Annotated in this window: 54 protein-coding genes and 3 pseudogenes (1 of these 57 running past the window's edge); 18 read left to right on the top strand and 39 right to left on the bottom strand. The window is 56.7% G+C overall.

The window, feature by feature from the left end; translation table 11 throughout:
- From QPL96_RS10060 to QPL96_RS10045, 4 genes are all read right to left on the bottom strand, one after another.
- A protein-coding gene (locus tag QPL96_RS10060) for a glycosyltransferase family 25 protein (RefSeq protein WP_303287249.1) crosses the window boundary here: on the bottom strand, window positions 1-38 show its beginning. 754 nt of this gene lie to the left of the window's left edge; only the first 38 of its 792 coding nucleotides appear in the window; the start codon lies at window positions 36-38; the stop codon falls past the left edge of the window.
- Between the two features lie 100 nt (window positions 39-138).
- A complete protein-coding gene (locus tag QPL96_RS10055) occupies window positions 139-1,212 on the bottom strand; it encodes a CDP-glycerol glycerophosphotransferase family protein (protein ID WP_303287248.1) in 1,074 nt (357 codons plus the stop codon).
- The gene (locus QPL96_RS10050) at window positions 1,213-2,331 is read right to left on the bottom strand and encodes a glycosyltransferase family 4 protein (RefSeq protein WP_303287247.1); all 1,119 of its coding nucleotides are present in this window, start codon (window positions 2,329-2,331) and stop codon (window positions 1,213-1,215) included.
- On the bottom strand, window positions 2,328-3,044 hold the full coding sequence (locus QPL96_RS10045; protein ID WP_303287246.1) for a 3-deoxy-D-manno-octulosonic acid kinase: 717 nt from the start codon (window positions 3,042-3,044) through the stop codon (window positions 2,328-2,330). Before QPL96_RS10045 ends, QPL96_RS10050 begins: the two co-directional genes overlap by 4 nt.
- Window positions 3,045-3,202: 158 nt before the next feature.
- Between QPL96_RS10045 and QPL96_RS10040 the strand changes: the two genes are divergently transcribed.
- Window positions 3,203-4,261 carry a glycosyltransferase family 9 protein gene (locus QPL96_RS10040; protein WP_303287245.1) on the top strand — a complete coding sequence of 353 codons (1,059 nt, stop codon included), beginning with the start codon at window positions 3,203-3,205 and terminating at the stop codon, window positions 4,259-4,261.
- A gap of 35 nt (window positions 4,262-4,296) precedes the next feature.
- Here the strand turns inward: QPL96_RS10040 and QPL96_RS10035 are convergent, their stop codons facing one another.
- From QPL96_RS10035 to glnE, 3 genes are all read right to left on the bottom strand, one after another.
- A complete protein-coding gene (locus QPL96_RS10035) occupies window positions 4,297-4,704 on the bottom strand; it encodes a DUF6165 family protein (RefSeq protein WP_303287244.1) in 408 nt (135 codons plus the stop codon).
- Between the two features lie 88 nt (window positions 4,705-4,792).
- Window positions 4,793-5,719 carry a branched-chain amino acid transaminase gene (locus tag QPL96_RS10030; protein WP_303287243.1) on the bottom strand — a complete coding sequence of 309 codons (927 nt, stop codon included), beginning with the start codon at window positions 5,717-5,719 and terminating at the stop codon, window positions 4,793-4,795.
- Between the two features lie 76 nt (window positions 5,720-5,795).
- Window positions 5,796-8,702, bottom strand: a complete 2,907-nt coding sequence (glnE, locus tag QPL96_RS10025) for a bifunctional [glutamate--ammonia ligase]-adenylyl-L-tyrosine phosphorylase/[glutamate--ammonia-ligase] adenylyltransferase (RefSeq protein ID WP_303287242.1) — start codon at window positions 8,700-8,702, stop codon at window positions 5,796-5,798.
- A gap of 80 nt (window positions 8,703-8,782) precedes the next feature.
- Between glnE and QPL96_RS10020 the strand changes: the two genes are divergently transcribed.
- The gene (locus QPL96_RS10020; RefSeq protein ID WP_273157643.1) at window positions 8,783-9,952 is read left to right on the top strand and encodes a potassium channel family protein; all 1,170 of its coding nucleotides are present in this window, start codon (window positions 8,783-8,785) and stop codon (window positions 9,950-9,952) included.
- Window positions 9,953-9,973: 21 nt separating this feature from the next.
- Here QPL96_RS10020 and QPL96_RS10015 read toward each other — a convergent pair whose 3' ends face one another.
- Window positions 9,974-10,840 (bottom strand): CYTH domain-containing protein, encoded by an 867-nt coding sequence (locus QPL96_RS10015; RefSeq protein WP_303287241.1) that lies wholly within the window; start codon window positions 10,838-10,840, stop codon window positions 9,974-9,976.
- Window positions 10,841-11,062: 222 nt separating this feature from the next.
- Here QPL96_RS10015 and QPL96_RS10010 point away from each other — a divergent pair, with 222 nt between their 5' ends.
- From QPL96_RS10010 to QPL96_RS09985, 6 genes are all read left to right on the top strand, one after another.
- Window positions 11,063-11,971, top strand: a complete 909-nt coding sequence (locus QPL96_RS10010; protein WP_273157639.1) for a cation diffusion facilitator family transporter — start codon at window positions 11,063-11,065, stop codon at window positions 11,969-11,971.
- 148 nt (window positions 11,972-12,119) lie between these two features.
- Window positions 12,120-13,388 (top strand): TolC family protein, encoded by a 1,269-nt coding sequence (locus QPL96_RS10005; protein ID WP_303287240.1) that lies wholly within the window; start codon window positions 12,120-12,122, stop codon window positions 13,386-13,388.
- A 55-nt stretch (window positions 13,389-13,443) separates the two neighbouring features.
- Window positions 13,444-14,643, top strand: coding sequence for an efflux RND transporter periplasmic adaptor subunit (locus QPL96_RS10000; protein ID WP_303287239.1), 1,200 nt, complete (start codon window positions 13,444-13,446; stop codon window positions 14,641-14,643).
- 12 nt (window positions 14,644-14,655) lie between these two features.
- A complete protein-coding gene (locus QPL96_RS09995; protein ID WP_303287238.1) occupies window positions 14,656-17,760 on the top strand; it encodes an efflux RND transporter permease subunit in 3,105 nt (1,034 codons plus the stop codon).
- A gap of 19 nt (window positions 17,761-17,779) precedes the next feature.
- Window positions 17,780-18,124, top strand: coding sequence for a P-II family nitrogen regulator (locus tag QPL96_RS09990; protein ID WP_273157632.1), 345 nt, complete (start codon window positions 17,780-17,782; stop codon window positions 18,122-18,124).
- A gap of 122 nt (window positions 18,125-18,246) precedes the next feature.
- Complete coding sequence (locus QPL96_RS09985; protein WP_303287237.1) at window positions 18,247-19,641, top strand: ATP-binding protein; 1,395 nt, start codon at window positions 18,247-18,249, stop codon at window positions 19,639-19,641.
- 86 nt (window positions 19,642-19,727) lie between these two features.
- On the opposite strand, the gene QPL96_RS09980 is transcribed toward QPL96_RS09985, so the two are convergent.
- The 4 genes from QPL96_RS09980 to typA form a co-directional block, all read right to left on the bottom strand.
- A complete protein-coding gene (locus QPL96_RS09980) occupies window positions 19,728-20,396 on the bottom strand; it encodes a response regulator transcription factor (RefSeq protein ID WP_273157628.1) in 669 nt (222 codons plus the stop codon).
- Window positions 20,397-20,479: 83 nt separating this feature from the next.
- Window positions 20,480-20,986, bottom strand: a complete 507-nt coding sequence (gene dtd, locus QPL96_RS09975) for a D-aminoacyl-tRNA deacylase (protein ID WP_303287236.1) — start codon at window positions 20,984-20,986, stop codon at window positions 20,480-20,482.
- Window positions 20,987-21,077: 91 nt separating this feature from the next.
- A complete protein-coding gene (gene pip / locus QPL96_RS09970; protein WP_303287235.1) occupies window positions 21,078-22,040 on the bottom strand; it encodes a prolyl aminopeptidase in 963 nt (320 codons plus the stop codon).
- Between the two features lie 102 nt (window positions 22,041-22,142).
- A complete protein-coding gene (gene typA / locus QPL96_RS09965; protein ID WP_303287234.1) occupies window positions 22,143-23,954 on the bottom strand; it encodes a translational GTPase TypA in 1,812 nt (603 codons plus the stop codon).
- Window positions 23,955-24,524: 570 nt separating this feature from the next.
- On the opposite strand from typA, the gene glnA reads away from it, so the two are divergent.
- Complete coding sequence (gene glnA, locus QPL96_RS09960) at window positions 24,525-25,928, top strand: glutamate--ammonia ligase (protein WP_303287233.1); 1,404 nt, start codon at window positions 24,525-24,527, stop codon at window positions 25,926-25,928.
- Window positions 25,929-26,278: 350 nt separating this feature from the next.
- On the opposite strand, the gene QPL96_RS09955 is transcribed toward glnA, so the two are convergent.
- Both QPL96_RS09955 and QPL96_RS09950 read right to left on the bottom strand, forming a co-directional pair.
- Window positions 26,279-26,713, bottom strand: a complete 435-nt coding sequence (locus QPL96_RS09955) for a type II toxin-antitoxin system VapC family toxin (protein WP_303287232.1) — start codon at window positions 26,711-26,713, stop codon at window positions 26,279-26,281.
- Complete coding sequence (locus QPL96_RS09950) at window positions 26,713-26,949, bottom strand: type II toxin-antitoxin system Phd/YefM family antitoxin (RefSeq protein ID WP_303287231.1); 237 nt, start codon at window positions 26,947-26,949, stop codon at window positions 26,713-26,715. The genes QPL96_RS09955 and QPL96_RS09950 overlap by 1 nt, the downstream gene beginning before the upstream one ends.
- 303 nt (window positions 26,950-27,252) lie before the next feature.
- On the opposite strand from QPL96_RS09950, the gene QPL96_RS09945 reads away from it, so the two are divergent.
- The 3 genes from QPL96_RS09945 to ntrC all read left to right on the top strand — a co-directional run bounded on the left by QPL96_RS09945 (window position 27,253) and on the right by ntrC (window position 30,538).
- Window positions 27,253-27,777, top strand: coding sequence for a DUF4124 domain-containing protein (locus QPL96_RS09945; protein WP_303287230.1), 525 nt, complete (start codon window positions 27,253-27,255; stop codon window positions 27,775-27,777).
- Window positions 27,778-28,019: 242 nt separating this feature from the next.
- Complete coding sequence (gene glnL / locus QPL96_RS09940; RefSeq protein WP_303287335.1) at window positions 28,020-29,114, top strand: nitrogen regulation protein NR(II); 1,095 nt, start codon at window positions 28,020-28,022, stop codon at window positions 29,112-29,114.
- Window positions 29,111-30,538, top strand: coding sequence for a nitrogen regulation protein NR(I) (gene ntrC / locus QPL96_RS09935; RefSeq protein WP_303287229.1), 1,428 nt, complete (start codon window positions 29,111-29,113; stop codon window positions 30,536-30,538). Before glnL ends, ntrC begins: the two co-directional genes overlap by 4 nt.
- Before the next feature lie 77 nt (window positions 30,539-30,615).
- Here the strand turns inward: ntrC and QPL96_RS09930 are convergent, their stop codons facing one another.
- The 18 genes from QPL96_RS09930 to ssb form a co-directional block, all read right to left on the bottom strand.
- Window positions 30,616-35,298, bottom strand: a complete 4,683-nt coding sequence (locus QPL96_RS09930) for a LamG domain-containing protein (protein ID WP_303287228.1) — start codon at window positions 35,296-35,298, stop codon at window positions 30,616-30,618.
- A complete protein-coding gene (locus QPL96_RS09925) occupies window positions 35,295-35,708 on the bottom strand; it encodes a hypothetical protein (protein WP_303287227.1) in 414 nt (137 codons plus the stop codon). The genes QPL96_RS09930 and QPL96_RS09925 overlap by 4 nt, the downstream gene beginning before the upstream one ends.
- Complete coding sequence (locus tag QPL96_RS09920; RefSeq protein ID WP_303287226.1) at window positions 35,698-36,474, bottom strand: type II secretion system protein; 777 nt, start codon at window positions 36,472-36,474, stop codon at window positions 35,698-35,700. The genes QPL96_RS09925 and QPL96_RS09920 overlap by 11 nt, the downstream gene beginning before the upstream one ends.
- Complete coding sequence (locus tag QPL96_RS09915) at window positions 36,474-36,965, bottom strand: prepilin-type N-terminal cleavage/methylation domain-containing protein (protein ID WP_303287225.1); 492 nt, start codon at window positions 36,963-36,965, stop codon at window positions 36,474-36,476. Before QPL96_RS09915 ends, QPL96_RS09920 begins: the two co-directional genes overlap by 1 nt.
- A complete protein-coding gene (locus QPL96_RS09910) occupies window positions 36,962-37,423 on the bottom strand; it encodes a type II secretion system protein (protein ID WP_303287224.1) in 462 nt (153 codons plus the stop codon). The genes QPL96_RS09915 and QPL96_RS09910 overlap by 4 nt, the downstream gene beginning before the upstream one ends.
- A 149-nt stretch (window positions 37,424-37,572) precedes the next feature.
- A complete protein-coding gene (locus QPL96_RS09905) occupies window positions 37,573-38,037 on the bottom strand; it encodes a type II secretion system protein (RefSeq protein ID WP_303287223.1) in 465 nt (154 codons plus the stop codon).
- A 41-nt stretch (window positions 38,038-38,078) separates the two neighbouring features.
- Window positions 38,079-38,591 (bottom strand): prepilin-type N-terminal cleavage/methylation domain-containing protein, encoded by a 513-nt coding sequence (locus tag QPL96_RS09900; RefSeq protein WP_303287222.1) that lies wholly within the window; start codon window positions 38,589-38,591, stop codon window positions 38,079-38,081.
- Between the two features lie 36 nt (window positions 38,592-38,627).
- Complete coding sequence (locus QPL96_RS09895) at window positions 38,628-39,167, bottom strand: hypothetical protein (protein ID WP_303287221.1); 540 nt, start codon at window positions 39,165-39,167, stop codon at window positions 38,628-38,630.
- Window positions 39,168-39,224: 57 nt separating this feature from the next.
- Complete coding sequence (locus QPL96_RS09890; RefSeq protein WP_303287220.1) at window positions 39,225-40,454, bottom strand: type II secretion system F family protein; 1,230 nt, start codon at window positions 40,452-40,454, stop codon at window positions 39,225-39,227.
- Entirely contained in the window at window positions 40,454-42,223 is a 1,770-nt protein-coding gene (locus QPL96_RS09885) for a GspE/PulE family protein (protein ID WP_303287334.1), read from the bottom strand. Before QPL96_RS09885 ends, QPL96_RS09890 begins: the two co-directional genes overlap by 1 nt.
- Window positions 42,223-43,296, bottom strand: a complete 1,074-nt coding sequence (locus QPL96_RS09880) for a tetratricopeptide repeat protein (RefSeq protein WP_303287219.1) — start codon at window positions 43,294-43,296, stop codon at window positions 42,223-42,225. Before QPL96_RS09880 ends, QPL96_RS09885 begins: the two co-directional genes overlap by 1 nt.
- The gene (locus QPL96_RS09875) at window positions 43,293-44,132 is read right to left on the bottom strand and encodes an ExeA family protein (protein WP_303287218.1); all 840 of its coding nucleotides are present in this window, start codon (window positions 44,130-44,132) and stop codon (window positions 43,293-43,295) included. The genes QPL96_RS09880 and QPL96_RS09875 overlap by 4 nt, the downstream gene beginning before the upstream one ends.
- Window position 44,133: 1 nt before the next feature.
- A complete protein-coding gene (gene mshL, locus QPL96_RS09870) occupies window positions 44,134-45,870 on the bottom strand; it encodes a pilus (MSHA type) biogenesis protein MshL (RefSeq protein ID WP_303287217.1) in 1,737 nt (578 codons plus the stop codon).
- A 17-nt stretch (window positions 45,871-45,887) separates the two neighbouring features.
- Entirely contained in the window at window positions 45,888-46,235 is a 348-nt protein-coding gene (locus QPL96_RS09865; RefSeq protein ID WP_303287216.1) for a hypothetical protein, read from the bottom strand.
- A 1-nt stretch (window position 46,236) separates the two neighbouring features.
- Window positions 46,237-46,926, bottom strand: coding sequence for a type II secretion system protein GspM (gspM, locus tag QPL96_RS09860; RefSeq protein ID WP_303287215.1), 690 nt, complete (start codon window positions 46,924-46,926; stop codon window positions 46,237-46,239).
- Entirely contained in the window at window positions 46,926-47,531 is a 606-nt protein-coding gene (locus QPL96_RS09855) for a PilN domain-containing protein (protein WP_303287214.1), read from the bottom strand. The genes gspM and QPL96_RS09855 overlap by 1 nt, the downstream gene beginning before the upstream one ends.
- Window positions 47,528-48,460: a biogenesis protein MshI gene (locus QPL96_RS09850; RefSeq protein ID WP_303287213.1), complete on the bottom strand. Its 933-nt coding sequence runs from the start codon at window positions 48,458-48,460 to the stop codon at window positions 47,528-47,530. The genes QPL96_RS09855 and QPL96_RS09850 overlap by 4 nt, the downstream gene beginning before the upstream one ends.
- A gap of 234 nt (window positions 48,461-48,694) precedes the next feature.
- Window positions 48,695-49,228 (bottom strand): single-stranded DNA-binding protein, encoded by a 534-nt coding sequence (gene ssb / locus QPL96_RS09845; RefSeq protein WP_303287212.1) that lies wholly within the window; start codon window positions 49,226-49,228, stop codon window positions 48,695-48,697.
- A 352-nt stretch (window positions 49,229-49,580) separates the two neighbouring features.
- On the opposite strand from ssb, the pseudogene QPL96_RS09840 reads away from it, so the two are divergent.
- Window positions 49,581-50,288 (top strand): annotated as a pseudogene (locus QPL96_RS09840) (transposase); the annotation flags it as partial.
- Between the two features lie 588 nt (window positions 50,289-50,876).
- Here the strand turns inward: QPL96_RS09840 and QPL96_RS09835 are convergent.
- Window positions 50,877-50,993: pseudogene (locus QPL96_RS09835) on the bottom strand (hypothetical protein); the annotation flags it as partial.
- 214 nt (window positions 50,994-51,207) lie between these two features.
- On the opposite strand from QPL96_RS09835, the gene QPL96_RS09830 reads away from it, so the two are divergent.
- The 3 genes and pseudogenes from QPL96_RS09830 to QPL96_RS09820 form a co-directional block, all read left to right on the top strand.
- Window positions 51,208-51,513 carry an IS66 family insertion sequence element accessory protein TnpB gene (locus QPL96_RS09830; RefSeq protein WP_303287211.1) on the top strand — a complete coding sequence of 102 codons (306 nt, stop codon included), beginning with the start codon at window positions 51,208-51,210 and terminating at the stop codon, window positions 51,511-51,513.
- Window positions 51,513-51,881: an IS66 family insertion sequence element accessory protein TnpB gene (tnpB, locus tag QPL96_RS09825; RefSeq protein WP_303287333.1), complete on the top strand. Its 369-nt coding sequence runs from the start codon at window positions 51,513-51,515 to the stop codon at window positions 51,879-51,881. Before QPL96_RS09830 ends, tnpB begins: the two co-directional genes overlap by 1 nt.
- A gap of 44 nt (window positions 51,882-51,925) precedes the next feature.
- Window positions 51,926-52,363 (top strand): annotated as a pseudogene (locus QPL96_RS09820) (IS66 family transposase); the annotation flags it as partial.
- Window positions 52,364-52,445: 82 nt separating this feature from the next.
- Here the strand turns inward: QPL96_RS09820 and QPL96_RS09815 are convergent.
- The 4 genes from QPL96_RS09815 to QPL96_RS09800 all read right to left on the bottom strand — a co-directional run bounded on the left by QPL96_RS09815 (window position 52,446) and on the right by QPL96_RS09800 (window position 53,591).
- Window positions 52,446-52,757: a type II toxin-antitoxin system RelE/ParE family toxin gene (locus QPL96_RS09815; protein WP_303287210.1), complete on the bottom strand. Its 312-nt coding sequence runs from the start codon at window positions 52,755-52,757 to the stop codon at window positions 52,446-52,448.
- The gene (locus tag QPL96_RS09810) at window positions 52,745-53,002 is read right to left on the bottom strand and encodes a type II toxin-antitoxin system Phd/YefM family antitoxin (RefSeq protein WP_303287209.1); all 258 of its coding nucleotides are present in this window, start codon (window positions 53,000-53,002) and stop codon (window positions 52,745-52,747) included. The genes QPL96_RS09815 and QPL96_RS09810 overlap by 13 nt, the downstream gene beginning before the upstream one ends.
- A gap of 66 nt (window positions 53,003-53,068) precedes the next feature.
- Window positions 53,069-53,338, bottom strand: a complete 270-nt coding sequence (locus QPL96_RS09805) for a CopG family transcriptional regulator (RefSeq protein ID WP_144777401.1) — start codon at window positions 53,336-53,338, stop codon at window positions 53,069-53,071.
- The gene (locus QPL96_RS09800; protein WP_303287208.1) at window positions 53,328-53,591 is read right to left on the bottom strand and encodes a BrnT family toxin; all 264 of its coding nucleotides are present in this window, start codon (window positions 53,589-53,591) and stop codon (window positions 53,328-53,330) included. The genes QPL96_RS09805 and QPL96_RS09800 overlap by 11 nt, the downstream gene beginning before the upstream one ends.
- 235 nt (window positions 53,592-53,826) lie before the next feature.
- Between QPL96_RS09800 and QPL96_RS09795 the strand changes: the two genes are divergently transcribed.
- Window positions 53,827-54,651 (top strand): site-specific integrase, encoded by an 825-nt coding sequence (locus QPL96_RS09795; protein ID WP_303287207.1) that lies wholly within the window; start codon window positions 53,827-53,829, stop codon window positions 54,649-54,651.
- A 103-nt stretch (window positions 54,652-54,754) separates the two neighbouring features.
- Window positions 54,755-55,789, top strand: coding sequence for a transposase (locus QPL96_RS09790; RefSeq protein ID WP_303287206.1), 1,035 nt, complete (start codon window positions 54,755-54,757; stop codon window positions 55,787-55,789).
- A 257-nt stretch (window positions 55,790-56,046) separates the two neighbouring features.
- On the opposite strand, the gene QPL96_RS09785 is transcribed toward QPL96_RS09790, so the two are convergent.
- Both QPL96_RS09785 and QPL96_RS09780 read right to left on the bottom strand, forming a co-directional pair.
- Entirely contained in the window at window positions 56,047-56,343 is a 297-nt protein-coding gene (locus QPL96_RS09785; RefSeq protein WP_303287205.1) for a type II toxin-antitoxin system RelE/ParE family toxin, read from the bottom strand.
- Entirely contained in the window at window positions 56,340-56,552 is a 213-nt protein-coding gene (locus QPL96_RS09780; RefSeq protein ID WP_303287204.1) for an addiction module protein, read from the bottom strand. The genes QPL96_RS09785 and QPL96_RS09780 overlap by 4 nt, the downstream gene beginning before the upstream one ends.
- Window positions 56,553-56,792: the final 240 nt, after the last annotated feature.

The following is a 56,792-nucleotide window of genomic DNA, read 5'->3' as shown; positions in this document are numbered from 1 at the left end:
ACCACTTTTACATCAGGATTTGCTAAAAAACTGGCCATTCAAAATCCGTATCCGAATTATTTTTGAGGTCGACATCGGCTTCGCCGTCGACTGGAACTTACCAAAGCATCGCAGCCAGAGCTCAATGCATACAGAAACCTAACGATGCGGAGCTGAGGACCGAAGCTCGCGACGCAATCGTCGCCTAACCTTGAACTTTCTCAGCAGATTCAGCGGTTTTTTTCGTAACCCTCCCTGTTTAACGGTCACGAAGTCGTTCACTGCATTCAGTACTCGCTCGCTGGAGCAGCCGTCCCGAAAGCTGTGAAGATCCGAGCAAAGAGCCCGAGTTGCATCAATCAGATCCATAGGATACTGCAATGCCTTCTCAAGAGCGGGCTCTACCTCCTCCACTTTGTCTACATCAATCAGATAGGGGCCTGGCATTTTTGTCCTGTAGGTGACCACTGGCCGGTCGAGAAACATAAACTCAAACATGATTGAAGAGGTATCACACAGCATGACGTCCGCTTCAGGCAGTATCGGGAGCAAGTCTTCATCACTCTCCACAAAACGCAGGTTTTCACCGGCCAGATTCCGGTACTGTTCCACCACCCCGGAATCCATCTTGGGATGAAGGGTAACGATGAACTTCCAACGACCACTTCTGGATAGTTCACTGATTTTTTCCACCAGTTGCGGCGCAGAGGTAACTGATCGACTGAATGTTGATGCATAGAACACTACTGGAAGCTCTCCTTCTCCGAGCTCCCTTGGACCGCGCACTGGCTGGGATAATAACGGATCCAGCTTGGGCCAGCCGGTATGGGCCACTGCGAAATGACGATGCATCCTTGCGAGTTTCTGAAACTTTGCGGTGTCGCGTTCAGCATGGGTACAGTACAGATCGAACCAGCCCCGGATCCGGTAATGATCACTGTCATCTTCGCTGCTGTGGCCACGCTTGTTTCGTGCCATGCCATGAAACACTTCAACTTTGATACCCGGAAAGAAATAAGGCACCCAGTCACCGGGCACAAAGGTGGCATCAGCCTTGTAGTCCATCACCTCTTTAACGGTCGCGAGGCGACGTTCATCGGGAAGAAGGGGCGCTGTGGAGCAGCCCGCGACAAACCACGCTGCTTCATCGCCCCGCCGACGGATCTCATCCTGAAGCGGGCGAAGGATTGAATAGGAATAGGGTTGATTGACAAAAAAAAGATACCGGCGCATTCAGCCCCTGCCCGTCAGTGTTTTGTAGAGCTCACCCGTCTCTCTGACGGTTTGTGAGGTGTGAAAATTCCGGCCGATCCTTTCCCTCGCGGCTTGCCCAAGCCTCGACGCCAGCTCCCTGTCACGATACAGCCGTTCAATGGCGGCCGACAATTCTCCGGAATTGCTGGGGCCAACCACCAGGCCACTGAGCCCGTCTTCAACCAGTTCCGGCATGCCACCGACATTGGTCACGACAGGCGCCACCCCATAGGCCATAGCTTCGATAACGGCCCTGGGCAGTCCCTCCCGCTCTTTTGATGGCAGGACAAACACATTGCTGGCAGCGGCAATGGCAGGCGCATCATTTCGGAACCCGGTAAAGTGGATGCGCTCCGGATGAGAAGAGCCGGCTGCCAGGGCCTGAAGCTCATCATTGTTGATCACATCCCCGACCAGCAGCAGGTGGGCATCGACATCGGCCGGAAGCTCACCCATGGCATTGATCAGGACATCAAACCCCTTTCTGGGGCTGTTCCGCCCGGTACAACAAATCACGAAGGCGTCTTCCGGGACACCAAACTGTGTCAGGTCTGCCGGTGTAGCCTGATACCACCCCAGGTCATGGCCTTTATAGATTCGCTGGAGCTTTCTGTCCGGAATGCGCATCCAGAGAAAACGCAGACTCGCCAGATAATCCCTGATCGCATCGGCAACGCAGACGATCTTGCTGACCCGCGGATGCAAAAAGGTAATCCATGACTCCGGGTTAAGGAAACTGATGTTTCCGATTACCCCACGGTAGGCCACCACCTTGATGTCCGTTCCCCGGGAAGCACGAAGCCCGCAGGCCAGCGCCCTCGGGTTGTAGGCATGAATCACCTCATAATTCTTTTTGGAAAGCTGATCACGGATGGCTGATACGCCGCCCTTGTCAAACCGGCTTTTCAAAGCCATGGGCTGGGCAACCACCCCTTCGTCCAGCAGGCGTTGATAATTCCGGCCCTTGGGGTTGCACATGACGTCGACATCAAAGCCGACCTTCTTCAGACCGATAAAAAGCTCGGACTCCGGACGATCACACGCATCCGTCAGACAAAGGACCGACGGTAATGATTCGCCTTGCTGTGGATTGGTCAAGTGGCCATTCCCCTGTTGTATCCGTTCAAAAATGAAACCCAGACCTGCTCACGGACCTGCGCACCGGCGACCTTTACCAGTGATCGGGAAAATCGTTCAAGGCTGGCCTTTTTCCAGCGGGCCGGGGTACCGTCCTTCATCAGCCGGCCTTTGTCGAAATCGATAAGAAAATACTCTCCGCTCCGGACAAGCACATTGAAACAGTTGAGATCCGCATGCATGACGCCGGCATCGTGAAACCGGCGAATGGTTGTCCCAAGCGATTCCCAGGCCTGACTGTCCAGCCTCAAAATCAGCTCTGCCAGAGGCACGGTATCCTCAAGCTGCTCGATCATGATGGCAGCCCGGTATTGTACCGGTGAGAGCTTCCGGTACCAGGCCGCGACAGGGCGAGGCACCGGAAGCCCGAGTGTCATCAGCATGTTCAGCAAACGGAACTCGGCAAAAGAACGTACTTCCGATTCACCCATGTAAGCGTAGGTATGTTGCGCCACCCTGGCCATCAATCCGCCACGGCGATACTCCCTGAGAACCAGCCTGTCATCTCCGGCCCTCACAAACCAGGCGCCGCCCCGGCCACCACTGCTCACCGGCCGGGCCTTATCGCCCCAATAGTCGGCATTGAACCAGTCAGCAGTAACCCTGCCCCGATAATCGGGATGAACCAGCATTGCAGAGCCTTCTTCCCGACTACAGATTTCAGACTCCACCATGCTGGCACCCGGTCACCGAAATAAAACAAGAGGACAAGTCATACCCGCACGCGCTGGGACGGATAAGCGCGAGTAAGATAGAATGGCCGCCAGTTTACCAATGATTGCCGGCAAAGCTCCACAGCACCGGGCGCCAACCTGAAATGGTTCAAGATTTGATGAAATCCATCTGCATTCTTCGCCTCTCCGCCATCGGCGACGTAACCCACGTGATACCGGTGGTTCTGAGCCTTCAGGAACAGGTTCCCGGAGCGAAGATCACCTGGGTGATTGGCAAGATCGAAGCCAATCTGGTGAGAGACCTGCCAGGTGTCGAATTCATCATTTTCGACAAAAAGGCCGGTCGCAGGGGCTACTCCGACCTTCGCAAGAAGATGCAGGGTCGAAAATTTGATGCGCTGCTTCACATGCAGGTGGCTTTTCGCGCCAATCTGGCGGCTGCGTGCATTCCGGCAAGCGTTAAGGTCGGTTATGACAAGGCCCGAAGCAAGGATTTACATAGTTTGTTCATCAATCGTCGGATCAAACCTGCCCCGCAACAGCATGTCCGTGACTGCCTTGCCAGCTTTCTTGAACCACTTGGACTGTCGCCTGCGCCGCCGCGTTGGCAGATTCCGTTAAGCGAGGAGGACCATCACTTCGCCCGGGCTCAGTTGGCGACAGAACAAAGGAATCTTGTCATCAGCCCCTGTGCCAGCCACCCGCTGCGCAACTGGCCGGCTGAGCGTTACGCACAGCTCGCCGATCATGCCATCAGGGAACACGGAATGAAGGTTATTCTGGTGGGCAGCCCCGCCCCATTCGAGGCAGAGTATTGCGCTGCCATCGAAGCCGCAATGACGGGAAAAGCCCACAACATCTGCGGCAAGGACACTCTGAAGCAACTGGCCGCCCTGATAAGTCGCGCCGATCTGGTGGTGGCACCCGATACCGGGCCGGCGCATATTGCCAGCGCCGTTGGCACCGATGTGCTTGGGCTGTTTGCCGCGAGCAACCCTTACCGCTCCGGGCCCTACAATTCGCTGGAGTGGTGTGTGAATCGCTACCCGGAAGCACTGGAGAAGTTTACCGGAAAAACGGTCGAGCAGGCGCGCTGGGGGGCCAAGGCAGAGTTTGAAGGGGCTATGGAATTGATTACCGTCGAGGATACAATCGCCGTACTGAACCGGTGGATCGAGGCCCAGCGGGTGGCGGAAACTGAACACGGGGTCAGATGAAAGCGTTCATCTGACCCCAGACTTCAATCTGGCGGTTACCTGCGGGCGGTGTAGTCCTGGTAGGACTTTTCTTCCACGAAGCGGGAGCCCAGAGCCAGGTTCACGTCTTTCTTGATGGCAGCGCGCCTGTCGTTGGTCACATAAACTGCACGCGCCAGCTCAATAAACCGGGGCCCGAAATCCTGGGCCGCTTCCTGATCACGGATATCGTCTTCAATCACCCACAGCTCTTCGTTTACCACTTTCAGCTGCTTGCGAAGATCGGCGATTTCCGCAGCCTTGTCCTTGACGGCCTCATCCCAGGTGGCACTCAGCTCATCCAGCTCAAGCCGAACATTCTTGAGCTTTGCCTCATCCCTGATGCGCTCGGATTTGATCTCGAGAATGGTAATTTTGTCCAGCACTTCACCGAAAGATACCGGTACCGTGATTACGTCTGCCATGTGCTCGTCCCGCCGATCAATAGGATTGGTTAAACAACAAAGCCGCCGGGCTGAAGCAGTCAACGGCGGCTTGAGAATTTTTCTGGTATCAGCCTTTAACGTGAGTCAGCCAACCACTGTGCTTGGCCAGTTTGCCCTTCACCGCATCAAAGTACATGCCCTGGAGCTTCTCGGTCACCGGGCCACGCTTGCCGGCGCCGATCACCCGGCCATCCAGCTCGCGGATTGGAAGCACCTCAGCCGCAGTACCCGTAAAGAAGGCTTCATCAGCAATATAAACCTCATCGCGGGTAATCCTGCGCTCCTTGACCGGAATGTTCAGTTCCCGGGCAAAATCCAGAATCGTGGCGCGGGTGATCCCCTCCAGACAAGACGTCAGCTCCGGCGTATGCAGCACGCCATCGCGCAGGATGAAGATATTCTCACCGGAGCCTTCGGCAACATAACCTTCGTTATCCAGCAGTAGGGCCTCTTCGGCACCGCCGGAGATGGCTTCGTTCAAGGCCAGCATCGAGTTGATGTAGTTGCCGTTGGCCTTGGCCTTGCACATGGTGATGTTGACGTGGTGGCGGGTGTAGGAGGAAGTGCGCACTTTGATCCCCATTTCCTTCGCTTCCGGCGACATGTAGGAGGGCCAGCTCCAGGCCGCAACCATCACGTGTACCTTCAGGTTGTCGGCTCTCAGACCCATCCCCTCAGAGCCCAGGAACACCATGGGGCGCAGGTAGGCTTCGTCCAGGTTGTTTTCGCGGACCGCCGCGCACTGGGCTTCATTCAGCTCATCCCTGCTGAACGGCATTTTCATGTTCAGGATGTGGGCTGAACGAAACAGTCGATCAGTATGCTCTTTCAGGCGGAAGATAGCCGGGCCATTCGCGGTGTTGTAGGCCCGCACACCCTCAAAACAGCCCAGGCCGTAGTGCAGGGTGTGAGTCAGGACGTGGGTCTTGGCTTCCCGCCAGGGAACCATTTCACCGTCCAGCCAGATAACACCATCGCGATCAGCCATCGACATTCTTCATTGCTCCTAAAAACGCGTTTTTCGGGGAACCGGCATTCTAGCAGGAAAATCTGCCGGAATTGAATTTGCCTCAGGCATCAATCATGACTTTTTTCCACATGGCGCGGATGTACTCACGCTCCTCTGTAAAGGCATCCCCCTCGACCTGACTGTTGAGATTCTGAAGCGCCCGCCGGTGGATGGTGGAGCGAAGGGCAATGAAGGATTCCCGGAGTTTTTCGGCATCTTCCACAGCCATCACCCCGGCCCTGCCCAGCTCTTCCATCTGGCGGATGTTGTCGGACCACTGTGTCAGCTCCGGATGGTCGGCACTCCAGGCCAGCATCAGGTATTGCACCATGAATTCGATATCGATGATGCCACCGGCATCATGTTTGATATGGAACACCTCGGCCCGCCGGCTTTCCGGCGTGCCCAGGCTGGCCCGCATTTTCTCCCGCATCTCGACCACATCAGTACGAAGCCTGTCCCGGTCCCTGGGCTGGCACAGGATGTCATGGCGTATGGATTCAAAGGCTTCAAGGGTTTGCTCGCATCCGGCGACACCCCGGGCACGGGCCAGGGCCTGATGCTCCCAGGTCCAGGCATCCTCGCGCTGGTATTTTTCAAAAGCCTGCAAAGTGCTCACCAGCAGGCCGGAGTTACCAGACGGGCGCAAGCGCATATCCACTTCGTAGAGCTGGCCGGACGGCGTCTGGGTATTGAGGATATGAACAATCCGCTGCCCCAGCCGGGTATAGAACACTGCATTGTCGATGGGCTTTTCACCGTCGGTGGCCAGTTCCGGATCAGCCTTATGCACGAACACCAGGTCGAGATCGGAGGTATAGCCAAGTTCGATCCCGCCCAGCTTGCCATAGCCGATGATGGCAAAATCCGTCTCACAGGCCGAGCCATCTGCCCTGCGCGGGTAGCCGTGGCGGCTGACCAGATTGGCGAAGGCCACATCCACCACGTGGTCCAGGACCACCTCGGCGATCCAGGTCAGGTAGTCACTGACCTTCATCAGCGGCAAAGTGCCTTTCAGCTCGGACGCCGCTACCCGCAATATGTGGGCTTTCTTGAAATGGCGCAGGGATTCCATCTGCTCTTCAAGATCCTCAAAGGGAATCCGTAGCATCTGTTGGCGCAGATCATCCTGCAACTCGGCCTTGGCCGGCGGATGGTAGAGACTCTCGGCGTTCAGGAGCTCATCCAGCAGCAGTGGCGTTTCCGCCAGCTGGCGGGCGATCCAGGGGCTTTCACTGCACAGGCCAACCAGCTGTGTGCGTGCGCCCGGGTTTTCCAGAAGCAACACCATGTAAGCGGTTCGCCGCAGAATGGCCTCCACCAGTTGCAACACCCGGGACAGGGTCTCCGAGGGGTTCTCAACCCGGGTGAGCGCCTCCAGAAGAACGGGCATGAACTGATTAAGCCGCTTCCGGCCCTGGGTCTGAAGGGTCTGCACGGTCCGGTTGTCACGCAGTTCCGCCAACTCCGCAACGGTTCTCTCCGGGTTCTCATAACCCCGGGACTTCAGCCACCCGATGGCGGTGTTTTCATCCATTTCCGCCAGCCAGAGCTCGAACCAGCCTTCATCCAGCGATGCCGGGCCTTCCTCTTCGCCTTCTTCAGTGGCAATGATATTTGAGAAGTGGGTGGCAACGCGTGCCCGATGCTCCCGGAGCGTTTCCTCACAGGCCTGCCAGCTTTCAAAACCCATGATGGTGGCCACACGGGCCCGGGACAAATCGTCCTCCGGCAGAAGCTGGGTCTGCTTGTCCTCCACGCCCTGGAGCGCATGCTCCAGATTACGCAGGAACACGTAGGCGTCACGGAGCTCCCGTACCACCGGCGATGGCAATAACTCCAGGGCCTCAAGCTCCTGCAGAATCACCAGCAACTTCCGCTGCTGGAGCTCCCGGTCACGACCACCACGAATCAGCTGGAACGCCTGGACCACAAACTCGATCTCACGGATACCGCCGCTGCCGAGCTTGATATTGTTTTCCAGCCCCTTGCGGCGTACCTCCCGGCCGATCATGGCTTTCATACTGCGAAGCGATTCAAAGGCACTGAAATCGATGTACTTGCGGTAGACAAAGGGGCGCAGGCTTTCCATCAGCACCTGCCCCGCCCTCTGATCGCCGGCCACCACCCGGGCCTTGACCATGGCGTAACGCTCCCAGTCGCGGCCCTGGTCCTGATAGTAGGTTTCCAGGGCAGCAAAACTCAGAGCCAGGGCACCGCTCTGGCCATAGGGCCGCAGACGCATATCCACGCGGAACACGAACCCGTCTGCGGTTATCTGGTCAAGAGCCTGTATCAACCGCTGACCCAGGCGGACGAAAAACTGCTGATTATCGAGGGGGCGAGGCCCTCCATGGGTCTCACCCTTACCCGGAAAGGCAAAGATCAGGTCAATATCTGACGACACGTTCAGCTCACGCCCACCCAGCTTGCCCATCCCGAGAACAACCATTTTCTGGTCTGCCTCTTCGCCCGTCACCGGGTCCGCCCCCTTGGGCGTGCCATACTGCTCACAGGAATCCCGATAGAGCCAATCCAGCGCGCCGTCAATGCAGATGTCGGCGAAGGCGCTGGTGGCCGCCATGGTCTCTGCCAGGTCGGCCCAGCGCATCAGGTCCCGCCAGATCATGCGGAACTGGGACTCCCTGCGGAAGCGCCTGAGAGCCGAATGCAGCGCAGGCTCGCCGTCCACTTCGTTCAGATAGTCCTGCCATCGCTGCTTCAGGTACTCAGGGGTTGTCGGCTCCGTCAGCAGCCTCGATTCAAGCAGCGTCAGCACCTGCTCAGGATGCCGCTCAAGGGTCTCGCGCAGGAACAGACTTCGGGACAGCGCATCGGCCACCACAGCCTCGCTGATTTCGTCATCCGAAATCAGCCATCCCGGGACTCCGTCCGGAAACACCGAATGCCAGCACCTGGCGACATCGTCGGCCAGCGGTTCCGGAAGGCTGTGCCATGGCTCGGACATAATGCAAACCCCTGTCTCTCTGTTATATTTCCGGTACTGTATAACGAACCCGCCCGCAACTGAACAGGCCGCCGACACGGATGCTACGAAACCGCCGCCCCCTGAATCCGGAGCACCAGGAAACCCATCTGCCCATGGGTGGGATGATCCGACGCCGCATGAAGCGCCTGTTTGCCATACTCGCCGTGTTGCTCGCAGTCCAGATTCTGATCATCTGGGCGGTCGAGGACCTTTCCCTTTTCGAGGCCGCCTGGCTCACGATGACCACTCTGGTTACGGTGGGTTATGGCGACTATTCACCCCAGACCCTGACTGGGCGATTCAGCACCATCGTGCTGATGTTCATTTCAGCAATAACTTTGCTGACACTGATTGTCAGTGATTATATCGAGTACCGGTTTTATCGCCGGGAGCGCATTCTGGCAGGAAGATGGATCTATAAAATGAATGACCACATTGTAATTATCAACACCCCCCAGAACGGTGGGCAGCAGTACTTCATGCGGTTCGCCTCCCAGATCCGGGCAATACCGGGTTACGAAACCATTCCGATCATGATCCTGACCCAGCAGTTCCCCATGGGCCTGCCAACCGAGCTGTCTGACATTGGCGTTGTGCACTATCACGGTGCCGGTTTTGATCCGAAGGCACTCAAATCGGTTCGCGCTGGCAGCGCGAGACACATTATCGTGCTTTCCGCCGATGAAGCCGACCCCTACTCCGATAGCCTGACCTTCGACATCGCCCACCGGCTGGCAGAACAGAACCTGGGAAATCACACCATTGTTGAATGTGTAGACGACAGCAACCGGGGGCGCTTCAAGACACTGGGAATACGCGCCGTCATCCGGCCGGTGCGGACCTATCCTGAAATCATGGTGCGCTCACTGGTGGCTCCGGGATCGGAAAAGGTTCTGGAAGACCTGTTCAACTACGAACACGACCACCCCCACCGATACGATCTGAAACTGGACGACCTGAACTGGGCCGATATCGTCAGCGCCCTGATACGCCATGGCATCGGCACCGCCCTGGCCTTTATTGATGAGGACAACGAAGTGGTCTGCCAGCCGCCAACCGACCAGGTGATTGAAGGTAAGGGATTGATCGTGCTGGTCAACTCCAATGAAACGCCCGATGTAGCGCTGGTGGAAGAGGCCCTTGCGCGCTACCGCGAATTCATTAACAAGTGGCACGATCTGCAGGAACAGGCTGCGAAGAAAGAAAATTCAGAAGAACCGTGCCCTTGACAAGTAGTCGGCGGATTTTTGTCAAGGGCACTGGCCTGCGGCAATCGCCAACTGAAGCTGCCCCAGTTCCTTGCCTGAAACCAGATCACGGACCGCCGTGCCGTCGGCCAGCGCAGTCACCACCTGCTGGTACAGCTCCCCGACGCCGAGCTCACCGGCCAGCCGGCCAATCGCATCCAGACGCCCCCTGGCAAAGCACAGGCGCTCGCCGGTCAGCCATGAAACACTCAAAAGGAATAGAAAATCATTCACTGCCAGATCTGATATTTTCCCCGCGTCCGGAACCGGATGATAAAGCCCCGCCAGGTGGTATCCCTGCTCTGCCTTGCTGACCAGGTTCAGGAACACCGGCACTTCGTCCGCCAGCCTCCGCGCCCACGCAAGCAATGCCGACGAAGCCCCCGACTTGAGTTCAAATTCAATCTCATTAAGCGGAAGCGACTGACCTCCGGCGACAATCGCGCCGGAATCGATGGCCACCTCGATCACGCTGTCCTCCTGGTCAACCATAAGCACGCGGCGCTCAAAGTTGGTCTCGAACACCGGCTGCAGCCCGGCAAGGTTCACGCTCTGCCCCACCGGCGTATCCGCAATCAGGCCCGGTTTGAGTTTTGGGCCAACGAGCGGCCACTCCCATTCCTGGCGCCGGTGGGCACCATCTACGAACTCGCCCCGGGCTTTGAGAGTCTGGATGAACTGGTCACCGGCCTGACGAATCCGCAGGGCCACCTTCCGGCGATTGAGGTCTCCGGCAGGCGTGTCGAAGTAACGGTTAACCAGCGTCTTCACGGCGCCCGCCCTGACACCTTTCTGGGCCGAGAGCCACGCCCCGGCCTGATTCAGCGCGTCCGGGGCGAGGGTTAACTTGATTTCCAGTTCTTCCGCCATGCACTTTCCACCGGTATTGAGAGAAATAAATTGTCCGAGCCTTACCTGCCCCCTAAAAGTGACTTCCTGTTCAAGCTCGATTAAAGAAGCGAGCCTACAATATATAACGATATAGCGCATTGCAGACAAAACTAATCCGCTGATGAAATTAAGGAGGCGTGGCACACGCCCCGACCCACCCTCACCAGCAACAAGACCCATTACCAGAGAGGTTCTGATCACATGAGTCACGAACATGTTCATTTGGATCCCGAATCCAAGGACAAGCGAGTTGCTATCGCAATCTGGGCAAACGGCATCCTGACTCTGGCACAGATCGGGGGAGGCATCTTTGCCGGCAGCCTGGCGCTGATCGCCGACGCCTTGCATAACTTTTCGGATATGGTATCGCTCGTCATTGCCTTTGCCGCCCGGAAAATTGCCCGCCGTCCAGCGGATTCACAAATGACCTTTGGCTACGGGCGGGTTGAGATTGTCGCAGCCCTCATCAACTACACCTCACTGATTATTATCGGGCTCTACCTGGTCTATGAGGGCGGCATGCGGATCATCGATCCTCCGGAAATCAAGGGGTGGTGGGTCGTCTGGCTTGGCGGTATCGCCCTGGTGGTGGACACCTTGACGGCATTGCTGACCTACTCAATGCAGAAAGGCAGCGTCAACATCCGCGCCCTCTTTCTTCACAACCTTTCCGATGCACTTGCGTCGGTCGCCGTAGTCATTGGCGGGACTCTCATTCTGCTTTACGACATGCGGTGGGTGGATCCGGCCATCACCATTGGCATTGCCGGATACATTCTCTACCTTGGCCTGACGGAAATCGGCGGGACCATCAGAACACTCATGCTGGCCAGCCCGGAGGATATCGACACCGAAGCCGTCATCCAGGCCCTGTCGGATATTGACGGCGTTATCGGCCTTCATCATGTGCATTTCTGGCAGATGGGCGAGCACGAGGCGTCGCTGGAGGCCCATGTGGTCATTGAGGAAAACGCGTGGGGTCAGCTTGAGAACACCAAGTACAGGATAAAACAGGCTCTTGAGCAGAATTTCAACATACAGCATTCGACGCTGGAGTTCGAACACCCCGACTACCTTCACAGGAATGCCCGGACCTTTGGACACGAGTAACTCATAAGGCGCCTTGAATGTGGCTTCGCGTTCAAGCTCGTTTAAGGAGGGTGAACTATCCTGTTTCACCGTTAATGGAAATTATCCACCATCATCCACCAATGGGATAGCAGATATGGGAAACATGCCGAGACGGTTTGGTCGATTGATGACAGTATTTGTCGTGAGCACCTTTCCTGTCTGGACTTTCGCGGGCAACAGTGTGTCTCTGAGTGACTACCAGAAGGTGAAGGAGGAGCAAGCCCTTTCGCTGGGCGAGGCACTTGCCACGGCCTTTGAAAACAACCCCGTTCTGGCCTTGCAAAAATCGCGGGTTGCCGGGCAGCGTGGGCAGGTTGTGCACTCCGGGCGACTGACGCCGAGCAATCCGGTGATTTCGGTTCAGGGAGAAAAGTACCCCTCGCGAATTCCGGATAATATCAACTACCAAGTCCGGCTTAGCCAGGAAATCTGGATGGGCAACAGGAGGGACCTGGGAAGGGACCGGGCAACAAACGAGCTGACTGCCACAGAGCAGGATCTTGAGTTTTTACGAATCGCGACGGCGGCCCGCGTGCGTTCCGCGTTTTTCAACGTGGTTTTGGCCAAGGAAGAGCTGGCAACCGCAAAACGGGCGGTCGACCTCATGGAGCAGACCAGTGAAGTGATTGAGACCTCGTATCGCCGGGGCAAAATGACAAAAATGGATGTCAATACCGCTGTGATCGGGCTGGCAAGGGCAAAAAGCCAGCAAGCGGCTGCCGGCCGGAGGCTTGAGGACCGACGGCTGGAGCTGGCGAAAGTGCTTGGGGTGGATCCCGGCCTCCCGCTCGATGTCAGGGGTGACTTCAGCCCGACACTGACCGATCTCCCGGAAGACGACCGGTTGATTGAGGTGGCTCTGCAGCAGCGAGCAGACCTTCAGGCCGCTGCGAAGCGAATTGCCGCCAACGAGTCAGCACTGGACATCGCCGAAAGCCTGACAACCCCCAACCTGGAGGTTTTTGGTTTTTATCAGCGCGATCTGGGAGACAACGTGGTGGGTGGCGGAGTATCGATTCCGCTGGCTATCACGCACCGCTACAGCGGGGAGCGCATGGACGCCGCCGCCGGATTGCAAGCCGCGGAGATTGAAGCGGAAAGCCTGAGGCTGTCGATAAAGCGCAGCGTATTGTCGGCAATCGCTCAGTACAAGGCGGCGAGAACCCAGCTTAGGCAGATGAGCAAATCGATCCTGAGGCGCTCCGAAGAGACCTTGCAACTGATGCAGCAAGCGCTTGCCGCCGGCAAGGTTGGCGCAGCAAGCCTGTTGTCCGCGCAGGATAACCTCCTCGCGGTTCGCAACGAATACATCCAGGTTCAGAAAGATTACATCCGGGCAACGCAAGCTCTGGAGATCGGCACCGGCGGGGCTGTTTCCATGGGCGTATCACCTTAGCGGGCCATTGTCGTTTACCCATCTCAAGTTCCAACTTTTCCCAAGGGATAATCTTATGCTGCAGAAAAAAATCCTTACCTGTCTGACGGCCGTCCTGGTGGCCCTGGGTTTGCCGACAACAGGATATGCACAAGAAAGTAATCATCAAAATGAAAAGAGTGAGCAACACCAACCCGCGGGCGGAGACGAACATGCGGGTGAGGAAGCCCAGAACAAAAGGCGCATCCACCTGACCTCTGAACAGGCCGCACTGCTTGATATTGAAACCATGCCGGCGCCCTCCGGCCGCGCGGAGTCTTTGGTTTCCGCTCCGGTTGAAATTCAGTTTGTTCCCAGCCAGGTCGCAACCGTTGGCCCGTTACTGGAGTCCAAAGTGGCCGAAATCAAAGTCGATCTCGGCGATAAGGTCCGCAGCGGGGATGTGCTGGCAATCCTATCAAGTGTCGGGCTCGCAGATATTCGTTCCAGGCTCAAGTCACTGGAAGCCCGGAAAGTGACGGCCGAAGCCGAATTCAAACGGGAAAAAGAACTTGAGGAACAAGGAATCTCCAGTGAAGAGGACTACCTCTCGGCCAGGGCGTCGTACCTGACGACCATCGCGGAACTTGAAGCAACCCGGGAAAAACTGAAAATCTTCGGAGACAGTGCCGCGAGCAATGGCGGGCTTGCCGGCTACGCGCTCAGGTCTCCGATATCCGGCGTCGTTGAAAAGCTGGATGTCAGCATCGGCCAGACACTGACACCAACCGATACGCCGTTCATGGTAGTAAATACCTCCTCTGTCTGGGCAATGATCAAAGTCAGCGAGACCGACATTGGCCAGGTGAGCCCTGGAGACGAAGTACGGGTTACGACCAGAGGCAAGTCGGAATCCTATCACCCCGGAAAAGTGACATGGATTTCACGCGTTCTGGATCGTGAGTCTCGTACCATAGCCGTCCGCGCCGAAATCGAAGCCCCGGACTCCAGGTTACGGCCCTACAGCTTTGCAACGGCCGAAATCATGACGCAACCGGAAAGCAAGGTCCCGCTGGTTCCCGGGGATGCCGTGCAGACCATTGGCCAGCAGGACGTTGTCTTTGTGCCGGGAAAAGAGCGGGGAGAGTATGAAGCCGTGCCGGTCACACTTGGCGATGAGGCCAATGGCTGGATAGAAATCCGCTCGGGAATTGAACCGGATACAACGATTGTATCCTCGGGTGCGTTCGATCTCATGTCCGCGATAACATCCAGCGGTCGCAGCGCAAGCCACTAAGCCGGAGAACCTATGATCAACGCTATTGTTAACTACGCACTGAGTAACCGGCTGATGACAATCGTGGCTGCTTTGGCAGTTATCGTGGCCGGCTATTTTTCATTCCACAAACTGCCGGTGGATGCGTTTCCGGATGCCACTCCAACCATGGTGCAGGTCTTCACAGCCAGCCCGGGGCTGTCTCCGGTTGATGTCGAAACACTGATTTCATATCCGATTGAAATCAGCATGTATGGCATTCCCAAACTGGAAAAGGTGCAGAGTACCTCTATTTTCGGCTTGTCCCGGGTGACCATCTATTTTAAGGATGGAACCGACATCTATTTTGCCCGCCGACTCATTATGGAACGCCTGGCGGAAGCAAAAAGACAGATCCCCGAAGGGATGGGCGAGCCTGAGTTGGGGCCTATCACCACCGGGCTTGGCCGAATCCTGATGTACTCGCTTGCTGAAGAAGAAGGCGGGAACTTCAGTCTGCAGGAGATGCGCACGATTCAGGACTGGCTTATCAAGCCCCAGTTACGGACGGTACCGGGTGTCACTGACGTACTGTCGATTGGCGGCGACGTCAAGCAGTATCAGGTCAATATCAATGCCAGGGCCCTGCAGGCACGGAACCTGACCGTCGCGGATGTGCGTCGGGCGCTGGCGGGCAACAACCGGAACGTCGGCGCCTCATTCATAACCCGGGGCGGCGAAGAATATATCGTTCGTGGCTACGGGTGGATCAATCCCGGAAAGGAAAATCTCGACGACATCCGGAATATTATCGTATCAAGGCCTGATGACACGCCCGTGTATATAAAGGATGTTGCCTCAGTCGCCCTGGGGCCCGCCATTCGCCGGGGCGCTCAGGTTTCCGGCGGCAAGGAGTCGGTTGGCGGCTATGTCATGAAGCTGATTGGCACCAACACGAGCAAGGTGCTGGAAGACGTCGACACGAAGATCGCCGAACTGAACGAGTCATTGCCCGAGGGCCTGTCCATAAAGCCTTATTACTCGCAGGCAACACTGGTCGAAAAAGCGATTGGTACCGTCGAAAAGGCACTGCTTGAAGGGGCGATTTTTGTTCTGGCATTTCTCTATCTGTTCCTTGGCAACATCCGCTCCACGCTGATTGTTGTACTGACGCTTCCGCTCTCGGTACTGATCGCATTTATAGCAATGGGTTTTACCGGCTTGTCGGCAAACCTGATGAGCCTGGGGGGGCTCGCGATCGGCATTGGCATGATGGTCGATGGCGCCGTGGTAATGATCGAGAATATATTCCGGCACCTTGAGGAGCGATCAACCGAACAGATCAGCATCGCACGCCTTGTCGGTGAAGCTGCACGGGAGGTCGCGCGGCCTATCGTTTTTGCCATTGGTATCATCATCATTGTCTTCCTGCCCCTGTTCACCCTGCAGGGTGTGGAAGGGAAGCTGTTTTCCCCGATGGCCTATACAATCAGTTTTGCCCTGATCGGCGCCCTGATCCTGGCGCTTACACTGGTGCCCGCGCTGGCGTCACTTGCGTTCAAAATGGGTGTCGTACACAAGGAACCACGTCTGGTTCTGGCCCTGGGCCGGCTCTATGAACCGGTGGTCAACACCGTGGTAAAGGCCCCCAAGCTGGTGATGGGCATTGCCGTTCTTGCTTTCGCGGGGAGCCTGCTCCTCTTTCCGTTCCTGGGTAGCGAGTTTGTACCAACCCTTCGCGAAGGCACGTTTCAGTTACGCTCCACCCTAACGCCAGGTGCCAGCCTGGACTCAGCCATCAATTACGGGAAACGCATTCAGGAAGTGCTCGAGGATTTCCCAGAGGTAACACAGAGCTACGCACGCGTGGGTCGGGCGGAAGTTGGTGGCGACCCGGAGCCGGTGAATGTTGTGTCAACCGTCATAACCCTTAAGCCCCTTGACCAATGGCCGGACGGCTTGAGCTACGAGGAGTTACAAAGCCGAATAGCGGAAGCGTTAAATGAGAAAATACCGGGTCTCGCGAATAACATGTCGCAGCCCATTCAGCTCCGGACAGACGAGCTTTTGTCCGGTGTTCAGGCGCAATTGGTCGCAAGTATTTTTGGCGACGACCTCAAGGAACTCACCCGAATCGGCAAGGAAGTCGAGGCCCTGGCCAAGGACGTGCGTGGCGCAACCGATGTCCGGTCTCAGCAGATGGCGGGAAAAAAGCAGATCGTAATCCGCCCGGATCGCAATGCCCTGGCGCAATACGGCATCAGCATTGATCATGTGATGGAAACCGTCGAACTGGGTATCGGGGGCGGAACCGCCGGGCTGGTGTTTGACGGGGTTCGCCGGTTCGAGATCTATGCCCGCCTTCAGGAACGCTTCCGGGGTTCCCTTGATAAGATTCGCGAGCTTCCTCTGCGCGGAGCCAGCGGAGAAATGATTCCGCTGAAGCGTGTTGCCGAGGTGACCACCTACGCGGGGCCGAAGAAAATCTCGCGATCAAACGCCAGCCGCCGGCTTTATGTTCAGATGAATGTGCGTGGCCGTGATATGGGCGGGGTTGTTGAAGAATTGCGGGCCCGGATCAAACAGCAGGTACAAATGCCCCCGGGCTATTTCGTGGAGTTCGGCGGTCAGTTCGAAAACCAGCAGCGGGCGATGGCGCGCCTCCAGGTTGTTGTACCCATCACCCTGGCGCTGATATTCCTGCTGTTGTACTCGGCCTTCGGCAGCCTGCGCTATGCCACGCTTATTTTTCTCAATGTACCGTTCGCCGTCACTGGCGGAATCGTTGCCCTGTTTGTGACCGGACTGTACTTGTCGGTGCCGGCGGCGGTCGGCTTCATCGCCGTATTCGGCGTCGCCGTACTGAACGGCGTGGTCATGGTGAGTTACATCAACCAGTTGAGAGACCAGGGCCACGAAGTCATGGAGGCCGTGAAGCTGGGCGCCAAGCGCCGCCTGCGCCCCGTCCTGATGACGGCCTCCGTCGCGATTCTCGGCCTGGTGCCGCTTCTTCTGGCGGACGGAATAGGCTCAAATGTCCAGCGTCCTCTTGCAACGGTCGTGGTCGGAGGGCTGATTACCTCGACATTGCTGACGCTTGTCGTGTTGCCAAGCATCTACCAATGGTTTGCAATGAAACGGAAGGAAGTCGATCTTTAACGGCAAGGGGATGATTCACATGTACGAAATAAAAGCTTATGTTCGTAAAGCCATGACCGAATTTGTCATCGATGAACTGGCTAAACTGGATGGGGTGGCAAGTATTGCCGTCGTGTCACTTAATGAGTTTGGCCACACCGCTGGTGACAGCGGGCCAATGGAGAAAGTCGATATGGTCAAGCTGGAAGTAGATGTTGCGAGCGAGTCAGCCGCCGATACGGTGGCTGATGCCATTGTTCGAGCCGGCCGCACTCAGGAAGGCCACCCCGGAGATGGCAAGGTCCTGATCTCCAGGCTGGCAAAAGCGATACGCATCGATGACGGCGTATCGGGGCCGGAAGCACTCCGGCCCCGATCAGTGTAGCGGCAAGGTCGGGACTGAAGGCTGACAATCTTCAGTCCCGGCACTCTAAATAGCCCGGATATTAATCCGCTCCCTTCCGTATTCATTTGAAATACTCCTGAAACTCCATGCGGTGTTGTCCGATGAACCCACCGAAAACCTATAAGCGCCTGAAAGATAACATTAGTACTTTTCGTAACTGGTGGGGGCGCCGCTCAATCAGAAAGACGCTTTTTTCCTACCTTTTCCCAATGGGTCTTGCATTTATGATTGTGGTATGGCTTTCCCATCAGCTTCTCATTGGCTATTTACACGAAGAGTTGCATCGCAGCAGGCTGGAAGCTCAGGCATCCCAGTTCAAAGAGATGCTGGCTGGTTCGGGCCAGTTGACTGACAATACGTTAAAAAAGATCGTCAATTCGGGAGATCAGGGAGATTATATTTTTTCAGCAAGCTCTGGGGGACGCATCGTTGCGTCAGATAAAAAGTATTTAAGTATTGTTAAAAAAATCATGTCAGGCAGCGAGAGTGGAATAATACACTACAGCGATAAAAACCAAGTATTGCTGGGACTTACATCGGAAACTGATGTGGGCGGTGAAAAAATAAATATCCTGGTTTTGGAGGCAAGAAGTTATAAAACAGGTATTTCTGATAATGTACACCTGGTGATTGGAATCATTGCTCTGGTATTATTTTTTTCCATTATTTTTTTTATATATCTGAGCGTAAATATCGCCCTGAAACCACTCGGTGATTTGAGTATTCAGTTGTCTGAATTAAAGAATGGTCGCCGCACACGCCTGGCGGAGGACTCCCCTGTGGAGTTCAGAGAGGTGGTTGTTGATTTCAATCATCTTCTTGAAGTTCTGGACAGGCGTTTGAATCGCTCCAGAAGATCAATGTCGGATCTATCACACAGCATCAAAACCCCGTTAACCGTTGCTATCGCGATCACAGGCGACCAGGACACCCCCATCGAACAGGATGACCGGGAATTTCTTCATGCAAAATTATCCGAGTTACGGAAGATCATCGATACCCAGATGAGAAGGGCCGAGATGTCGGGGCAATATTCGGGAAAACCCATAAAGGTTGTGGAAAAGGTTGAGGCAATCATTGATGTTGTACGGAGAATCTATCCGAGAAAAAGCTACTTATTGAAAAAAGATTTGCCTGATGATTTTTTCTGGGCAATCGATGAGCATGATTTCAATGAGGTAGTCGGTAATATTCTTGATAATGCAGCGAAGTGGAGCGATGGCAGGATCGACATAACCCTGGCTCAATACCATCATATATTTAAAATAACAATAGAAGACGATGGACCGGGCGTTGAACAGGATAACCTGGACCAGTTAACGATGAGAAAACGACGACTGGATGAACAAACACCGGGCTATGGCCTCGGGTTATCGATCGTAGATGAAATCGTGGACAATTACTCCGGAAAATTGGCTTTTTCAAGGTCGAAAATGGGAGGACTCAGAGTGGATGTAATGTTCTCCGCCAGCAAGCTCACTCCGGTTTTCTCATAGGAGGGGTCAAAAAAATAACTCCTGCGCCCCGGCCTTTGTTCTCGCATCCTGTCATGAGGCATTGACGCCCCTTCACGGATAAATATTCAAGGTTCATCTGGGTCGAAAAAATAACCCTGTCCGCGAAGGGTTTTTATCTTTGACTTACCAAGTAGTTTTCTAAGCCGTGTTATGTAAACCTGAATCACGTTATTCCCGGGTGACCTGTCGATATTGTACAAAAGATCCACAAGATCATCCTGGGAGAACACTCTTCCAGGCGAACGTAAAAAACACTGAAGCAACCGGAACTCAGTTGCAGTTAACCGATGGTCCTCACCCGTTGGGGTCGACAGTGTTCTGCAGTTGTTATTCAACCGGTATCCGCCAACCCCGATCTCGTTTGTAGAACGCCCTTCTTTTCTTCGGATGATGGCGTTTAGTCTGGCCTGCAACTCTTCGAACTCAAAGGGCTTCGGTAGATAATCGTCAGCACCGGCGTTTAAGCCCTGAACCCTTTCCGACCAGTTTGACCTGGCGGTCAGGATAAGTATCGCGTCATCCCGTCCAGACTTGCGCCACTCCCTCAGCAGCGACAGTCCATTTTTATCGGGCAATCCGATGTCGAGGACTATCCCTTCATACAGGCTTGTACCGACAAAAAAGTCTGCTTCTTCTGCGTTCTTTGCAATATCAACAGCATAATCAGCCCGTTCAAGCCATTTTGAGATTCTTTCTGCCAAAAAGGCATTGTCCTCAACAATCAGAATTTTCATCTCGATCTCTCAAAACCTGCACTTAAGCCGCGGCAGTTACTTTATAGGCACCCAGGATAACCCGTCAGACTCCAGTATGCAGGTTACTCGCTCCCGGGGCACGGAAAGAACGGTGCAAAAAAATCAGAAGAGGCATTCGCCCTTTTCCCAACCTCAAGCAGGAAGGTTACCGGCCCGTCATTCACCAAACCGACTTTCATGTCGGCACCGAACTGCCCCTCACCCACTCTTTCGGCACCCAGTGCGGAGCGAGCTTCCAGAACGAACAGCCGGTAGAGCCGGTCCGCCTCAACGGGCCCGGCAGCGGAAGAGAAACCGGCCCGCGTACCTGATGACGTGTCGGCAGCCAGCGTAAACTGTGGAATAACAAGAAGGGAACCATCAATATCGGCAAGGCTTCGGTTCATCCGGCCTGCGTCATCGGGGAATACACGGTAGGTGATAATTTTCCGGCATAGCTTCCTTGCCTCTCTTTCGCCATCACCCTTTTCGACACCCAGCAACAAAAGCAGCCCTGTTCCTATTGAGGCTAACGGCTTACCCTCCACCCTAACACTGGCTTGCGATACTCGCTGGATAAGTCCTTTCATCAAATTCCCAGAGGACGAATGAACAGAAAGAAAGAAAATCGGCGCAGAGTTTATCCACGGCGCTCACAGGCCGCAACCCTGAGAATGGAATTCAACCGGCACTTTTTCCGGTTTTGGCAACAACTGACTCAACACCACGAATCAGGGCATCGACAATCGCGGGTTCAGAGGCGGAATGACCAGCATCCCGAATGATCTGCAGCTCCGCCTCCGGCCAGGCCAGGCTCAGCGCCAGGGCGTTCTCGAGAGGACAGACCATATCGTAGCGGCCATGGACGATAATGCCCGGAATGTCTGACAGTCTACCCGCATCCCGCAGGATCTGATCAGGCTCCAGGAACGAGGAATTCATGAAATAGTGGCATTCGATACGGGCCAGGGCGATGGCGACATGGGGGTGACCAAAATGCTCGACCACCCTGGGATTCGGATGCAAAGTGGCGCACCGGCCCTCCCACACAGACCAGGCCTTGGCGGCCTGAATCTGCTCCAGTTCGTTGGTACTGGTGAGCCGCCGATAATAAGCGGCGACCATGTCGCCACGCTCAGCCCCGGGAATCTGTGCCTCAAAATCTGCCCAGTAATCCGGGAACACCCGGCTTGCGCCGTCCTGGTAAAACCAGTGAATATCGCGGGGACGGCAGAGAAAGATGCCTCGCAAAACCAGCCCCAACACTCGTCCGGAATGAGCCTGGGCATAGACCAGGCTCAGGGTCGAGCCCCAACTGCCACCGAACAGAAGCCATCTGTCGACACCGAGAAAGGCGCGCACAGCCTCCATATCTTCAACCAGCCTGTCGGTGCTGTTGCCTTCAAGTTCCGCCAGAGGCGTTGACCTTCCTGCACCACGCTGGTCCATCAGAATGATCCTGAAACGTTCGGCATCGAAAAAGCGCCGGTGGTATTCCTCACAGCCTCCGCCAGGGCCGCCGTGGACCACAAGAACCGGGATGCCATCCGGGTTACCGCTTTCTTCAACATAGAGTTCGTGCAACGCATCAACCGCAATACGATGCCGGGCGTTGGGTTTGATTTCAGGGTACAGGGTGAGCATGAAGCGCTCCGTAAAAAGGATTTACCCGGAGTTTAGCTTAAGCCAATGAAAAAGGGGTCAGATGAAAAGTTCATCTGACCCCTTTTTCACTCAAGCGCCGGCTTACTTCTTATTGGCACGCTTGCGATCATTTTCGGTCAGGAATTTCTTGCGGAGCCGAATCGATTTCGGTGTCACTTCAACCAGCTCGTCGTCATCGATGAACTCCAGCGCCTGCTCAAGCGTGAACTTGATGGGCGGCACCAGCCCGATGACTTCATCCTTGCCGGATGCTCGCATGTTGTCGAGCTTCTTGCCCTTGGTGGGGTTCACCACCAGATCGTTATCACGGCTGTGGATACCGCAAAGCTGGCCTTCGTAGATTTCCTGGCCCGGGTCCAGGAACAGCTTGCCACGGCTCTGCAGGGTTTCAAGGGAGTAGGTCAGCGCCGTACCGGTTGCCATGGATACCAGAACTCCGTTCTGACGACTGGTGACATCGCCAACCTTGATGGGGCCGTAATGACTGAAGGTGGACGTCAGGATACCAGTGCCCGAGGTCATGGTCAGGAAGGTATTGCGGAAACCGATCAGGCCCCGTGCCGGAATGGTATACTCGAGGCGCATCCGCCCCTTGCCATCCGGCACCATGTTGGTCAGGTCACCTTTGCGCAGCCCCATCTGCTCCATGATCGGACCCTGATGCTGCTCCTCGATGTCGACGATGACATTTTCATAGGGTTCCTGCTTCACGCCATCCGCTTCCCGAATAACAACTTCAGGCCGACCGACCGCCAGCTCGAAGTTCTCACGGCGCATGTTCTCGATCAGCACTGACAGGTGCAGCTCACCCCGGCCGGACACCTTGAACTTGTCCGCCGATTCGCCTTCTTCAACGCGCAGCGCCACGTTGTGCAGCAGCTCCTTCTCCAGACGCTCCTTGATGTTCCGGCTGGTGACATACTTACCTTCCCTGCCGGCGAAGGGCGAATCGTTTACCTGGAAGGTCATCGAAACGGTCGGCTCATCCACCGTCAGCGCCGGCAAGGCCTCAACGTTGGCCTGGTCACACAGGGTATCGGAGATAAACAGCTCATCCATACCGCTCACGCAGACGATATCGCCAGCCTGCGCCTCATCCACTTCAACGCGCTGCAGGCCTGAGTGCCCCATGATCTTGAGTATGCGACCATTGCGCTTCTTGCCGCTGGCACCAATCGCCGTCACCGGCGAATTGGTTTTGATCTTGCCGCGTGCGATGCGACCAATACCGATCACGCCCAGGAAGCTGTTGTAATCCAACTGGGAGATCTGCATCTGGAACGGTCCGTCAGGATCAACGTTCGGCGCCGGCACATGATCAACAATCGCCTGGAACACAGCGTCCATGTTGTCATCGAGGTTTTCATGATCCAGACCGGCAATGCCGTTCAGCGCGCTGGCGTAAACAATGGGGAAGTCCAGTTGCTCGTCGGTCGCACCCAGGTTGTCGAACAGATCAAACACCTGGTCTACAACCCAGTCGGGCCGCGCACCGGGACGGTCAATCTTGTTGACCACCACGATCGGGCGCAAGCCGGCGGCGAACGCCTTCTGGGTCACAAACCGTGTTTGCGGCATCGGGCCGTCAATGGAATCAACCACCAGCAACACACAATCAACCATGCTCATCACACGCTCAACTTCGCCACCGAAGTCAGCGTGACCCGGGGTGTCCACGATGTTGATGTCGTAGCCATTCCACTTCAGGGCGGTGTTCTTGGCCAGGATGGTAATACCCCGTTCCTTTTCCTGGTCATTGGAATCCATGACCCGCTCGTTCTCGAGTTCCTTTCGGTCCAGCGTGCCGGACTGGCGCAACAGCTTGTCCACAAGCGTGGTTTTACCATGGTCAACATGGGCGATGATGGCGATATTACGAAGTTTTTCAATCACAAAAATAATCCTGCGGCATGCACTCAATGACCTGAGAAGGTGGTTCGCAGGGGCAACCCCAGCACATGCCGTCTCAAATCCGTAAAATGAACTCATTCACCGGAGCTGGCTGCCCGGCACCCTGCATGGTGATTTCCGATCCGGGATCTGGAAATGGTAGGGTAAAAATGAAGCGGCGCGCAGTATAGCGAAAAGTCTGTGTCGTTAATATGAAGAAAAACGCCTATTCTTGTTACCCGTCTTTTTGCCCGTTCTTACTCAAGCGGCGCACCCATTCTGAGCGCGCAACGAATATATGCACCATATTGGTGCAAATATTCAATATGAAGGCCGGCCAATTTGCGCAGGACATGCCCCAAACCCTGGCGGTTGCGCCGTTCTGGAGCATGCCCTGAAAATTGGCAAGCACCTTGCTTTATCGAAAGCAGCCGAAATTTGCAGGTAAGACGCACTGGCATTTGCTAAGCTGCGCAAACCTGAGAAACAGATCGGAACTCAGCACTCTGAGCGATCCGGCACCATGAACATGAATACAGCCGCCTGTGCGGTATAACTTACGGAGCATGCATAATGTCCAAGACAGTTGATTTGATCAAAGAACACGAAGTCAAATGGGTTGACCTGCGCTTCACCGACAGCCGCGGTAAAGAGCAGCATGTAACGCTGCCCGCCACCGAAGTGGATGAAGATTTTTTCGCAGACGGCAAAATGTTTGACGGCTCCTCCATTGCCGGCTGGAAAGGCATCAACGAATCCGACATGATCCTGATGCCGGACGACGAGACCTCCGTACTCGATCCGTTCACTGAAGAAACCACCGTTAACATCACCTGCAACATCGTAGAACCGTCTACCATGCAGGGTTATGAGCGCGATCCGCGTTCTGTTGCCCGTCGCGCCGAGGAATACCTCAAGTCCACCGGCATCGCCGATGGCGCCCTGTTCGGCCCGGAGCCGGAGTTCTTTGTCTTTGATTCCGTCAAGTGGAACGTCGACATGCAGGGCTCGTCGTACCACATCCACTCCGAAGAAGCGGCCTGGGTATCCGGCGAAGATTTTGACCGCAACAACATCGGCCACCGCCCGGGCGTCAAAGGCGGTTACTTCCCGGTTCCGCCGGTTGACAGCCTGCACGACCTGCGTGGCGCCATGTGTGCGGCCATGGAATCCATGGGCCTGGACATTGAAGTTCACCACCACGAAGTGGGCACCGCTGGCCAGTGTGAAATCGGCGTTGGCGCCAACACCCTGACCCGCAAGGCTGACGAAGTTCAAATCCTCAAGTACTGCGTACACAACGTGGCACACGCTTACGGCAAAACGGCCACCTTCATGCCCAAGCCGGTCGTTGGTGATAACGGTTCCGGCATGCACGTGCACATGTCACTGAGTAAAGACGGCAAGAACCTGTTCGCAGGCGACAGCTATGCCGGCCTGAGTGAAGCAGCCCTGTACTACGTTGGCGGTGTTATCAAGCACGCCAAGGCCATCAATGCCTTCACCAACCCTGCAACCAACAGCTATAAGCGCCTGGTTCCGGGCTACGAAGCACCGGTCATGCTGGCCTACTCTGCCCGCAACCGTTCGGCCTCCATCCGAATCCCTTACGTGAACAGCCCGAAAGCGCGTCGTATTGAAGTTCGCTTCCCGGACCCGGCTGCCAACCCGTACCTGGCTTTCGCTGCCCTGATGATGGCTGGCCTGGACGGCATCCAGAACAAGATCCACCCAGGCGATGCCATGGACAAGGATTTGTACGACCTGCCAAAGGAAGAGGCCCTGAGCATTCCGAAGGTTGCTGAAACCCTGTCCGAAGCCCTGGACTGCCTGGAGGCGGACCATGACTTCCTGACCCGTGGCGGCGTATTCACTGAGGACATGATCGCGGGCTACGTGGACCTGAAGCGCGGTGAAGTTGAGAAACTGAACATGACCACTCATCCGGTTGAGTTCGAGCTGTACTACTCCTGCTAATTCCCCTCTCCCGAGAGGAGCAGCAGCAAAGCCCCGCCCGTGCGCAAGCCGTTCACTTAAAGTGGATCTGAGCGGCTTGGCCCGGCATAAAAAGGCGCTATACTACTGGGCATCCAGACAGTATGGTGCCTTTTTTATGAGAAAGAAATTTTGCCAGGAGAGATGCTGGGATCAATTTTGAGCTTTCTCCGGAGCGTATTTGGCCGTCCAAAAACTGGACACATTGGTTGTTGTAAGCGGCTGCCAGGATAGAACCGGACGAGGTTGTTGCGAGGTTTGCGGCGGCGTGATTGCTGGATCTCCATTGTACAAAGAGATCAATGGCGGGGATTGATTCTGACGCTACAAGATCAAGGCGTCAGGTTTGCTTTGCTTGCCTTTATGCCAAAGAAAAGCGCTGAGTCGATGAGCGCATTGTCTTCAGTGATTAGATGAGCGCCATGATGCTCAGCACACGCCAGGTGGAGTGCATCCAAGGTTCTCAAGCTGGTCTTACGGGCACCAATCCAATGGGCGGCTCGCTGGTAAAAACCGGACTCGACTAGGCAAAGAGAAAAGCGACCATGACTGACATCTTCGTGAAAAGCGCTCTCGATACGATTCGCTTCTGGTTCTGTCAGTTCCCCCATGCGCACCCATCGTGCAAGAGCGCTCATGACCTCTACCTCGGTAAGATGACTAATTAGTACCGGCCTGGTTTGCTCTTTAAGCAATGCCGCTACACGGTCACTAGCCTCCTCATGACGGTAATAAGGGAGGATTGCACTAGTATCAAAATAAAACATTAGTATCGCTCGTCGTCACGCAGGGCGCGGATTGATTGGGCAGCACTCTCATTCGCCGGAGGCAAGGATGCCCTGAGTTCAGATCGATCAGGAAATGCTACTGATTCCGGCGAGACGGAGGTAAGTCGAGCAGCAGGCTTGCCATGGCGCAGGATGACGATTTCTTCTCCAGACGCCACCGCGTCCAGTAAATTGGCGAGCTTTTCTCGTGTTTCACGTACATTAATTGTCTGCATTCTTCATACCTCACGATTTTGCGTACACACTTAGTGTACGCTCAAAAACGCAAGAGTAGCAATCGGTCTCAAAAACAAATGCAAACAAGGTCGATGGAAAAGCCAACGACCTTCTTAAGTCCTCACTCTAGTCAAACAAGATCCACTTTAGGTGAACGGCTTGGCCCGTGCGGGGCTTTTTTTGTGCGCAAAAGCACATTGCCTGCAGCCCTTAACGATATGTAACCAACATCCCGCCCCACAGGCGTTGAAATGCCCCCGGGCGCCACCGATAATCATGTAAACCCTATGACAGGTGAGCTTATGAATCCGACGTCTGGATTGGTTGCCGGCCTACTGTTTGTTCTGGCGGCCCAGGTCTCCGCCGAGGTCTACCGCAACGTCGATGCCTACGGCAACGTTACCTTCTCCGATGAGCCGAGTGAAGGTGCTGAAGCCATAGAGCTCAAACCGGTTACCACGATCACCCTGCCAAAGCCCGAGGCGGTGCAGAAAACCGAAAAACTTCGCGAAAATGTTGAGACAGAGGGTGCCACCTACAAGAGCGTCTCATTTGTCTACCCCGAGAACAACCAGGCCTTCTACAGTGGTAGCGGTGATATCCAGTTCCAGGTTCGCAGCACCCCTGGCCTGCAGCCCGGTCACAAGTATGAGCTAACTCTTGATGGCCAGCCGGTTGGTCAAAGCGCCTCCGGCACCATTTCTGTCAATAACGTTTATCGTGGGACCCACGAAGCCCGCGTATACATTGTGGATGGCAAAGGGGTACAGATAAAAACCGGCCCATCCATTACCTTTACTGTTCACCGCCCCTCTATACTAAACTGAAACCGAACGCACCATGATGGTGCTTACGCACCAGAAGCAAGCCGTACCCTGACCAGCAACAGGGCGACTTTTTTGCGCTGGCCAAGGGCTTGTCCCCGTTTGCACCAGCTTACGGCACATTTCAGGGCCGATAATGGCCCTATGCCCGTACTTTGCCCACTCATTTGTGAACCTGGCCCAAGGTGGTTCGCTTTTTGCAAAACTCCGGAGGTCCAACTATGTCGAACCAACGGAAATTGCGCATGGCACTGCCTTCGGCCCACGAAATCGGATACAAAAGCATTCTCGACAGCCTCACCACGGCCGTCCTTGTGTTGGAAGACAACCTGAATATACGGTATCTCAACCCGGCCGCCGAGAGCCTGTTCGAAACCAGCATGACCCGCAGCCACGGCCAGCCTTTCGGCGATATCCTGGTCGATTCCGAAGATGCCCTGAAAACGCTGTTTGCCGCCGCGGACAACGGTCAGTCCTACACCCGCCGCGAGGCCGAGTTCCTGTTAACCAGCGGCTTACGCCTTACCGTGGATTACTCGGTTACCCCAATCAGCCTGGATCCGACGGAATTACTGATCGAAATCCAGCCAAGGGACCGGCTATTGAGGATCAGCCGCGAAGAGGACATTATCTCCCAGCAGGAAACCACCCGCATTCTGGTCCGCGGTATGGCCCACGAGATCAAGAACCCGCTTGGGGGAATCCGTGGCGCTGCCCAGCTTCTGGACCGGGAACTGGGCAGCGCGGATCAGCGGGAATACACTCGCGTCATCATTGACGAGGCGGATCGCCTCAGAGGCCTTGTTGACCGGATGCTCGGCCCGAACAAGGCGCTCAAGCTGGCTCCAACCAACATCCATGAAATCCTGGAACGGGTCGGCACCCTGCTGGAAGCCGAAAGCAAGGGCCGTCTTCGTTTCAGCCGCGACTATGACCCCAGCATTCCCGAGTTCCGGGGCGACAAGGAGCAACTGATTCAGGCCTTTCTGAACATCGCCCGCAATGCCATGGAAGCCGCTTTTGAGAACCAGGGCGGGCACAGCCGCGAAGAGCCGCCAACCATTGCCTTCCGGACCCGCACTTTGCGGCAGTTTACGATTGGTCATCGACGCCATCGCCTGGTGTGCCGGATAAACGTTATAGATAACGGCCCGGGCATTCCGCCGGAACTGCTGCAGAACATTTTCTATCCGATGATCAGTGGTCGTGCCAGCGGCACGGGCCTGGGCCTTTCCATTACCCAGAGCATCATCGGGCAACACCACGGACTGGTCGAATGCGAGAGCGAACCAGGACGAACCGACTTCACCATCTTCCTGCCCCTGGAGGACACCCCATGAGCCAACCGGCAAACGTCTGGATCATCGACGACGACCGCAGTATTCGCTGGGTGCTGGAGCGCGCCCTTAACCAGGCCGGTATGCAGCCCCGCGTTTTTGACAGCGGAGAAAGCATCATGATGCGCCTGGAACACGAGCAACCGGATGCCATCATAAGCGATATCCGGATGCCCGGCGTTGACGGCATCACCCTGCTGTCCCAGATCGTGGAGGTGCACCCGGACATACCCGTCATCATCATGACCGCCCATTCGGATCTGGAGAGTGCCGTTACCAGTTACCAGACCGGGGCCTTTGAATATCTTCCCAAGCCGTTCGATGTGGACGATGCCGTGGCACTGGCTAAACGCGCAGTAGCCCACAGCCACGAAAAACGTGCCAGCGCCGAACCGTCGGCGGAAAGCGCCCAGCGCGCCGCCGAAATCATCGGTGAAGCGCCGGCGATGCAGGAAGTTTTCCGGGCCATTGGCCGGCTGTCCCACTCCAACATCACCGTACTGATCAATGGCGAAAGCGGCACCGGCAAGGAGCTGGTGGCCCAGGCGCTGCACAACCACAGCCCCCGGGCCAAACACCCGTTCATTGCCCTGAACATGGCCGCCATCCCGAAAGACCTGATTGAATCCGAACTGTTTGGCCACGAGAAAGGTGCTTTTACCGGCGCCGGCGGTACCCGCCAGGGCCGCTTTGAGCAGGCCGATGGCGGCACCCTGTTCCTGGATGAAATCGGGGACATGCCCGCCGACACCCAGACCCGCCTGCTGCGGGTACTGGCCGATGGTGAGTTCTATCGGGTTGGCGGCACCACCCCGATCAAAGTGGATGTCCGGATCATCGCCGCCACACACCAGGACCTGGAAAAACTGGTCCAGGCCGGCCGCTTCCGGGAAGACCTTTTCCACCGTCTCAACGTTATCCGCGTGCATTTGCCAAAACTTGCGGAACGGCGGGAAGACATACCCCGGCTGATGCAACACTTCCTTAAAAGGGCCGCCAAAGAGCTGACCGTGGAGCCAAAAATCCTGCGCCCCGAAGCGGAAGAGTACCTGACCACCCTGCCCTGGCCCGGCAACGTCCGCCAACTGGAGAACACCTGCCGGTGGCTGACGGTCATGGCCAGCGGCCGGGAAATCCACGTTGATGACCTGCCCTCGGAACTGTTGCACCAGGCAGAGGCACCCGCCACCGGAACCACCTGGCAGGAAGGCCTGAAAAACTGGGCTGAACAGGAGCTCAAGCGGGGTAAGAAAGGCATTCTCGATACCGCCGTTCCTGAGTTCGAGAAAATCATGATCGAAACCGCGCTGAAGCACACCGGTGGGCGAAGGCGCGATGCCTCTATCCTGTTGGGCTGGGGCCGGAATACACTGACCCGGAAGATCAACGAACTGGGGATGGATCACCCGGAACAGGAGGACGATTGACGATTGGCGAGCCGCCGGGTTCGTTGATGTTTGGGGTCAGATGAAAACTTCATCTGACCCCATTTTTACGCTTTAATTCAGCGGACTTCCCGCCAATAGATGATACGGTCGTGGCCCCGGTAGACGCCGAAGGTGGCTGTTGCTCGCGGATTATCAGCAACACCATTCCCGCCAAAATCGTCCTGCCAGTACAGAGGCACAGGATATTCAACCAGGACACTGCCCGTATTGCCCTCTCCAGGCGCGGACAGGACCAAAGGCGCTCCTGTGGCCGGCAAACCACTATCTAAGGTCCCAGTGTTGGCGTCAACAGCCGTATTTGGTGGCGTACCCGTTACCTGCACATCGGCCGTGTTATAGGTCCAGCAACTCTCATCCGTATGCCGTTGGAAACGGGAGCCATTCCAGATCTGTGCCTCAAACGGCACGCTCAAATCGAGGATTTCCGGCCCGTAGGCATTCTCCAGAACCAATCGACCATACCGAATCGATACACCCGAGGACTCAAGCACCGGCAATTCCGAGGTTGGCATAGCGGCCCCATCACTGTCCGCTATGTTCGTCAACACTATCTGAAGCTCTGAATCAAAAGGCGCGACCCTGGCGTTACCCTCGCGGGTGTAGATAAAGCTATCCAAACCCGGCTGGTAAATCAGGGTGCCATCCCCATTCGGGGTCAGACGAGCCGTATCAGCCGCGGTTGATACGTTCAATAGAGCGCCTTCTGTACCCACCTCATTCACGTCCGAGACAGGGTCATTGCGACTGAAATCCGTTACCACCAGTTTCTGCCAGCCTTCGCGGTAATTACGGGTAATCGGCCCGGCACCGCTGTCACCGTAGGCTCTGGCTGCGAGCGTGAACTCGGGCGAAATACTATAGCTGAAGCTCTGACCGGTGTAGTTGAAACCGTTACAGCGAGCTTCAAGCACTCCGTCCATCTGGCTTTCCAGCGAAAACCGCTCGGGATGAAAGCGGCCAACAGGGCCCGAGTCTCCGGTCAGCATAATTGAACGCCCTAAATAAGCCCCGTTGAAACCGGCCGTCACCTCAATGGCACCTACCTCGTTGTAACGGGCAGAGCCCGTTACTGAACCTGCCGTGAAGCCACTTATTCCGCTCAGACCTGCCAGACCAGGATCATCCGCTCCCGCAGGACCTGCTACCAGATAACCAGCCAGCGCTATAGGCGCGTCAAAACTGGTGACCGTGGCGTTGTTGCTGAGACTGGCATTGTTGGTTGCCAGGTTGTCACCGTGGCCATCGGGCTGACCGTCAGCATCGGCGTCGTCGGCACTGTCGTACTGAACCGTCCGCACCTGCACGTCAAATGGTCGCCCTGCGGCCTGAAACGCGGAACCGCTCGGGGTATTGGCCGCAGGATTGCCGGGCACCGTTACCTCCAGTGCAAATGGCCTCACTGTAAGTGCCGTACTGGTACCGGCGACCGCAAGCGGTGCGCCGCTTTCATCCAGTATCAGGCCCGACTCGCTGTCTGCCAGTTCAAGCGCATAATGCCCAACATCCGCTGGGTCTAACCGAAGCCCGGCAAGTCCCTGGGCAAATTCGATTGTCAGATTGGTCGAGCCTGGCCTTGACGAGGGCAACGAAATGCTGCCAGCCCCCGCACTTAGCTCGGGGGATGCTCCGCCAGGGTCATCCGCCTGCCGCGTGAGCCAGGCCCGAAGATCAATCGGCCCATCATAGGCTTCAACTCGGCCACATTCTCCACTGCTGGGATCGCGTCGCAATACTTCCGCCTGCAAATCATGTGGCCGGCCGGCAATGACATCATCCCCAAGACTGTCAGCAAGGGAAATCACCAAGGCATTTTCCCGGAACTCAATTACATCCGAGATCCCGAATTGCCCCCCCGCTGTGTCCTCTGCACGGATGGTCAGGCGGTCTGCGCGACTGTTGGCCAGGCCTAATGTAATGGCGCCATTATCTGCCGCATCAAATTGATAGATAACCTGGCCGTCATCATCCGTATCGGGGGCAGGCGTCAGCGGTCCGGCGGCGGAAACCGTTTGCCAGTTGCCGTGACCTGCACTGGTAGTCAGACGGATAGTGCTCTGATAACCCGATAGCACATTATCTCCGGCGTCCTCTGCCTGAATCCGGACATCCACGGGCGCGCACACACTTGCGGTCGCAGGCACGACAACCCGGAAGTGATCCAGTACCTGTGCGCACGGACGGGTTCGGTGGGCTTCACGCAGAATGGCCGCATCGGACAGGGCGCGGCCATACAACCGCACCTCATCGATCTGGCCCTCGAACTCCCGGCCTGAAAAACCCTGGTCGGCGCCTATCTGGAAAGGATCCGTGTTGATCTGAAGCGACTCACCGGAATATGTCTGACGCGCACGCTCAACACCGTCAATAACGATCCGCTGGACGCCATCACGCCGGGAATATGTGATCGCGGTGTGCACCCAGGTGTTGAGCGGTAGCTGGTATCCGGACGTAAAGGACCTCGCAATACCCGTCTCCGTTGTCCACCACCAGTATAACTCTCCGTTGCTGTCCACGTGGTATTCATAATTCTCATCCTTGGACACAATGGTTTTCAGGCCACCAGCGCCTGGCAGGCTGGCGACATTGATCCAGGCCATGACGGTGAGTTCATCGGCAACAGACAGGTCCGGGTCATTTGGAATATCGATGTAGGAGCCTCCAGCGAATGTGGCGCCAAAACACACTCTCGCCGGTTCTGGCCGGGCTCCGTTTACGGCTTGACCATCCAGCCCCCTGCCCCGGAGCTCAACAACTTCACCCGGATCTCCGAGCCATCGGGGCCCCTCAAGGCCGTATATTGCCCGGAGAGAGAAATCGACCACGAAGTCCTCGGAAAATGCGAGAAAACCGGCTCGCTCGGTAGTGTGACTGAGGTCTCGGTCGTTAGACCAATCTTCTTCTATTTTCAGTTGCACATCAGTAGACGAAACCGAGCACCGACGCAGCCAGCCGCCGTCACCGCCATCACGGGTTAACTGAGACCCGATAACCCGAGGCGGCGATGCGTAAGACTGCAGAAACGCCGCACTGTCACAACTGGTGGTTCCGGAAATATTATCTGGCGTGACCTGAGCTTCGGAAAGAATGCTCTTGCCGTCGTTGTCCACAAAGGTACCAATCACGCCCGGCTCAATAGCAAGGTATGCCACGGTCTCCGGACGCATCACCGTCCCCGTCGCTGTCTCTGCGCGTTCGAGAGCAAGATCAGTACCAGACGCGCCGAGTCGATCATGCGCCATTGTCAGCCACGGGGTGGAGCGCCCTCCAGGCGCTGCCGTTTCATTTTCCATGCTTTGAATGCTGCTAATGAAAGCGGGGGCAGCACTGAACGTGGTCAGGAAGTTCAAACGGGCCCAACCGGCCCCTGAAACCGACCTCCCTTGGTAGGCCTGCAGCGGCAGTTGGCCTACCTCAAGCTGAGTCCCGTCCGGGAATCGGTGCTGACCATAGGTAACAGCAAGATAATGGACCGTGGTGCTCTGATTCGCCAGATCCCCATAACGGCTCGGAGGCTCAACCGATGCAATATCAAAGCCCTCTTCGGTAATCTGTCGGATCCGAACCGACGAGGGTTCCGGATTGTTGTCATCGCCCAATACAAACACGGCCGGTGGTGACGGGTATACTTGCTCAAAAGCCACTCGAGTATACATGCCGGGGCGCACAGTCACGGACCGAGACTCCAGCATCAGCGGCTCTGCCTCAGGAGGGCGGACATCCGAGTCGTAAACAAAAGGCTGGGAGAACGCAACCAGACTCACGCTCTCACCCCCGTTACTTCGTTCGTTATCTTGAGCAGTGTCCTCGTCAATAAGCAAACCAATACTCGAATTGGACAATTGACACTGCCTCAGCCAGCCCCCGTCTGCGTCCCGACGACTGACTTTGGAAGCCAGCGCAATCGGTGCCGAGCTGAATGCGTTGTTGAAAACCAGCTGATTACAGCCATCATTCCATCCCTTCACCGCGTTTACCGCAGTCCAAGCCTCAAAGCGAACGTTGAGGTTCCCGACAGTTGAGAAGGTGCTGCCTGCGGTTGCGGAAAAGGCAACATAGCCTATGGATTCCGCAAAACTGAGCCCGTCAAAGAAGTAATTGCTGCTGTTTCCTGCACGCCGGTCATAGACTTCACTACGCTCCAGCGCATATCTGAAACCGGAAGCAGTGATTGAATCAAACACCGTCGTCAACCACGGATTCGAGGTAACATCCGGAACCTGATTAGTCTCGTTATTGAGAGTTTGAATCGCCCCCAGAACGACCGGCTGATCAGCAAAGTTGGTGGAAAACGCATGGTTGCCCCACAAAGTACTCCCTTTACCATTAAACTGAACGAAGTCTTCGTTGCCAGAGGCCCGTTTGCTGGACAAAAGTCCCGCTTCGATTCTTGTACCATCCGGTAACTGGTGGCTACCTCTTTCTACAGCCACATATCTCACCGTCATGCTCGTGTGCGGACCGTCTTCGGAAAACGGCTCGACCTGGGCCAATTGGAACCCTGCTGTTGAAACATTGTTGATACGGAGAGCGGAAGCATTGGGACCGTCTTTGGTCGGCAGCGCGACCACGATGGGGGGCGTGGCGTATGTCTGCCTGAAGCTAAAGGAAAACAGCTGATTGACACCGGACGTTGCCGGCAGGTCCAGGGTGCCGGCCTCCATCTTCCAGGCATACGCAAGCCCCGGGAACAGAAGAATCATCAACAGAGCAGACCTGATCAGCACCGGAAAGCGACTCATCGAACTCGAACCTCCACCGTGCGGGATGCGGCTTCAGCCCCATTGCCGCATTGCCCCTGGCTTTCCAGGGTAAAGACAGTTTCCGGCGCTGCATCTCCATCAATATCAGCCTGCACCGACGTACAGCTTACACTGGCATCGCAGCCCGCCAGACCAGCGTTGCTAAAGGTAACGGAGGCCGAAACAGACCCGCAACTGGCGCCGGAAAGAGCTTCGGCAATAGCAACCTGGGCACCGCTTTCGGCAGCTAAAAAGGCGCGCTGTGAAAGGATCTGCTGGCTTACCGCTGACCCCGCACTCTCTTGCTGCTGGGCCATACTGGTCACGATGAGAGCCAGCACCGTGATGACAAACAGGGCTACCGGAAGGCCTGCACCTCTCTGTTTACTCAGGCTTCGCTCAGGGCACATTTCGGATCTGAACCTCCTGGCTAACCGTTGTATTCTCGGCACCGTCCTCGCTCAATAACGTGAAAGTGAACTGCACGACCGCCGCCCTTTGTAGAGTGGCGGGCAAGAACCGGAAGTTGGCGGCACCCGTCAAATTCGCAGCAAGTATTTCTCTGTTGCCACTAGGAGGTGCCTGCTGGGCAGAAGTCGGAGCGTAGCCACTGTACCGATACAGAAACCTCCCGTTCTGGCAAAGACTGACCGGCTCTCCTACCACGAACAGTCGGCGGGCTGGTGACGTTGCTGTGAACCGGTGAGCCCCGGCTAACTCAATACGGGCTGGCGATCCAGTGTTATTGATCGACGAAATAAGTGGGGATACGGGCCCGGGACTGGTACCCGCATACAGATCTGCCGTACTTGTTCCATAACCGTAAACTACCGCCCTGGTGCTACCCACGGCAGGCACTTGGTCAAAGGCAGCGATATCAATCTCGTCAAAGCCGGGACCTTGGGTCAGTTGCAGGTAATTTGTACCTGCCTGTAAGGGCAACCACTCGATACAACTGCCGAAAGTGCGGACTGACAAAGGGAATGCCTCCCGTAACTCACGGGTAATCTGCTCGCTGACCACCACTCCCTGAAACGCCCGCAACTGGCGCGCGCTGACGTCAAGCGCACCCTGGGTTGACAGGCTGACGAATCGGACGGACACAGTTGCGACAATGCTCAGGAGCACGATCACCATCAGCAGCTCAATCAGCGTAAACCCTGCTCGGCGAAGCATCAGTAATTCGCCCTGTAGACCGAGAAGCTGTATCCCTGGCCGCCGGGGTCGGTAATCGTCAGGTCGACCCGCTTTGCGTCCCCGGAAGGAAGCCCCAGGTCACCGCCAGCACATTGAACAACGACCGAAACAAGAAACCCGGAGTAGTCCGCTGTTAACGGTGTGCCTTCTGCATTTTCGGGTACGGCATCGCTGATTGCGTTGTAATCATCCACATCGTCGTAGCCAGCCCGACTTGCTTCCTCGGTACCAATGGTGCAACCGGGTTGCTTGGGAACCCCGCCAACCGGCGTGTTTTCGTCGTATTTTCGACTCAGGATTTCATCCATGTAGAGCTGCGCCAGGGCCACTGCTCGGGTTTGATTGAGAGGATCGGCACTTCGCCCCGCAATCAGTGAAAATGCGCCAACAACCCCCGCAATGGCAACGCTGATAATCACAATCGTGATTACCAGTTCCACCAGGGTTGCACCGGATTGATTGACTCTCACGACTGGCAGCTCCCGGCGTACACCGCGCCCAGGGAACTGAGACAGGTTCGAAACCTGCTGTCACCGGAGAAGGTGAATTGCAGGCTGACACCGGTTGTGGGTGCGCCTTTTGCGTCAAATACCAGGGTAAGGGGGAGGCCGCCGGCTACCGAGAGACTGGCGCCTTCGCGCGATAATTCAAAGGTGCGTGGATTGCCACTGCCGCCTCCAACGATAAACCGGAACTTATCGGCATTCTGCTCAATGGTGAGCGTGTTGGCCGGATTGCCCGCCAACGCTGCCTGCTGGGCAAGCAGCGTGGCGGAGGCGAGTTGCTGGGTGGCCAGCAGGGGAGAGAACGCCGAGCGGCTGGCGAACAGGCCAACACCCACCGCGGAGAGCACTCCGATCAGGATGATGACCATGACCAGCTCTACGAGAGTGAACCCCCGTGACCCCGGAGTGGCTATCACTTTCATATCCCCTCCCGACACCCCGAAAAAGCAGGCCGTGTTGGCAAAGCCTCACCCGACGCACGCCCAGTACTCGTACCTTTGTCGGAAGACGCTTCGTTAATCCAGCCTACAACTCTTTTACAAATGTGACCTTGAACACCAGAGCTTCTTAATCAGCATCCAGAATCGTTAAGGGCAATGTCAGGCGCATCGGTAACACCCGTCGCGTCTGCGAACGTTACTTCACAAGTACCAGGCGCATTGTTTGCCGCAATAGTTCCTGCAGTAGTTGTATCGAAATCGTTCGCATCAATCTGCGCAGCGATCAGAATACTGGCTTGTGTTGGATAGCCGTAGGCTAGGGCAACAGGTTGTCCTTCTAGTGTCACGGATTCGCCGGTACTGGCTGTCTGGTCACAGTCCGAGTCCGCAAGGCAGGCGGAACGTACTATGGAATTGGCTGAGCGCACAGCCCCATAAACACCCTGAATGCTTGCGGCGCGAGCATCTCCACCCAAATCTGCGAACCGCGGCAAAGCAAACGCCGCCAGAATGCCCAGAATCACAATCACCATAACCAGTTCGATCAGGGTGAAACCTTTTTCTTTTCTTGCTGCAATCACTGTCATTGCTCTCATGGTAGTACTCCGTTTTGGTTGTCGGTTGGCTTTTGGGTTTATCAGTTTATGACTGTGGATATTTCGCCGGTATCAGCATCGTAGGCGATGGTGCTGCCCTGGTTGTCTGGTTGATAGGTGAATACGCAATCACCGCTGATGACCGAAGTGGTGTACTCTGTCTGCCCTGCTGTGCTCACGATCGGTGCGTTCGACTGCAGGACTCCATACCAGACCTCCTCGCACTTGGTCACGTTCATGGCCGTGCCTGTGTCGTTTGAGAGAACCGACGTCGGCCAGCCGTCAACGCTGACATCCACGTCGTCGTTGCCAAAGCCCACCACATTCGTCTGCGCCGTGGTAAATCCGTTGGAAACCCACTGGGTTTTGGCAAGGGCGACGCCCGCCGCCAGGGCACCCGCCGTGGCGCGGATACTGGACCGATGCGCCTGCTCGGAAAGCTGGGCAAATCGTGGCAGCGCAAAGGCAGCCAGAATCGCCAGGATGGCAATAACCACCACCAGTTCTATCAGGGTGAAACCCTTTTGTTTTCTCGTACAATTATCACGCTTCATAGGTCAGCCTCGTTGCGGTTTCGTTCTTCCGTCTGGTCAGCGTTGCGCATCCTGCGTTTGCGCTGCTTTCTCTGTCAACGGCACGGAGGACAATCTGAGCCCCGTCAGTCGCTCTTCCTGCTCCCGCACGCCATTCCCGTTGCGGTCCGAAAATTCCGTTGTCACTTCCCAGGCCAGAGGCTGCGTCTCGTATGCATGCCGCCTGTCTATGGTTATCGGCTGCCTCGGGTTATAAATTAACCAGCCTTTGGGCCTGTTTACTGTTTCTTTTTGTTGTTCACTTTGTTGTTTGCTGGTCCGGAAGCACCAGTCTCCCGGGTCCGGCAGAAGGTTCTCACAGAGACCCTCATAGTTCCCCCACGGATATTCAACCAGCTCAAAGGGGTTAATACCGCGGTGCTCAGCCAGGCTGCCATAGCGGCTCAGCATCACCTCCGCCCCCTTGATCACCAAAGCCGATCTGAGCTGACCGATCACCATATTGGCGGCCCGCTCCTCGGCATTTCGCGCCTCCCGCTCCAGCACTCCGAGCAGGAACCACCAGAGCACTCCCAGCACAACCAGCACCACGGCCATTCGAAACTTCCGGGCCTGGCCAACCCCACTGGCGTGCGTCAGCCCTGCCGGTGGCACTCAGCCCCGCCCCATGGCGGCGGCCCCCAGATCCCAGATCGGGAGGAACACGCCCAGCGCCAGGATCAGAACCAGGATGCCCATGGCCACAATGAGTATCGGCTCGATGGATTCCGCCAGTCGCTTTAGCCCATAGTCCACGTCCTCATCGTAAAAATCCGCCACGTTGTCGAGCATGTCATCCACCGAGCCGGTTTCCTCGCCAACCGCAATCATCTGCAGGATCAGTGGCGTGAACATCTCACTGTGCCGGGCGGTTCTGATCAGGCTCTCGCCGCGTTCAATGCCAGTGCGCATGTCCTTGATATGGATCGCTATCCAGGCGTTGTCGGTGGCATCCGCCACCACCGTCAGGGCCTGGGTCACGGGCATGCCTGCGGCAAGCATCGTCGCAAAGTTTCTCGCAAACCGACTGAGTGTGATCAATTCCAACAGCGGCCCGATAACCGGCATCCGCAGCTTGTAGCGATCCCAGGTCAGCCGGCCCTGTTCCGTCTGCTTCCACTGCCGAAGCAGCAGCCCGCCGGCTGCCGCCGCAAAAAGTAACAGGTACCAGTAGCCCAGAAGGAAATTTGAGGTACCCACCAAAACCTGAGTCAGGAACGGCAGATCCGCACCCAGCTTGCTGAAGACCGAGGCAAACTTCGGAATTACCAGGAAGTTCACGATCATCAGGGCGGTCAGCAACGCAACCATCACAAACATCGGATAACGCATGGCCTGTCTGAGACGCCGCCTGGTATCCCGCTCCAGCTCCAGAATTTCCGACAGCCGCTTGAACGCATCGTCCAGCATCCCGGTATTCTCACCCACGTGGATCATGGCAATGAACAGTTCCGAGAAGACCTTCGGGTGCGCCTGCATGGCCGTGGCCATGGTGGTCCCTCCCTCAAGCCGGGTGGTCACATCCTCGAGCACTTCCGCGAGCACCGGTGATCGCGAGGTTTCCGCCAGCCCTCGCATGGTCCGGATCAGCGGAATCCCGGCCTTGGTCAGTGCGTGCATCTGGCGGCAGAATACGATGAGTTCATCCAGCGTCACTTTTTTCCGGAATATCGGGAGCCGGTTAAGCCGGTCAATCACCGAATCGGCCTGTTCCTTCTCGCGGATGGCCAGAGGCGTAATGCCCCGGCGCATCAGTTCCGCTGCGGCCGCATCCACGTTCGGGGCGCCAAGTGAACCCTGCTGAATGCCGCCACGATTGTCCTTGCCCCGGTAGCTGAACTGCATCAGGCGCTTCCCCAAACCGGCTCTTTCGGGAGCGGGATTTCATCGTCGGGTGAAAGGTCGCCCTCGGATGTCGCCGCCACCCGGGCCACTTCTTCCAGCGCGGTCACACCCTGAAGCGCGTAATCCATTGCGCACTGCCCGAGCGGCCGGTAAAACTCGCTTTTGCGGGCGGCCCTGGTAAAACCGGAGACATCCTGCCGGCGCAATGCATCCAGCATCGCCTCATTCATTTCAAGCATTTCGTAGACGCCGACCCGCCCCTTGTAGCCGGTATTGCTGCACTGGTAACAGCCGCGGCCGTGCACAAACCCGGCTTCGATATCGAGTGGGTCAAGGTCAAAGCCGGCCAGCCACACCCGCTCCTGGTCCGTTGGTTGATAGGGTTCCGAGCAGTTGTCGCAAACCCGGCGCACCAGGCGCTGGGCGACCACGCCCAGCAGCGAGCTGGCCACCAGGAACGGCTCCGCGCCCATATCAATCAGGCGCATGGCGCTGCTGATGGAATCGTTGGTGTGCAGGGTGGAAAGCACCAGGTGACCGGTCATCGCCGACCGAAGGCCGATTTCAACAGTCTCACGATCCCGCATCTCACCAACCAGGATCACATCGGGATCCTGACGGAGGGCTGACCTCAGCACATTGGCGAACTCCAGTCCTATTTTTGGGTTCACCTGTACCTGGGTAATCCGGGGCAGGCGGTACTCCACAGGGTCCTCGGCGGTAATGATTTTCACTTCCGGGCGGTTCAGTTCCGACAGCGCTCCATACAGCGTTGTGGTTTTACCGCTGCCGGTAGGGCCGGTTACAAGGATCATCCCGTGGGGTTTTTTGATCATCCGGCGGAACCGCCCGAGAAGCTGTGCGGGCATGCCGGTAACATCCAGGTTCAGCATGCCCTGGCTCTGATCCAACAACCGCATGACCACCGATTCGCCATACTGAACCGGCATGGTCGATACCCGGACATCAATGCTACGGCCCTTGACCCGGATGTTAAAACGCCCGTCCTGAGGCATCCGCTTCTCGGAAATATTAAGGCCGGCCATCAGCTTCAGGCGAAGAACCAGTGCGGCATTCACCCGCTTCTCTTTCATCACCTGTTCCTGAAGCACACCATCCACCCGTTGCCGGATACGAACAACCGTCTCGTCCGGCTCGATGTGAATGTCTGAACTGCGGGCCTGCACGGCATCTTCAAACAGGGTCTGCAACAGCTTGACCACCGGCGCTTCAGTGCTCTCGGATTCGGCGGAAAGATCGGCCAGATCGAAGGCGTCATCACCCAGTTCGTCTTCCAGCTCTTCCGCCAGGGACGCGATCTCATCGGTGCGCCGGTAAACCAGGTCCAGCGTGCTCAGCAGCTCGCTTTCCCGAACAACCGCTTGCCTGATGGGCTGCCTGAGGATGCGCACCAATTCGTCGTAGGCAAAGATATCGAGCGGATCGGCCATGCCCACCAGCAGTTCACCACCCTTCTCAGCCAGAACAATACTGCGGAACCGTCGTGCCATCGCCTCGGGCAGTTTTTTTACCAGCTCGTTATTGAACTGGTAATGGCGCAGCTGCACAAAGGGCACATCCAGCTGCCGGGACAGGATATTGAGCAGGCTGTCCTCGTCGACATAGCCAAGATCGGTCAGGGTCTTGCCCAGCTTACGGCCGGTGCTTTTCTGTTCACGCAGGGCCGTCATCAACTGCTGCTCAGTAATGACACCATTCTGAACCAGGAGGTCACCTAACCGGACTTTCTTTTTCGGCTCTGTCGTCATCATCCTGCCTGCAGCGTTTTTAGTCGTTCTCGGACATAGTCCGCCAGGGACGGCGAAAGGCCGGGCAACTGCGCGGCCTGACCATAGGCTCGCACTGCGCCCCTGACCTCACCACCGGTTTCCAGGGCAATGGCCAGCCCCACCCACCATGTGGCACGACTGTCGTCCCTGGCAATAAGCACAGACCAGTGTCGTGCGGCTTCGGTGCTGCGGCCGGCCTGTTGCAGCAATGTGGCCAGGGTTACCCGGTATTCCGTGTTCTGCCCATCGGTGGGCACTTGCCGCTCAAGCGTGGCAATGGCTCCGGACAGATCACCCCTGGCATGAAGAGCCCTTGCCCGGAGCAGACGCAACCCGGCATGGGCGTCAGCGACTGCTGCCGGCAGCCATGCCAGGGCCCGGTCCGGCATGCCCTGGACCAGCATCCCGCGGGCGAAGACTTCCCGGCTGGCCGTTGCCGGCTGAGACGCTGCCAATTCCCGCAACCTCTGTTCGGCGTCGCGGGTTTTACCAGACCGGAGCAATGACGTTAATTCCCGGCTGACCCTGAGATCGATGGCTTCCGGTGTTTCGCGAATCTGCTTCACCTTTGATGCCGGCGCACTGCTCGACGGGGTCGCGGCACTTTCTACAGCGCTTTCCATCTGACTTTCCGCCACACTTTCCGCAGTACTTTCCTCCACCCCGGTCCCTGGTTGCCCGGTGTCGGCAACCGGCCGTCCGGGGGACGCTTGTTTTGAAGGGGTTGGCGTCGCTGGCTCAGGGGCTTTGGCGATGTCAGCCTCTGATTCAGGTTCGGGCTGAGGTTCGGGTTGAGCTTCAGGTTCAACAGGCGGCGCCGGCTCGGCGACCGGAGCTGCGCTGACCACGGCAGGTGCTGCCTCGCCCCCGCTCTGAGCCTGAAACCAATAACCGAAACCGGCGACCACACCGCCCAGCGACAGGATCACAATGGCCCACAGCCGAAAATTTATGCGCCCCCCAGCCGGAACCTGCCCGGTGTAGGGACCCGCCTCGCCTGGCCGGTTCTGCCGCTGCTCTGCAGCGCGCAAGGCATCATTGAGCAAGCTCATAGCCACCTCGCAATCAGGCCAGGAGCGCGGACGCTTTCGGTATCGCGAACCGCCTGCAGGGCATGGCTGCGCTGAACCAGGCGATCACCCTTGCCCCAGGCCGCCAGCATGGACTTGTGGGCAAGAATATTGACCAGCCGGGGAATGCCACCGGAAGCCCGGGTAATCAGGCGCAGGGCGCCGGGAGCGAACAGATCCGCTCCGTTGTAGCCGGCCCGCGCCAGTCGATGACGCAGGTACTGCGCAACCGAGTTTTTGTCCAGGGGTGCCAGGCGGTAATGGAAAGTGATGCGCTGGTTCAACTGTCGAAGACTCTGTTTCTGCAACAGCACATCCAGCTCCGGCTGGCCGAACAACACCACCTGCAACAACCTGACGCTCTCGGTTTCCAGATTTGTAAGCAGCCGTAACGCCTCAATGGTTTCCTCGGGCATGGCCTGGGCCTCGTCGATCACCAGAACCACCGGCGTCCGCGCCATGGCGTGGGCAATAAGCCGCTCGTTGATGGCCTTTAGAACCTGGTGAGGATTGGCGCAACCGGACACATCGACACCCAACTCCTCGGCCACCGCTTGGTAAAGCGTATCGGGCGTCAGGTGGGGGTTGGGTAGATACGCGGTGTACGCCCGCGACTCCAGTTCGTTGAGCAACAACCGGCACAGCAGGGTCTTGCCGGTGCCCACTTCACCGGAGATCTTGATGAAACCCTCACGCTCCTTCAGGGCCACCAGCAGCAACTCCAGCGCATCGCCGTGGCTGGGCGCCCGCAGGAAGTAACGGGTATTTGGCGTCAATGCGAACGGTGCTTCCTGCAGTCCGAAATGGGATTCGTACATGCTAGCGAACGGCTTTCTCCGGTTCAGGCATTACAGACTCGGAAGATTGCAGCAGCTCCCTGAGCACACTCATGCGTTCGCGGCTGGCCGCCACATCGGCATCCATCTGGGGCGAACCCGCCATCACCGGGCGCAACAGGATCACCAGTTCGCTCTTGCGGGACTGGAATTTTCGCTGCTTGAACAACTCCCCGACAAGAGGAATCTCGCTAAAGAAGGGAACGGCCGAGTTGTTGTCCTCGCTGCTGTTCTGAATAAGACCACCGATCACGACAATCTGCCCGCTCTCGGCGCGAATCACGCTGTCAGTCTCACGCACGGTGCTGCTGGCCAGGGGCAGGGTTACATCCTGCTCACCAATCGTAACGACCTTTTCCTGATCGGTCACCTCACTCACCGACGGATGAACGTGCAGGGTGATAACGCCACTCTCGGAAATCTGCGGAGTTACATCCAGGGAAATTCCGGAAAAAAACGGGGTGAGCTCAACGGATGTCGAATTTGTGGCGGTTACCGTCAGGGCGGAGTTGTTGTTATAAAAATCGATATCCGTCACAAAGAACTCATCGGTACCGACCTTGATGACCGCCTTCTGGTTATTCACCGTGGAGATGCGAGGGCTCGAGAGAATCTGCACATTGCCCTGCCCTCCAAGCAACTCGATCAGGGCAGTAAAACTGCCTTCCTTGAAGGTAGCCGAAAACAATCCGCCTATATCGGAGGTCTGGATAGCCTGCCCCGCCAGAGCCTGCGCGGTAAATTCCGCTGGCAAGCCATCACTGGCCACCACCGAGGACGCACTCTGGATATCCGACCAGTTAATACCCTGCTGATAACTTTCATTCAGGGCAATTTCCAGAATCTTGGCTTCCAGAATCACCTGGCGCTGCATGATCAGCTCGGTACGGCGCAGGTACTCTTCCACCAGTTCCAGGTCTCTTGCACTGGCGCGCACCATAACCAGCCCGGCACCGGGATTGACGACCACCTGCTCATCCTCGCCGTCAACAATCATGCTCAGTGCGTTTTCAATGTCCTGCCAGAAATCGGAAGCCGTTTCCGTGGAAATGGTTGTTCCCACCAGATTACGGGTCTCCCTGGCACTGTTATCACTGCGTCCGCCGGGACGGTCGTAATTTCCGCTGCGGGCACCGGTTGCACGACCGGAGCTGCCCCGGGAACTGGTGACCTGACCGGAGCTGACCCGGGTCTCGGAGCCGCCCCGGCGCTTGAAATGCAGATAATCAATGGGGAACAGGCGGGTCTGAACCTGGTCAGCCTGCACCCGGAACAAGCGGCCGGTTCGCCGGATATCCAGCCCGTAAAGGTCTCCGGCGATGTCCATGACCTCTGGTACGGTGACATCGTCCAGTCGCAGGTCAATACTCGCAGTCACCCCGGGATGAACCACAACGTTGTAGCGGGTGCCCTCTACCAGCGCCCCAAAAAAGTTGCCAGCGGGAACACCACGGGCGTTGACATCAAAACGCTCATCGAGATCCGCGGGCCCGGACAAAGGGGGCAGCAATGCCGCACTGACATCCGCGGGCAGAGGGGCGGCCTCCTTCCGCACCCCGGGGTCCGCCGGAGAGTTTTTCCGGGCGCCTTCCAGCGCCTGATCAATAGCGTCCGCCGCATCCGTAGAGGTGGCGGTGGCAGAGCGCATCAGCGGGTTGTTGCTACACGCCGCCAGCACAAGGCTCAAGGCCAGCAAGCCCGTTATTCTGGTTTTTGTCATGAGTATCCGGTTGTCTGTCATTGAGTTCCCCGAACCTGCGGGAGCCTCTCCAGGTACAATACCCGCTCGCGGCCGTTATCCGTGACCAGAACACGATTGTCATAAATCCGGATAACCCGCAGGCTGTCAATACCCTGGTCTTCCCTGAGGGCCTCTCCGTCAATAACGGCAACACGCCGGCCCTCGCTGTAAAGAATGGAGTCCAGTGACAAGTTCTTTTCCGGCACCGGTGCCACAATCGCCGATTCCAAGCCCGGTGGCCGGGTCGGATCCTGCAACGCGGAGACGCCGCCCGGAAACAGAATGAGCACGACCGTGGCCAGGCGGGTCCACGGGCGGAACAATATACGCAAACGTTTACTCATCTCATACCCCCAACCAGGCCTGATCCACACTCAGTGTTCGCACCCGGATGACAGCTTCACCGGAAGGCCAGTCACCAGCGCTGTACTCCAGCATGACCCAGCCCAGGCGTTCGTCCATCGCCTCAAGCCGCTCAAGGTAGTTCAATACATCAAGGTAACTGCCCTCGATGCGCAACTCGGCATCATGGGCATAAAGCAGGGGCTCTTCCGCCACCTTCGGCTCTTCCGGAGGCTGTGAGCCTGGCCTTGGTGAAAAGACCGGCGTTGGCGTTTTCAGCTCCACGCCCTGCAGCACCAGGGAACCCTGAGCAGCCAGCATGTCTCGCAGCAGCGTCACCATCGCCCTGGGGGCAATCAGTTGTCCCGTGGCATCCGCAATCTGCCGGTTCAGCCTGTCCAGCCTCTGCTGCCGGGCGCTCAATTGGTTTTGCAATACCAGGGAGGGGTCGGTAGCCAACTGCTCATCAAGCAACTGCTGACGCGCCAGCAGGTCGTCCCGACTGGCGGACAACGTCTGAATCCGGCTCTCCAGCCCCTGGCGCTCCTTTTGCAGGGGAGTAACCGCAAGCTCCCAAACAACAAAGATCACAAGTACCAAGGCAGTGAGCAGAATCAGTGCCCGCTCACGGATCGGGCGCTGGTTATACCAGTTCGCGGCCCGGGCAAACGAGTTTTCCGGAGAGCCCGCCATCAGCTGTCCTCCCCTGTCCGCCCGGTCGACACCCGGAAATCAATCCAGCGGCCTTCATCTGGCCGCGACAACCGGAACGCTCCAAAGGTTCTTCCGGTAAACGCCGCTTCCTCACCAAGGTTCTCAAGGTACAGGGGCACCAACGCGCCCGAAAGACTGCGCCCTTCGATGGTTACGCGGCTGGGCTCTGATTGCAGGGCAACCCCCGTCAACCAGACATTTTCGGGAATCTGCCGGGCCAGCGCAGCCATCTGGGGCGAGAAACGGCCACCGCCGGAAACCACGAGGCTCTCAACTTTTTCCAGTAAACGCTGACGCCGGGCAAGGGTCCCGGTGACCCGGGCCAACGCTGCCTCCACCTCTGCATCCGGTTGCCTGGAGCGAACAGTCTCCGAAAGCTCAGCCACCACCTGTTCCAGACGCCTATTCTGCTGCTCCAGAGCTGCGGTCTGCTTCGCCATCCCGGCATTCTGGTAGCCAACGATGCCCGCCAACAGCGCCACCAGAACCACGCCGAGGGCCAGCACTGCAAGTGCACCCCGCGCCTGAAGCCGCTCCTGGCTTGGCCGCAATTCCAGGACGTAAAGGTTGACCTGCTGGATCATGTGTGGCCAACCTCCGACAAAGGCAGGCCAGCACTCCAGGCGGGCAGGCAGCGACTGTCCAGATCCGCTTCGAGGCCGACCGTGCCCCAGTCAAGGGTTTCAATACCTGCGGAAACATAGGAAGACAGCATCGAGGCCAGAGGGAGGGCACTGTACCGTGCAACCAGACGAATCCTTGCAGGCGGCACCTGGCCCAACTGGCTCTCGTAATAATCCAGTGAGCGCTGCATTTCCAGAGCCAGGGACTGAACCGCCGATTCCTGCCGGGCCGCGTCACGCAGGTCTCCGGACGTCACCTCAAGGCGACGGGACAGGTACAGCGTGTTGCCTTTGCAGATAACCATCTGGCCGTAGCTCTCTTTGAGGTGAACCAGGGCAGCACCGCGCCTGTTGTCGTCCAGCCGGCATACCAGATTGCGCAAGGCCAGTTCGGCGATATCGATACGATCCAGCTCCAGGCCGGATTCCTGAACCAGCGTCACAAGTTCGGAAACCAGCGATCTTCTGGCGGCGACGACATTCACCAACTCCCCGCGGCCACGGGAGGCATCCTCCGGAAACGGGAACACATCGGAAACGGCCTCTGAAGGGCTGAAACCAAGAAAATCCTTGAGCTTCCATTTCAGGGCATCGGCCAGTTCCGATTCTTCGATGCCCTCGGGGCGATCCATCTGGAAAACCTGATACTGGTCCAGGGGCAAAACCAGCGTTGTTGCAGCACCCGCCCAGCCATGCTCCTCAACCAGTTCCCGGAGAGCTGACTGCCGCTTTGCCGGCAGGCATTCAGCGAACCCGAAGCCATCCACGCCGGGGGTTCCCCCGACAGCCCAGGCAACGCCATCAGGGCGTACCTCCAGACAGACGCGTGAACGCGCTCCGGAGCGCCTGAACATCCCGGTCAGCTTATTCAGCAAGGAAATCTTGGTCATGGGGCCCGTTGAACTGGAATCGAGGCACTCGCAGGCCTCAGGCTTTTATTATGCTGCCTGAAATAACAGGCTCTTTCGGCAATCGCCAACATGATAGATGAGAAAGTGAACGTAACTCCACGCTTTTTTTGCTGATTTTACATCGTTTTTGCAAGTTCGTAACAAAACCCCGCCAAAGCGGGGTCTCAGGATTAAACGCAACGCCAAAACGTTACAAATTACACTTACTACGAGTTAGAACGGAATGTCATCATCGAAATCATCCACCGGCTCCGGCATGTTGCCCTGAGACGGCTGGCCGCCATAGTCGCCCGACTGCCGCTTCGATGGCGGATTGTTCTGCTGCCCGCCCTGGGCGCTATAGTCTGACTGCTGCGGCCGACCCGCGGGGGCGCCCTGGTTCGCACCGCCTTCGGCACCGCGGCTGTCGAGCATCTGCATCTGGCCATTGATATCCACCACGACTTCTGTGGTGTAGCGGTCCTGGCCATCCTGCCCCTGCCACTTGCGGGTTTGCAGCTTGCCTTCGATATACACCTTTGAGCCCTTGCGAAGGTACTGGCCGGCAACTTCGGCAATCTTGCCGAACATCACAATCCGGTGCCACTCGGTTTTCGGCACCAACTGGCCAGTCTGACGATCCTTGTAGCTCTCGTCTGTCGCAAGATTCAGATTCACCACGGCATTGCCGTTGGGAGTGTAGCGGGTATCCGGGTCCTGCCCCAGATTGCCGATAAGAATCACTTTGTTCACTCCCCTGCCTGCCATAAGTTCTGTTCTCCTTAAAAAAACATTAAGTTACGTGAGCTTTAGCCAGATTATACTACAGGTCCACTATTAGGTTGCCCATTGGCTCACTTCGATCAGCAGAAAGACACAGAAACTTAGAGCGATTCAACTCATCAATGTAGCGATCAACTTCTTCATCAGCCCTCTGGAGTCTCGAGTCACCCCCATACTTTAAAGAGTATCTGCGCGACAACTCAACCAAATCGTGAACTGAATTTTGAGTAAGCCTATTAACCCGAATTATTCATAAAAAAGCGAACCTTGCTTATCCCATTGATATAATGGGAGTTAGACCAATAACGCTTCGGAAGAAGCTAAACAAGGTTCGCCCATGTCCCATTCTATCCCAGCTCAACTGCGCTTTCCTCCCTTTGCCGGCTTTACCGTGCGGGCTGATTTTGAGGGCGGAGCCTTGTCATCCGACTTCGGCCCCCTGCTGCTGCGCGACGTTGACCAGCAGATCGGTCTGATTCATCGGCTGGCCCAGGCCTTTGTGGAACAGGTTGTCGCCAGCTACGCCAAGCTGCCAGAGATGATCGTGCTCGACATGGATCACTCCGAAGATCGGGTCCACGGCCAACAGGAACTGGCGTTTTACAACCACCATTACCAAAGTCACTGCTACCTGCCGCTGTTTCTGTTCGAAGGCCTGTCGGGCAGGTTCATCACCGCCGCGCTGCGCCCCGGCAAACGCCCGAAGGGCGCGGAGAACGCGATGATTCTCAAGCGGGTGCGCCAGCACTGGCCCGAGACCCGCATCCTTTTGCGCGGCGATGCCCACTTTGCCAACGTGGAATTGATGCAGTTGGCGCTCGACGATCCGTACACCGATTTCCTCTTCGGCCTGACCGGCAACAGCCGTTTGAAAAAACGGGCCGAGCCACACCTGAAATCCACCCGGCAGTTGCACGATACCCGCTGCCACAATGCTCACCTCGCCAAACACCGACCGCCACACCGCTCGCGCACTTTCCATGAACTGGACTATCAGGCCCACTCCTGGCCGCAGGCCTTTCGCACCGCCCTGAAAGCCGAAGTCCCAGTCGCGGCATTGCCTGCCACTCCGCGTTTGCTCCAGAGGGCTCTTTCCAGCAACAGGAGACGATGCCAATGGGTGCCCGCCAACGTCCGGCCTGAGGTTGACGTTGATCCGTCCGGGCTCGGCATCGTGGGCGGAGAAGTCCAGATTGCCAAGATCGGCAACGCCGGCCACGGTATCGAACAGACCCACAAAGCGAACGGTGATCTTCTTCGGCCAGGGTATGCCCTGTTGTTTGAAGGCGGCGGCCAGCGCACCGCTTTCGTCTTGAACTTCCCGGCTAATGAAATGGCGGGCAGTGGCCGCGCCACGGCTGAAGCCGAAAACGTCAAGCAGGAGTTCGTCGATGGGGTCACTGACTTCTTCGGGCGAGTCATCCGGCGACTCGTCCAACAAGCCTTCGTCAATCAACGCACCCTCCTGAGCAGCCTTGCGAACAAACTCCTGTGGATCTTTGTCCAGCAACTCTTTGGCGGCAGGGGTAAGCTGGCCTTTGTCATCCAATGCACCGGCCATGGCAAAATCGACAACCGGCGCGGTATTGGTGGCGACACCCAAGATCACACGAGAATTACCGCTGACAATAGAACCGCCATGACTGGTGGGGCTGCCAAGGTACGCCACCGGCATGCCATCGGCCAGAGCAAGCGGGTAGCCTTGGGTTATAACCGCGCCGCAACCGGTGACATCGCCCACCCGGGCAATGGGCTTACCTTAAACAAGGATGCTGGAGCCGTTGGGCATGATGGGGGAGGAGCCGTGCCCTTTGATCGGGCAAACGTGCATGTCGCCAACGCAGGCGGCAATCAGATTGCTCATGGTCAGAGCTCCTTTCTCAGTAAGCCAATAAATCAGCACCTACATTCCAGCCCTGAGATTGAGCACACTGACTTCCCCTTTATCCTCAGGAGGAATCAGCATGATCCGCGAGCAAGAACAACTTTGGCAACAGCGTATCACGGAGTGGCAGGCGTCTGGATTGTCTGGAATGGCTTACTGCAAGCAGCAGTCGCTGACCTATTGCCGGTTTGTCTATTGGCGCAAGAAGCTGGCCAGTTTAACGGCGCCGGAGGGCGCTGCCCCATTCGGATTTGCCAGGGTGGCCCCGGTCTCCCGGTTGGAAGCAACGGACGGCCTGACTCTTTCGCTGCCCGGCGGCGCTTCGATCACCGGCCTGCAGGCCGGCAATATCGAGTTGCTGGGCGCGATCCTGAGGCAACTGTGATGCGAAACCGGTATCTGCGCCCATCCCGGGATCTGCCGGAGATCTATCTGTACCGGACACTGATCGACTTCCGCAAGCAGGCCAATGGCCTGGCACTGCTGGTGGAGCAGGAACTCGGCCACAACCCCTTCTGCGGTGCGCTCTATGCCTTCACCAACCGGCAGCGAAACAAGATCAAGTGCCTGCTGTGGGAGGGCAACGGCTTTGTGCTCTATTACAAGGCTCTGGCCGAGGAAAAATTCAAGTGGCCGGGCCCGGCTGATGACCTGTTGCCGCTGACTGGCGAACAGATCAACTGGCTGCTGGACGGCTACGACATCGCCCTGCTTCAGGGCCATAAAATAGTGCATTATGAGAGTGTCGGATAGCACTTTTCAGGTGGCCAGGGCGTTGTTTTTGCTATAATTCCACCGTGGAAACGACCCTTGGCAACCCCTCTTCAACCCCTGGTTTCAGCGGCCTTTGTGCCGCTGAGATGGCGGCGGTTATCAGGGGGCTTCAGCAGCAACTCGCCTCGAAAGAGGAAGCCTTTCTGAGCCAGCTGGAACAACGCGATCAGGCCATCCAGCGCCGAGACGTCCGCATCGAGATCCTCGAAGAGTTACTGCGCCACAAGAAGATCCAGCAGTTCGCCGCCAGCAGTGAAAAGCAGCTCAGCCAGATTGCCCTGTTCGATGAAGTGGAGCTGGAAGTCGAGATCGACACCCTGCGTGATCAGTTGCCAGAGGACGTGGAGGAAGAAGGCGCACCGCGTTCTTCCCGCCAGCGCCGCCAGCGTGACTTCTCCGACAAGCTGTTGCGCGAGCGCATCGAACTGACTCTCAGTGACGAAGAGAAGGTTGGCGCTACCACTTCAGGTTGATTTAGCGGCGTTTACCCTTTAGCGCCGCGTTAACCGCGCGAGCCGAAGGCGAGTCCGGTTGAACGCTTGGTTAGTTTTCATTTTCGGTAGATAATAAAAACTTTCGTAAATCTCTTTCTTGCCTCATTACGTGAAGGATATAGACTGAATCTCTATCAACTTTGTAGAAAACACGACAAGGATTTACTACCACTTCTCGGTAATTTAGATTAGATATTTCTTCAGGTACTCTGCCGGAATCAGGAAATTGTTCGAGTCTCTGAATCTTACCAAAAACGTTTTCTACCAGTTGTTTAGCGGCGTACGGATTGCTAACTGCGATATATTCAGCAATATCGTTCAGATTATCTAGAGCTGGCTCAGTCCAAATTATTTGAGCCATTTATTCATTTTCTCTCTAGCTTGTTCCATATCCATGGTTCGGCCATCTCGAATAGCCTGCTCGCCTTTAGCGATACCTTCAAGAATCTTCATCCGATCTACCATCAACTCGTAATCAGCAACGTCAAGTAAATAGGCAGATGGTTGGCCATGCTCAGTTATGAGAATAGGTTCTTTTGATTCATGTAGATCGGCAAGCAGTTTCGTTGCTTGCCTCTTTAATGTCGTAACGACTTCGATTCTCATAGTGGCACCTTAACTCAAAATGTATCACTATAGTATCACTCTAGTTCGAAAAAAACTAACGCTCCGCTAATGTGCGCCGCCTGCGGCGTCACCATTGAGCGGCTTGTTAGCAGATTCTGCTTGAAGGCGCTCAACGAGCCACACCTTGATGATTGATTGGCGGGTAACACCAACACGCGCGGCCTCACGATCCAACGACTCTACGACCCAAGCAGGAAAGTCCACGTTGATTCGCTTTTGTTCCAGGTTGGAGCGACGGGCCGTGGACAGGTCAAGGTCTTCAATAATATCTTCCTGGCCTTCGTCAAATTTTTTATCGAAGTCTTTAGCTTTCATAGAGCTCAACCTCCTTCTTACGGGAACGCCTGACTGAAATCAGACGAATACGACCTTCCCTGTATGTGACGATAGCCGACCAATACCTTTCATCAATCTTACCTATCAGCCCGAGCCTTCGCTCATCTTCTGATTTCGCGCGAATTTCCAGCAGATACGGGTCTTTCCATAGCTCTTGGGCGGCGACGAAATTGATACCATGCTTGTTCAGATTGGCCTGACTTTTGGCTTCGTCGAATTCAAACTCTTCCATGAGTACAAATTATTCCTTTTTTACTCAGCCTGCAAGATGTGGAAGGCCTAGAGCAACTGCTAACGCTGAGTTAAGCGGCGTGCGTAAGCACGTCCGGCGCAGGCCCGTCAGGGCCGGAGCGAATTTAATGCAATTGTTGAACGAAGCCGCTACGCGGCAGAAAACACCCCCGCCTCCCTGTTCGAGATAATGCCTCATGCACCGAACCCCCGGTGCGACAACAGAGGCATTCTTTATGAACCAAGCACAGCAAGCCCGCTTCGATTCACTGTACCAGCAGCATCTTAACGCACTCCGCCGCCAGGGTAAGGCCGCGTCCACCATCGACGTCTACGCCCGCGCGGTGCGACGTATCACCGAGTTCTTTGACCAATGCCCGGACCGGTTAACCCTGGCACAGCTCAAGCAGTGCTTTGACGCCCTGGTGAAAAGTCACTCCTGGAGCACGGTCAAGGTGGATCGCAACGGGCTGCAGTTCTTCTACAAGCACGTGCTCGATCAGGATTGGCAATGGGTGGCCATCGTCAAGCCACCCCAGCACAAACCATTGCCGGATATCCTCACCTCGACGGAGATCGAGCGGATCATCAACGCCACCCGGGAGCTGCGTTACCAAACCTATATCCTCACCGTTTATAGCATGGGCTTGCGCCTGGGCGAAGCCTTGAACCTCAAGGTCGGCGATATCGACGGCGAACGGATGCGGGTACATGTGCGCAATGGTAAGGGGGGCAAGGACCGCTTTGTCACCCTGCCGGCGATGACCCTCAAGGCATTACGGCGCTACTGGTGCAGCCATCGCCACCCGAGGTTGCTCTTCCCCGGCGGGCGAACCCCGGGGGAACGCGGTCGGGCCCGGGAAGTGATGAGCCGCGGCGGAGTGCAGAAATCCTTCAAGGCGATCATGCAGGACTGCGGTATTCGCAAGTCGGTGACTATCCATAGTTTGCGCCATTGCTACGGGGCACATCTGGTGGAGATGGGGGTCAATCTGCGAGCCATCCAGCGTGTCAGATGGGCCACGAGTGCCCCAAGACCACCGCCCTCTACACCCAACTGACCGAGGCAGCCGAGCAGAACACCAGCGCACTGATCGACGCGCTGATGGCACGCCTCGCGCTGGCCTGGCAGCGGGAGGATTGAGATGCGGCTCGCAGATATCGTTGAAGATTACCGTAGCGCGCCTGCAGGCGCGCTACGGTGCCACCCTCAATGCCGAGCAATGGTCGGCCCTGAATGCCCTGGTGGGCTGTCGCACCGAGCAGTACGGCGAGACCCTCTGGGCCTGTACGCCCTGCCATCGGCAGCAGCGCTTCTACCAGGCCTGCGGCCATCGCAGCTGCCCGCGCTGCCAGAACCACGATACTACCCAATGGCTGGAACGACAGCAGCAAAAGTTACTGCCGGTGGAGTACTTTCTAGTGACCTTCACGCTGCCCCGCGAATTGCGGGATCTGGCCAAGCGACACCCCAAAACCGTCTACGACCTCATGCTCCGATGCGTAAGTGGCACCTTGAAATCCTTCGGCCTGAACAAGCGGCGCTTCAATGCCCAGCTCGGCATGACCGCGGTACTGCACACCCACAGTCGCCGGCTGGACTATCACCCGCATATCCATGTGGCGGTCCCCAGTGGCGGCATCGATACCAAGAGAAAGCAGTGGCGCAAACTTAAGGGCCACTACCTGTTCAAGGCCTTCAATCTGGCCCGTGTGTTCCGCGCGCGGCTGCTGGCGGCGCTCAAGGAGGCTCGGTTGGCGCTACCCGCCAAGGTGCCCGCCAAATGGGTGGCGGACTGCACGCACGTCGGCCGCGGCCTGCCGGCCCTGCAGTATCTCTCGCGCTATCTCTACCGGGGGGTGCTCTCGGAAAAGCAAATCGTCAGCGACGATGGTGAGCGGGTGACCTTTGCCTTCACCAACAGCGAGACGGGAAAGACGGAATACCGCACCCTGCGCGGTGAGACGTTTCTCTATCTGCTGCTGCAACACGTCCTGCCCAAAGGCTTCCGCCGGGTCCGAGACTATGGCTTTTTACACGGCAACGCCAAACGCCTGCTCAAGCTGGTGCAGTGGGTTTTGAGAGCACCTGTCTTCACCGGAAAAACCCAACCCAAGCCAACCGTCGTGTGCAGCCGGTGTTACGCCCCCATGACGATCATCGCCATTATTAAACCGGGTCATATTGGTTATGGGTGAGGTTACGGGGCAGCACACGGGATGAAAGTCACCCACAGGGAGGGACCAAGCGCCATATGATCTGACAGAGCGCGTTGCTTTTTTGGCGTCTTAACTGACGAGGCGTGCGCTCGCCTTCAAAAAAACAAATTCTCCCCGCAATCCGTATTGCCGGCCACGCTCGAAAAAGATATCTGCTTATATAAAGAACCAGCGTTCGAGCCCGGGCTCGTTCAACAATAGGATAAGTCGCGGCAAGCGCGACTTATCCTTATCCGTTATGTTCTTTTCTTCCAACGAGTAGGATGTCGTCTGGCGTGCATCACGGCGACGACAACGACTTGCTCGCCTGCAATACGGTAATAAATACCGAATGGAAACCGGTGAATCAGAGCGCGTTGGGTATTGCGATAAATAGCCGGGTACAAGGAAGGCAGCTCTGCGACCCTCTCGAGGGTTACTAGAACCTCGTCAAGAAACTCATTGCCCAAGCCAACCAATTGCTTTTCATACCAGCCTGCAGCTTCCTCAATATCCTGCTCCGCTTCTGGTCGTAAATGGACAGAAAGCGTCACAGACGCTTCCGAATATCTTCCAGTGCTGCCGTAGCAGGACGACCAGGATTTCCGTCTGCTTCATAGGCATCAAGCCGTTGATCGAGTTCAACTCTTTGCTCATGTGTGAGAGGTAACGCCTCTTGATCAGCCGCGATACTGTCCCAAAGCTCTTCGACGAGATGCATACGCTGCTCAACGGGGAGCTGTCTTAATGATGCAAGATTCATAATCACCTCCATTGCGGCTCTCAGTTTAATCGGACGCTGGCCGAAAAGAAACATAACGCCCGCCATCACCGGTGGCAAAACCGCAGCGAAGCGGAGGGTTTGGCATCCGGTGCATGGCTTTGATACTGATTGAGCCTTCTCCCCAGCCTAGCGGTTGCCCGCTAAGCTGGAAGGCGACCAAGCACTACAAGGGAGAAGACTCAATGAACTTTTACCATAGCACCCACCGCCATTATTGTG

It is taken from the genome of Marinobacter sp. SS8-8 (assembly GCF_030540945.1).
Taxonomy (GTDB): Bacteria; Pseudomonadota; Gammaproteobacteria; order Pseudomonadales; family Oleiphilaceae; genus Marinobacter.
Note: the sequence above shows the minus strand (reverse complement) of the source record. Positions and strands in the feature narration are given on the sequence as shown.

What these genes read in the sequence shown, in the direction of transcription:
- QPL96_RS09850 (WP_303287213.1), bottom strand. Translation starts at nt 48,460, where the DNA reads ATGACCAAGATTTCCTTGCTGAATAAGCTGACCGGGATGTTCAGGCGC.
- QPL96_RS09865 (WP_303287216.1), bottom strand. Translation starts at nt 46,235, where the DNA reads ATGAGTAAACGTTTGCGTATATTGTTCCGCCCGTGGACCCGCCTGGCC.
- QPL96_RS09955 (WP_303287232.1), bottom strand. Translation starts at nt 26,713, where the DNA reads ATGTTTTATTTTGATACTAGTGCAATCCTCCCTTATTACCGTCATGAG.
- QPL96_RS09905 (WP_303287223.1), bottom strand. Translation starts at nt 38,037, where the DNA reads ATGAGAGCAATGACAGTGATTGCAGCAAGAAAAGAAAAAGGTTTCACC.
- QPL96_RS09815 (WP_303287210.1), bottom strand. Translation starts at nt 52,757, where the DNA reads ATGGCTCAAATAATTTGGACTGAGCCAGCTCTAGATAATCTGAACGAT.
- glnL (WP_303287335.1), top strand. Translation starts at nt 28,020, where the DNA reads ATGGCACTGCCTTCGGCCCACGAAATCGGATACAAAAGCATTCTCGAC.
- QPL96_RS09890 (WP_303287220.1), bottom strand. Translation starts at nt 40,454, where the DNA reads ATGCAGTTCAGCTACCGGGGCAAGGACAATCGTGGCGGCATTCAGCAG.
- pip (WP_303287235.1), bottom strand. Translation starts at nt 22,040, where the DNA reads ATGCTCACCCTGTACCCTGAAATCAAACCCAACGCCCGGCATCGTATT.
- dtd (WP_303287236.1), bottom strand. Translation starts at nt 20,986, where the DNA reads ATGAAAGGACTTATCCAGCGAGTATCGCAAGCCAGTGTTAGGGTGGAG.
- QPL96_RS09885 (WP_303287334.1), bottom strand. Translation starts at nt 42,223, where the DNA reads ATGACGACAGAGCCGAAAAAGAAAGTCCGGTTAGGTGACCTCCTGGTT.
- QPL96_RS09920 (WP_303287226.1), bottom strand. Translation starts at nt 36,474, where the DNA reads ATGCTTCGCCGAGCAGGGTTTACGCTGATTGAGCTGCTGATGGTGATC.
- ntrC (WP_303287229.1), top strand. Translation starts at nt 29,111, where the DNA reads ATGAGCCAACCGGCAAACGTCTGGATCATCGACGACGACCGCAGTATT.
- QPL96_RS10000 (WP_303287239.1), top strand. Translation starts at nt 13,444, where the DNA reads ATGCTGCAGAAAAAAATCCTTACCTGTCTGACGGCCGTCCTGGTGGCC.
- QPL96_RS09945 (WP_303287230.1), top strand. Translation starts at nt 27,253, where the DNA reads ATGAATCCGACGTCTGGATTGGTTGCCGGCCTACTGTTTGTTCTGGCG.
- QPL96_RS09980 (WP_273157628.1), bottom strand. Translation starts at nt 20,396, where the DNA reads ATGAAAATTCTGATTGTTGAGGACAATGCCTTTTTGGCAGAAAGAATC.
- QPL96_RS09985 (WP_303287237.1), top strand. Translation starts at nt 18,247, where the DNA reads ATGAACCCACCGAAAACCTATAAGCGCCTGAAAGATAACATTAGTACT.
- QPL96_RS09950 (WP_303287231.1), bottom strand. Translation starts at nt 26,949, where the DNA reads ATGCAGACAATTAATGTACGTGAAACACGAGAAAAGCTCGCCAATTTA.
- QPL96_RS10005 (WP_303287240.1), top strand. Translation starts at nt 12,120, where the DNA reads ATGACAGTATTTGTCGTGAGCACCTTTCCTGTCTGGACTTTCGCGGGC.
- QPL96_RS09795 (WP_303287207.1), top strand. Translation starts at nt 53,827, where the DNA reads ATGAACCAAGCACAGCAAGCCCGCTTCGATTCACTGTACCAGCAGCAT.
- QPL96_RS10010 (WP_273157639.1), top strand. Translation starts at nt 11,063, where the DNA reads ATGAGTCACGAACATGTTCATTTGGATCCCGAATCCAAGGACAAGCGA.
- QPL96_RS10020 (WP_273157643.1), top strand. Translation starts at nt 8,783, where the DNA reads ATGCTACGAAACCGCCGCCCCCTGAATCCGGAGCACCAGGAAACCCAT.
- QPL96_RS09990 (WP_273157632.1), top strand. Translation starts at nt 17,780, where the DNA reads ATGTACGAAATAAAAGCTTATGTTCGTAAAGCCATGACCGAATTTGTC.
- QPL96_RS09910 (WP_303287224.1), bottom strand. Translation starts at nt 37,423, where the DNA reads ATGAAAGTGATAGCCACTCCGGGGTCACGGGGGTTCACTCTCGTAGAG.
- QPL96_RS09830 (WP_303287211.1), top strand. Translation starts at nt 51,208, where the DNA reads ATGATCCGCGAGCAAGAACAACTTTGGCAACAGCGTATCACGGAGTGG.
- QPL96_RS10055 (WP_303287248.1), bottom strand. Translation starts at nt 1,212, where the DNA reads ATGCGCCGGTATCTTTTTTTTGTCAATCAACCCTATTCCTATTCAATC.
- tnpB (WP_303287333.1), top strand. Translation starts at nt 51,513, where the DNA reads ATGCGAAACCGGTATCTGCGCCCATCCCGGGATCTGCCGGAGATCTAT.
- ssb (WP_303287212.1), bottom strand. Translation starts at nt 49,228, where the DNA reads ATGGCAGGCAGGGGAGTGAACAAAGTGATTCTTATCGGCAATCTGGGG.
- QPL96_RS10040 (WP_303287245.1), top strand. Translation starts at nt 3,203, where the DNA reads ATGAAATCCATCTGCATTCTTCGCCTCTCCGCCATCGGCGACGTAACC.
- QPL96_RS09925 (WP_303287227.1), bottom strand. Translation starts at nt 35,708, where the DNA reads ATGTGCCCTGAGCGAAGCCTGAGTAAACAGAGAGGTGCAGGCCTTCCG.
- QPL96_RS10035 (WP_303287244.1), bottom strand. Translation starts at nt 4,704, where the DNA reads ATGGCAGACGTAATCACGGTACCGGTATCTTTCGGTGAAGTGCTGGAC.
- QPL96_RS09880 (WP_303287219.1), bottom strand. Translation starts at nt 43,296, where the DNA reads ATGAGCTTGCTCAATGATGCCTTGCGCGCTGCAGAGCAGCGGCAGAAC.
- QPL96_RS09810 (WP_303287209.1), bottom strand. Translation starts at nt 53,002, where the DNA reads ATGAGAATCGAAGTCGTTACGACATTAAAGAGGCAAGCAACGAAACTG.
- QPL96_RS09800 (WP_303287208.1), bottom strand. Translation starts at nt 53,591, where the DNA reads ATGGAAGAGTTTGAATTCGACGAAGCCAAAAGTCAGGCCAATCTGAAC.
- QPL96_RS09780 (WP_303287204.1), bottom strand. Translation starts at nt 56,552, where the DNA reads ATGAATCTTGCATCATTAAGACAGCTCCCCGTTGAGCAGCGTATGCAT.
- QPL96_RS09930 (WP_303287228.1), bottom strand. Translation starts at nt 35,298, where the DNA reads ATGAGTCGCTTTCCGGTGCTGATCAGGTCTGCTCTGTTGATGATTCTT.
- QPL96_RS09895 (WP_303287221.1), bottom strand. Translation starts at nt 39,167, where the DNA reads ATGGCCGTGGTGCTGGTTGTGCTGGGAGTGCTCTGGTGGTTCCTGCTC.
- glnE (WP_303287242.1), bottom strand. Translation starts at nt 8,702, where the DNA reads ATGTCCGAGCCATGGCACAGCCTTCCGGAACCGCTGGCCGACGATGTC.
- gspM (WP_303287215.1), bottom strand. Translation starts at nt 46,926, where the DNA reads ATGGCGGGCTCTCCGGAAAACTCGTTTGCCCGGGCCGCGAACTGGTAT.
- QPL96_RS09875 (WP_303287218.1), bottom strand. Translation starts at nt 44,132, where the DNA reads ATGTACGAATCCCATTTCGGACTGCAGGAAGCACCGTTCGCATTGACG.
- QPL96_RS09855 (WP_303287214.1), bottom strand. Translation starts at nt 47,531, where the DNA reads ATGATCCAGCAGGTCAACCTTTACGTCCTGGAATTGCGGCCAAGCCAG.
- QPL96_RS09805 (WP_144777401.1), bottom strand. Translation starts at nt 53,338, where the DNA reads ATGAAAGCTAAAGACTTCGATAAAAAATTTGACGAAGGCCAGGAAGAT.
- QPL96_RS09900 (WP_303287222.1), bottom strand. Translation starts at nt 38,591, where the DNA reads ATGAAGCGTGATAATTGTACGAGAAAACAAAAGGGTTTCACCCTGATA.
- glnA (WP_303287233.1), top strand. Translation starts at nt 24,525, where the DNA reads ATGTCCAAGACAGTTGATTTGATCAAAGAACACGAAGTCAAATGGGTT.
- QPL96_RS10030 (WP_303287243.1), bottom strand. Translation starts at nt 5,719, where the DNA reads ATGTCGATGGCTGATCGCGATGGTGTTATCTGGCTGGACGGTGAAATG.
- mshL (WP_303287217.1), bottom strand. Translation starts at nt 45,870, where the DNA reads ATGACAAAAACCAGAATAACGGGCTTGCTGGCCTTGAGCCTTGTGCTG.
- QPL96_RS09995 (WP_303287238.1), top strand. Translation starts at nt 14,656, where the DNA reads ATGATCAACGCTATTGTTAACTACGCACTGAGTAACCGGCTGATGACA.
- QPL96_RS10015 (WP_303287241.1), bottom strand. Translation starts at nt 10,840, where the DNA reads ATGGCGGAAGAACTGGAAATCAAGTTAACCCTCGCCCCGGACGCGCTG.
- QPL96_RS10045 (WP_303287246.1), bottom strand. Translation starts at nt 3,044, where the DNA reads ATGGTGGAGTCTGAAATCTGTAGTCGGGAAGAAGGCTCTGCAATGCTG.